The organism is Marinomonas foliarum (assembly GCF_003337275.1).
Taxonomy (GTDB): Bacteria; Pseudomonadota; Gammaproteobacteria; order Pseudomonadales; family Marinomonadaceae; genus Marinomonas; species Marinomonas foliarum.
On the sequence record NZ_QPJQ01000027.1, the window covers coordinates 1 to 57,671 of the forward strand.

A 57,671-nucleotide genomic window follows, 5' to 3' on the forward strand; every position below is an offset into this window, starting at 1 on the left:
AACAGCATCTTTGTGCTCAGGTCGCGCACGAGCTCACCGATTTCCCGATGCGATAAGTGCTAGCTAAACACCCATCAAGAAGAGATACAAGGTCGTGCCTTTAGGCCGACAAAAAAGCTCTCAACACAAGATCAAAACCTTCTTCACGAGAATGACGTTTTGTTGTGCTAAAGCACGCCCCAAAAAGCTAATAACGACATTTTAGGCCTTGTCGGGATAAATCCCCGACCTACAAAAAACCATGGCCGATTAACTTTCATGGAAGGCCCAAAGCACGGTGGCTTTGTTGATATAGCTCGTTGTTTGTAGCTCCTGCAAAATTTTTGCAGTCAGTTGCGCTAGGTCGGCACCTTCGGGAGTGCTGGCCGAGTTAGCAATGATTTCTAAATCAAGTTTGTTATTTAAATAGTGCAGGCGAGAGTTTGGTATATCCACATAGCCTGAATGCTGGCGCAGTAAAAAGCCCAAATCGGCCAATATTTGATGGCGTGCTGGTAGTTTTAAATGTGGTGGCTTTCCAGATTTGTGAGTAAAACTGTCTGTCTGGATTGTTTCATCTGTATCCACGTGAACCATCACATCTTCTACTTGTGAGTGCGCTTGCTTGATAGTGTAAGCGACCAAATCCCCAAGGTAGTGACCTTCACTGACGCTCGCATGGCTGGGCACATGGATGTGCATGTCTAGGTAAATTTTTCCCGCCATGGATCTTGCTCGCACGTCGTGAGGCGCCATGACATGTTTTAGGCTGTTGGCGGTTTCTTTAATTTGTGCAATGAGCTTTGGGTCCGGTGCGGTATCCACAAGTTCAGCAAGGTTTTCCCAGACCATACTGATAGCCATTTTGCCTATTAATAGAGCGACAATAATGGATGCCACCATGTCTGCCCAGCCATAGCCAAAGTAAACACCAATCAAACCAATTAATACTGCTACAGAGGAAAGCGCATCACTACGGCTGTGCCACGCATTGGCAACCAACATTTTGCTGCCAATTTCATCACCGGCTTTTTTTGTGTAGTGGAAGATAGCTTCTTTCACTGCGATGGTTGCCACTATGGCAGTAAGTCCGTACCAAGTTAATTGGGCTTGTGATTGTTCTGCATTGATGGCTTCGTAGCCAATGCCAAACGCAACCACGATAAGTACCATGCCTAGAAAAACGGTGGTTAATGTTTCGAATCGAAGGTGCCCGTAGGGGTGGTTTTCATCTGGCCCTTGGCGTGAGTTTGCTGAAGCAAAATAGACAAATACGTCTGTGACTAAATCTGATAAGGAATGGATTCCATCGGCAATAAGGGCTTGTGATTGTGAAAAGTAGCCCGCGACAATTTTTGCTAATCCTAATAGGGCGTCCCAAACCGCGCCAACCAGAGTCACTCTTTTGGCAATATCTTCTTCTTTTTTAAGTGTTGTCATGCAGTTAGGGACCTATTTTGATATGCGACAATATGATGGGGGCTATTTGTATCGTTTTCTTAAATTGACTTAATTTATCTAAAGTTTTTAAGAAGGTTTAAAAAATTAAGTGGTTGATTTTTATTTTGTTTTTAGCTTCTTTTTCTGGTTGCTCTGACGTTTCAATATTCTAAATGACACATCAGGGTGTTTTAAATTTTACGGTTTTTTATTGAGTGTTTTGTCAGATTGCCTTGTTATCTGGCTTTGCGAATGTTCTCCCCAAGCTTATCCACGATATCTGTGGAAAAGCTTGGCAAGCCCAATGAAAATGGCGCTTTAATTGATTTCAAACCACAAGCAATAGGAAGTAAAAAACTCTCTCATGGTAAGAGACATTAGGGAGAAGTTTGCATCCATGTCTGATAAACCACCACCTTGAGAGTCATTAAATGCTGCTTCTTTTAGTGCGTCATCAAATTTAATTTTGCGTAATGTTAGGTCGTCATGAAGTACGAAGCTTAGTTTATCTGTCCAACGTAGGCCTAGGTTTTTCACTGCCATGCCTTGCTGCAAATGACGTGTAACGTCTTCAGATAAAGGCTCTAGAGACTTAAAGCGAATTGTTGCTTTGTCTTCAGACGCGTCTTGGATTTCACATTCGTCACCGGTTTCTAGGCTGGCTGGCACTTCATTTTTTACTAGCCAATCCGTCATCAGTGATGACGGTGAAACCTGTGCTTGCAAAGGCGTCATTGGGAAGCTGCCAAGCGTCGTTTGCAAGTGCTTAAACAACTGTTCTGTCATGCTGGCGTTTGTGCTGTTGAGAACCAGTATTTTGGCTTGCAAATCAATGTATGCCCAGATGTCTGTGCGCTTAGAAAAGGCTTTCGGACGAAGAGTAAAAACCAATTCGTCTTTCATGTCGGATTTTTCTTTGCGACCTACTTTGCGACCTTCAATCAATTCGATTTCAGCCACTTTGGCTTCCAGTTCTTCCCGTACCACGGCAGAAGGCAAAACTTTTTCTTCTTTACCTGCACGGAATAGCAAACAACGGTCACTTGCTAAGCTCCATTGTTCGCTGTTACGAATAAGTGGAAGCCAGCCGAAAGAGAACTCTTCTTGAGATCCGCACTCTTTTAATGGGAACTCAGGAATTTTGTCGATGAGTTCATTGGTATCTAGTGATTCGGTATCTTTTAGTTGGAATATCTGGGCGTTCTTGAACCACATAATTAGTCTCTCACGGCTTCTTTAAAGTGTTTTCGGCAGACGGACAAGTAGCGGTCGTTACCGCCTATTTCTACTTGAGCGCCTTCTTTAACAGGGGTTCCTTGTTCATTAAGTCGAATGACCATGGTGGCTTTGCTGCCACAATGACATACGGTTTTCAATTCAATTAACTTATCAGACCAAGCCAGTAAGGCTTGGCTGCCTTCGAACAGCTCTCCTTGAAAATCGGTGCGTATGCCAAAAGCGAGCACAGGAATGTGCTGTTTATCGACAATTTCAGATAACGCATAAACTTGTTCTTTGGTTAAGAATTGCGCTTCATCAATCAATATACAGCTTAATCTTTGCTGATTGATTTCATTTTGAATTAACGCAACAAGGTCGGTGTCGTTATCAAACAAGCAAGCTTCTGCAGATATGCCAATACGAGAAGCGATTTGCCCTGTTTCAAATCGGTCATCTATCGATGCTGTAAGAAGTAAAACCCGCATGCCTCGCTCTTGGTAGTTGTGAGCAGATTGCAGTAAAACGGTGGATTTTCCTGCGTTCATCGCGGAGTAATAAAAATACAGTTTGGCCATATCGAGTCTGTTTTTCTGTTTGCTGTTTAAAATGGCTGGCTAGTATAGCAAATCACTATTGTTAGTGGTTCTTTTTCATGGGGATAATTTACTCACTTTACCTGATGGCTTTGGCCACCGTCTTTTTGGATTTGGTGGTTTTGCTATTGGTGAGGGAGCTATTAACTTGTAATGTTAGCCATTCAGCGCGCTTTAAGCCCTTTAGATCACAGAGTTGATCGAGTTTCTCAAGGACTTCTTGCTCTATGAGAAGTTCTAAGCGTTTTAACCCTTGTGCTTTTTCTTTCTCACGTTGCGCTCGCTTATTGATTTTGAGCTGATCTTTTCTTGTGAGAGGTTGGCTTCTAGGGCGGCCTGGCGATTTGCCAAATAGATCTATGGTATTGCGGTCGGATGAGGCTTTGGCCATGGTATTAGGTACGTTCGTTTTGGTGAGTTAGAAAAGGGCAAAACGCATTATTGATTCGTTTCGCCCTTTATAGACTAGTTTTTTGCAGTTTTCTTATCTGCTTGTTCTTGTGCCATTTGGTTGGTGGCGATGAAGTCTAACAAAATCTCAGACGCTTCTTTAGCGTAGGTATCTTCTTCGACAGGTTCTATATCGTCAACCGATTCTAGCGCTTCAAGGCCGAGTGCTGTGCGACGTGTGTTTTCGCGTTCCAGTTCTCTTTCTTTGCTTTCTTCTCGCTGTTTTATGCGCTCTTCTTCATTCAATGAAATTGTTTTGTAGGTTTCAACTTGTTTTTTGAACTCATCGATTTGTTCATTAATCGCAATAAAATTAGGGTCCTTTGCCATTCTGTCTTCATGACGAGGCTCTAGAATTGGCAAGTACGCAGGCATGTTCCAGTAAACTGGGTAGCGTGTTTCATGAATTTTATCCCATGGTAACGGGTTGTCTAGCGCGCTCTCTCCAATAGTTTCTTTATCTATCAGAGAAGGGAAGGCTATGTCTGGCATGACGCCTTTGTGTTGGGTACTTTCACCCGATACACGATAGAATTTAGCCTGTGTTACTTTAAGCTGGCCTTTGTCCAACTCTTGTAATACTTGGACGGTCCCTTTCCCGAAGGTTTGGTCACCAAGAATAAGTGCACGTCCATAATCTTGTAATGCGCCAGCAACGATTTCCGACGCTGATGCACTCATACGGTTTACTAGGACTGCCATAGGCCCGCTGTAGGCGATACCAGGGTCAGAGTCGCCTAATGGCGTGACACGTCCGCTTTGGTCTCGTATCTGAACCGTAGGGCCAGAGGGTATAAACAAACCTGCTAAGGCGTTGGCTTCTTGTAATGAGCCGCCACCATTGTTGCGTAGATCTAGAATTAGCGCGGAGATATCTTCTTTACGCAGTTCTTCTATTAGTTTTTTAGTGTCACGAGTGGAACTTTTGTAGTTTTGATCGCCAGCTTGGATAGCGGCAAAATCAGAATAAAAAGTCGGTAAGGTAATGACGCCGACTTTGTATTTTTCACCATCACGTTCGACTTCTACAACTTCTTTTTTGGCAGATTGGTCTTCCAATTTTACTTTCTTGCGTACTATGCTGATTTTTTTGCTAGTTTGCGTGTTGCCTTTACTGGGCGTTACTTCCAATGTCACCTTGGTGTCGCGTTCACCGCGGATCATATCGACAACGTCGTCAAGGCGCATGCCAACCACATCAATCATTGGTTTGCCTTCTTGGCCAACGGCAATGATTCTATCGTTAGGAGAAAGGTCGCTTTGGCTGGCTGCTGGTCCACCAGGTACTAGGCGAACGACTTTTGTATAATCATCTTCCATTTGTAATACGGCGCCAATCCCTTCAAGAGATAGGCTCATATTGATATTGAAGGTCTCAGACGCCCGTGGGGCAAAGTAGCTGGTGTGAGGGTCTAAAGCAGCGGTAATGGCATTAGCAAAGGTTTGGTAGACGTCGATAGCGTTAGTCTGGTCAACCTGCTTAAGTTGATTTTTATAGCGACGCTCAAGGACCGAAATGATTTTTTCTTCGTCTTCGCCATTTAACTTTAGGGTCAGCGCACGATTTTTCAGGCGTTTACGCCAGTAATCATCGAGTTCGGCTTCGCTGGTTGCCCATTTGAGAGCCTCTGGGTCTGCGTTTAAGGCTTCGTCTACTGTGTAGTCAAATCCCTTCACCATGTCTGGAAGTTGGCCTTTAAGGTCGAGCAAACGTTTTTCAAGGCGCTCAAGGTAAAGGTTATAAATGGTATACGCAACCTGTGTGTCGCCATTACGCAAAGCGTCATCTAGGCTGTTTCTGTATTGAGACAGCTTCTCTATATCGCTTTTTAGAAAGAAGCTTTTGCTGGGATCGAGTGCTTCAATGTAATAATCAAACGCTTTGGCCGAAATGGTATCATCGATCAGAGGTCTGTTATAATGAATGCCTTCCAGCATTTCGACTAGTTCTTTGGATACTTTGTCATATTCATGAGGAGGCTGCAGCTCCTGATAAGCAGACACAGAGGTGGAGGCAAAGGTGTAGCCGGTTAAAAGGCAAAGCAAAAGGCGTTTATAGTTCATCCGGAATGTTTTCTCTCTGTCTATTTAATACATCATTAGTAAAATCATATTAGACACTGAGCTGTAAGGCTAGCTTAAGTGTTAAAAAGTCACTTTTTTAAAGCATTGTGCTATAGGATATTATGGAATTTTCAAACTTTAATGATTCTTTACTGTCATTTCTTCACGCTTCGCCCACACCGTTTCATGCCACCGCAAGCATGCGTAATGCATTACTTGCGGAAGGGTATGTCGAGCTATTGGAAGAAGATAACTGGGAAATTGAGGAAGGTGGGAAGTATTTTGTAACGCGTAATGAATCATCTTTGATTGCTTTTACCACGCCCCAGCTAACCATGCATCATACCGGTTGGCGAATGATTGGAGCCCATACGGATAGCCCTTGCTTAAAATTGAAGCCGAATGCACAAGTCGATCGTTTTGGTTACCACCAGTTGGGCGTTGAGGTTTATGGTGGGGTTTTGCTTCACACTTGGTTGGATCGAGATTTATCGATTGCTGGCCGTATCACGCTAAAAAATCAAGAGGGTGAGATTGTTAGTCGTTTGATTGACTTTAAAGACCCGATTGCGGTTGTGCCAAATCTAGCGATTCATTTGAATCGACAAGCTAATGAAGGCTTCTCAGTTAATCCACAAGAAGAAATTTTGCCGATTTTGTGTGGGGCTGAAAATGAGTTTGACCTACATGAGCTCTTAAAAGGACAGCTGCAAAAGCAATACCCAGATTTGTCCATTGCTAGTATTTTAGACTTTGAACTGAGTCTTTATGATACGCAGCCGCCCGCATTGGTTGGTTTGCATAAAGAGTATATATGCTCCGCTCGTTTGGATAATTTGTTGAGTTGTTTTGTTGGTTTGCAGGCTTTGCTAGATGGTGATCAACAGCGTCCAAGTTTGCTTATCTGCACGGATCACGAAGAGATTGGTAGCTTGTCTGCTTGCGGTGCGAATGGCCCATTTTTAGAAGATGTATTGCATCGTTTAACGCCAGACCCAGAGCAATATGTTCAATCTATTCAGCGCTCCATGTTGGTGTCTGCGGATAATGCTCACGCTCTTCATCCGAACTATGCCCACAAACATGATAAAAATCACGCGCCTGCTATAAATAAAGGGGCAGTAATCAAGGTGAATGCGAACCAACGTTATGCGACGAATAGCGAAACAGCGAGCATTTATCGTGATATCGCAGCCGAAGAAAATTACGATGTGCAGTGCTTTGTCGTTCGTAGTGATATGGCTTGCGGTAGCACAATTGGCCCAATCACATCAGGTGAGATAGGGGTTCCCACTATTGATATTGGCTTGCCGACGTTTGGCATGCATTCAATTCGTGAGTTGGCGGGAAGTCGTGATGCTTATGGGTTGTATAAAGTGCTAGCTCGTTTTACAAAACGAGATAAATTGATCACTCGATAGGATCGAAAGAGTGTTGCTGTAATCAATAAAAAAGCCGCAAAACAGTGTTTTACGGCTTTTCTTTATATGAATAGCAATGGACTGATTAGTTTTTAGCAACCAACCATTTGTCTAATTCTTTGATCTTGTCTTCCGTTAAATCTCCAGTGGCTTCCAGAAGATTGAGTTTCTGCAAGACAAAGTTATAGCGGTATTGTTCATAAGTATTTTGTGCATTGAAGAGATTGGATTGTGCGTCCAATAATTCAACAAGGTTACGAGTACCAACATCATAGCCAGCTCTTGTTGCTTCTAATGCGCTTGTTCTAGAGCGGATTAGCTGCTGTTGGGCATCGATTTGAGCAACGGCAGTTTGCAAGTCGAGATATAGGCTACGGATGTTAAGCTCAATGGACTGAATAGAGCTTGCTCTTTGTTCGGTGACAGACTCAGCTTGTGACGTTGCTTGGCGAACCGAAGCGCTGATTGCGCCACCGCTGTATAGCGGAATGCTCACACCTAATCCGATGGCGGCATTGTTTGTTACGCCATCTTGCATGGAAGCAGGCGCACTATTGCTATAATCAGTGTCTGTTCTTGATATAGAGCCTGTTATGGCAACTGTTGGTGTGCGGCCATTGGCTTTTTGGATATTGATGTTGTTCAGTGCACTTTCTAGAGAAAGGCTTAGAATTTTCAGATCTTTGTTATCTAGTCGAGCTTTGGCAATCAAAGAATCCACTGTCATATTAGGGTCTAAGCGAATAGGGTAGTCTTCTGACAGTTGCGGAATGGTCCTGATCTCTTGGCCTGTTCTTTGGAACAAGGCTTTTTGAGCATAAGACACGCTAGATCGGGCACTTAATTCAGTTACTCTAACAGAGTCATATTCAGCTTGGGCATCTTGCAGGTCAGTAATGGATGCCAAACCTACTTCATATTGCTTTTTAGCGCGGTCTAGCTGACTTGCTGTGCTTTTTACTAATGCTTCAGTTGTTTGAAGTGTGGATTGCGCAATTAACAGGTTGAAGTATTCCGTTAAAGTTTGAAGAGCAAGATCTTCAGAGGCGTTCTCGTAGCTAATACCAGCACTTTTTGAGTCTAACTCAACTGCGTCAACCGCATAGCCAAGTGCAGGTGAGTAAATCGGGTAATCTAGCTGCAATGCTAATGAGTTTGAGGTGCTGTCAAAATCACTCGAAGAAGTGTCTGTTTTATCGTAACCAAGATTGCCGTTAAAAGAGATGCTTGGGTATAAGTTCCCTTTGGAAACTGTCACACCTTCTTTTTGTGCTTGGTAAGTGGCTGCTGCCGCTCTTAGACTAGGGTCATGCTTTTGGGCTAGTTTGTATACTTCGTATATGCTTTCAGCTTGAGCAGTCGCGCTAGTTAGCACTGCTGCGGCAATGAGTGATGATATAATATGCTTTTTCATAGATCTCTGTGGGCTCGTATTATGAAATATAGTTATAATACTACCTTAAGTTTTTATCTTGTGGCAGTGCTTGTGTTGCTATATCTATTATGACTATTGACCATATCATAACGAATTCTTTTAAATGGTGTTCGATTGTGAAAAATTAATGCAAGAGAAGTGAGGATTTAACCTCATTTCCCTTTATTTTGCGCAATCAGTTTTTCAGTTCTATTTTATAGGTCATTGTCTTCGTCGAATTTGCTTTGATACTTCCGCTAAGATTTATGCCTTTGGCATTTGATTGAGTTGCCGTGTCGCTTTCTAATAACTCTACGATACTATTAGTGCTGTGTTCGACAGAGTATTGCTGTGCTTTATCTGAATGGTTTTCGATTGTAGCAGTCCAGACTTGTGTAGTGGGGAGCTTTTCAGATGTTGCACTTACAAGGGTAAGATAACCGGTTACATCTTGGCTTTTATTGGTGGTCACTGTAAGAGGGTTATTTGCTCGAACAGTATTTAATGTAATGGTGTCACTAGGGATCAGTAAACTTCCTTTTTTCCAAAATGTTTTATATGCCCCAGGGAAGCCGTCTTTAGGTAATGAAAAGCGCACGGTATTATAAAAGTTAAGGTCGATTTTCCCTGAGCTGTTTCCATAAGTATATAAGTTGGCTTGTTGGGTCTGCTTCTCTATTTTACTTTTGCTGCTTGGCAGCGATATTAGGGTATTGGAATAAGGCGAAATAGAAAGAGAGTTTTCTTCCAGTGGGTAACTTATTTCGTTGTCTTGGTAATTTACCTCTTGTTTCATGTCGCCCATAGCAAGAGAGCTACGTTCTATTTTAAAGCGCTGCGGGTTAGCGTTATTTGAGTAGTGTAACAAGCTCTTTCGAATATCAATCTGTGTGTTTGAGTGATTACTCAATAGGGCTTGTTGAGAAAGGGTGACCTGATTATTTTCAAATATTAGGCTGAGCTGTGGTGACCAAGAGAGTTGGTTAGTTTGATAGCTTACTGGAAACGCGAGTGCAGCTTGATCTTTCTTAGGCTCAGATTTTTCCAGAGGAATTAGATAAAAGTCATCCAGTGGTAATTGCGTGAGACGGCCATTAATCGAAAGCCACATACTGCGGTTATTTTGTTGTATTTGGGTGAGTGTGCCTGTGTAGTTTAAGTCTCTTTGTTTATGTTCGACCCTTACTTCTTGGCCAACTTCATTGATCCAATTAGTTGATGAATCATTTTGTAAGTGGGTGATAGGGGCGAAGTTGTCTTGTAAGGGGAGCAATGTCCCAGAGATTGGAGACAGACTTATAGTCGGGTTGTTTTCAACTATTTGACTGTTACTTAAGCCAATAACCGCGTCTATTGGGGCTGCAAAAATAGGTTGAGTTAAGGTACCTAAAAGAACGCTTACATATACGTAGGTTGGTTGCTTTTTCATAACAGGGTCCTTTTGTGTTATTGAGATTTCATCATACTAGTTATCGTGATGCATGTTTACACATGTTACCCTATTAATGAATTTTGTCTGTAAAGCAAAGAAGTAAAAATAAGGGTTTGATGTGGATAAAAAATTACTCATTATTGACGGTTTAAATTTAATTCGTCGACTGTATGCTGCATTAGAATCCGAGCAAGACTTAGGGCGTCGAGTGGAGCGTACGCAAAGTATTGCGATAGAAGCTTTGGCGAAGCTCTCCCATCAGTTTGAACCATCGTATGCCGTGGTTGTGTTTGATTCCAATGGAAAAACCTGGCGTCATAAAGTGTATCCAGAATATAAGCTTGGCCGAGTACCAATGGATGATGCTTTATTGGACTCATTAGCGGATTTTGCCCGCGTCTTTCGCTTTAATAATTGGCCGTGTCTAAGAATAGATGGCTGGGAAGCGGATGACCTCATTGCAACGTTAGCTGTCAAAGCGGCACAGAATAATGTCAAATCTTATATCGTTTCTACGGACAAAGGCTTCACGCAATTGCTGGGGGATGATCGTATTCTACAATACGATTATTTTGCCAAATTGGGGTATGACAAAATTTGGGTGCCCGGTAAATATGGTGTGGAACCTCATCAGTTAACTGATTATTGGGCCTTGGTTGGTGATACAACAAACCGTATCCCAGGTGTTAAAGGGATTGGCCCTAAAACCGCACTGGGTATTATTCGTGAGTTCCCAACGATTGAAGATATTTATGCCAATACAGCGTCATTTTCGGAACGTATTCAGAAAATGTTGACAGGTGGATACGAGCAATGTCTTCTATCTCGATCCTTGGTTGAATTAAAAACCGATGTAGATATCGGTGTTCGACTTTCCCAACTTCGTTATCAACACAAATAAGCAATTAGCATAGTCAGTTAGAGATTTTATTTACTTGATTTTGCGGACGCCTAGCGGATGTGCAAGTAAAGTTTCATGAATATCAAACATCTAAGCGGAAAAGATAGTTCAGCCCTCTTACTCACAAGCTATGAGAGGCTTATAATAGTGATATTTTCAGGCAACAGATAAATGAGATTGTTATGTCAGAGGTAAGAACACGTATTGCGCCTTCACCAACAGGTGATCCGCATGTAGGAACTGCTTATATCGCGCTATTTAACATGGCGTTTGCTCGAAAAATGGGCGGTAAGTTTATTTTACGTATTGAAGATACGGATCAAACTCGCAGCACGCCAGAGTCTGAAAAAATGATTTTGGACGCACTTCGTTGGTTGGGTCTTGATTGGGCAGAAGGTCCAGATGTTGGCGGAGAATACGGCCCTTATCGTCAAAGTGAAAGAGGCGATATTTACGGTCAGTATGCACAAGAACTGATTGAAAAAGGTCATGCATTTTATGCATTTGAGACAACGGAAGAGTTGGATCAGATGCGCATTGAACAAAAAGAGCAAGGTCTGCCGCAAAAGTATGATGGTAGAGCACTCAAGCTGAGCCAAGAAGAGATTCAGGCAAAACTTGATGCGGGTGTTCCTTATGTTGTCCGTATGAAAATTCCTGAAGAGGGCGTTTGTGTTGTTCAAGATATGCTGCGTGGCTCGATTGAAATCGATTGGGCTCAAGTGGATATGCAGGTATTGTTGAAAGCAGACGGCATGCCGACTTATCATTTGGCAAACGTTGTTGATGACCATTTGATGAAAATCACCCACGTTATTCGTGGCGAGGAATGGATTAACTCAGCACCTAAGCACATCTTGTTGTATCAATACTTTGGTTGGGATATGCCGACATTGTGTCATATGCCACTTTTGCGTAACCCTGATAAGTCTAAGTTATCAAAACGTAAGAACCCGACGAGTATCTTGTACTATCAACGTATGGGTTATATGTCTGAAGCGGTAATCAATTATCTTGGCCGTATGGGCTGGTCTATGCCTGATGAGCGTGAAAAATTCTCGCTTGATGACATGATTGAGCATTTTGATATTCAGCGCGTTTCTTTGGGTGGCCCTGTTTTTGACGTTGAAAAATTGAGCTGGTTAAACGGTATGTGGATTCGTGAGAACCTATCTCCGGAAGCTTTTGCTCAGAAATACGTTGAATGGGCACTTAACCCAGAATATTTGATGAAAATTTTGCCTTTAGTGATGCCACGAGTAGAGACGTTCTCTGATGTTGCTGATGTGGCGGGCTTTTTCTTAAAGGGTATGTTGCCTATAACTAAAGAAGATTTCTCTTCGATTAAGATGGAAGAAGAAACGCTTCGTAAAGCGATGCAGTTTGCCTTGTGGCGTCTAGAGGCGTTGAGCAAATGGGAAAAAGATAACATCTTTAATGAAATGAAGGCGCTAGCACAGGTTATGGAAATTAAGCCGAAGGATTTCTTTGCGCCTTTATTTGTGGCTATTTCTGGCACAACAGCGTCTGTTTCTGTCTTTGATTCAATGGCGATTCTAGGTTCTGATATTTCTCGTGCACGCATGCGTACTGCGGTTAATGTTTTGGGCGGACCGTCTAAGAAAGAAGCTAAGCGTTGGGAAAAAGAATTTGCTGATTTGTAACAATCAGTCATTTCTGGCTCATAGTAAATGAGACAAAAAAAACCGGCTTAGGCCGGTTTTTTTTGTCTATTATTTGTATTGCATTAACGAGTTGTAAAAACGCTCGTTTTCTTGTCTAGGCTGCTTACCTGATTGTGGATATCACGGGTATTGCCTTCAATGCTGTTGATGTAGCTGTTATCACGTTGAAGTTGTTGGGCAATCTTGTCCATCTCCTCACTCATGTGTACCGCTGTTTTAGCTACTTCTTGGATGGATCTTGCCATATCAATAGAAGACGCAGAGCTAGTCTGTGCATTTTGTTCTATGTCTCGAATAGCAAGTTCGGCTTTCTCACTGAACTCTTCAATGGCATGTAAGCTTTCTTGACCATTTTGCATTGTCTCTATCGCCGTTTGAGTAGATGTTTGAATCGTACTTACAATGTCGGTGATTTTCGCTGTTGCATCTACGGTTTTTTCTGCAAGAGAGCGTACTTCATCTGCCACGACTGAGAAACCACGGCCAGCTTCACCTGCACGTGCAGCTTCAATGGCTGCGTTTAGTGCCAATAAGTTAGTCTGATTAGCTAGATCGTTGATCATGCCGATGACGTTGTCGATGTCTTTAGACAGTTGGCCTAGTTCGTTAAGTTGCTGGCTGGTTTTATTTACCACGCTGATGGTGCTAGACAGGTTGGATAGCGCACCTTTAATGGTTTCAGCACCTACTTTAGCAGACTCATAAGTATGTTGGGATTGGCTGCTTAGGCTTTCTGTGGTGTGTGAAATGCTTGAAATGGTGGTGGAGATCTCTTCTGTAGCGGCAGCTAGGGAGTTTGTTTGTTCGCTAACTGAACGATTGCTCTGAGCAATGTTTACAACAGATGTATTAAGTTCAGATACCATGTTGTTAACACCTTGTGTGGTATCAACGACTTCTCCAATAACGCTGCCTAGTCCATTTGTCATTTCATTGACCGAGCTACATAGAGAGTCAAACTCATCGTTGCGTTTATTATTTACATGCAGGCGTGCAGTTAGATCACCGCTTTTCACTTTGCCTAAATCTTTAATGATTTGACTTAGTGTTTTGTTAACGCTACTGCCGATACCCATCATCATTAGTGCTGAGATAATAGCAACAATTACACTGACAATAATTAGGCCGATACTGGCTTGCTGGGAGCTTTCGGATGCTTGTTGGCGTGCATCCAATACTGCTTTTTGCATGTATTCAGTAGCGACTAATCGTGTTTGAGCGAAGTCGCTTTTATTTACAGAGAATTGTGACTGTAGATTGTTTAATACTTGGTTTTCTTTGCCAAAGTTTTCTACGGCAGCAAAATACTGATTAATGACTTCGCCAAAGCGCTCTTCTAGACCAAAGTTTGTTACGCGTTTGTAGAATTTTTCATAGCGCTCCATGAAGGCTGCTTTGTTTTCTGGAGTAGGTTCAAAGATGAAGTTCTTTTCTGCTTCCCGAACAGGCAAGAACTCTTGTTTCACAAGGCTCAAGAAAGAGATGTCATCTGTTACTTTTTCACCAAGAGCGGAGATTTCACCTTTAAGGCCTGATGAACCGTTAAAGCCAACTTTTTGTCTCTGATTAACTAGCTGTACCAATGAGTCATTGTAATTGGCTAAAGAAGTGATAATGCTATTTAGGCTTTGTTGAGCCTGTGCTTCATCTTCAAGAAGCTCTAGATCTTTTTGAAGTGTTGCCATAAAAGCTTCATTGCTTGTTTGCAACTGCTCTAAATAGCTTTCGTAGGACGTGTTATCGACAGCAGATAGAGATTCATACTCTTCCATTAAGGTAATAATGAGAGTTGATAGGTTCTTATCAACACTTGTTAGTCGTTCGAATTTTGATGAAGATGTTTCTTGGACGTTTAACCCTTGCAGAGCAACGGCTGTGACAACAATGAACCCAAGAATAGCAGCGATCAGTAAGGAGAGTAATTTTGTACGAAAACTAAGGTTTGCCAACATAATATATCCTGCATTTTTTTATTATAGGTGGAACAGATAGACTTTCTGTTTAGTGCATGAAGTCAATTGCCTTCGTTTACGCATTGTCTATCAAAACATTACACTTATTTACATATCTATTCTATTTCTACTATGGCTAAGTTTGCAATTAAATGAAATAAAAATATGGATTTATATTGTAGTACTTGTGTGAATGAATGTGACTGTAGCTGGCGTTTTGTTGCATTGTAGAGCGTTCTTTTGCTTAAAAGTCATGTGGGCTTAGCCATACTTCTGTTTTATGGGCGCCAAGGTAACTTATTTTTCCCTGATATCGAGCGATACCACTGGAGCTAAATTCGAACTTATAGCTGCGTTTAATCTTGATTTGGCCGTGCTGCCAAGTCGGTCGCCATTCTGAACCTGCAACACTATCTTCTAATAATTGTAGGTTGAGAGATTCACAGTGTTTTTTTGCCATTATTAAGGCTTGTTCTCTAATGGTTGCATTGCGCCACCACGAGTAGATTGCAACAAAAACAAGTAACAAGATAACGATATCAGAAAGTTGTAGATTCATTTGTATCAACTGTATGTATAAGAAAATTAAAGCTTTCTCTTACATCATAACGAATAGTGCCTAGAAGAAAAGAAAAATACGTGACTACCTCCAAGCAGGAGAGAAAGGAGAGGTAGCCACGTTCTTCACACAGTTTAGAGCAAGCTGTTAAATCATCTCATTGCGGTAAGCTAAATTTGGGCATTCGGGGCAGCGAATGTTTGGTGTACCAAATTAGTCGTTAGCTTTTTATACTGCAATGGCCAGTCAGACGATAATTTAAGCGGCTTCTACTGCTCTCTCTGCGTAAAGCTGGATGACCCACTGTTCTATGCGTTGATCAGTGAGGTCAAATTGCTGGTCCTCGTCGATTGCTAAACCAACGAAGTGTTCTTTGTTATTAATACAGGCTCGTGATGCTTCGAACTCATAACCTTCTGTCGGCCATTGACCAATAAAAGTAGCATTTGTTGGTAGGAGCTTTTCGTAAAGCCAGCCAACAGCATCAACAAAGTAATCGCCATAACCGAATTGATCGCCCAGTCCATATAACGCTATTACGCTATCTTCAAGAGTCAGCTCAGCTAGGCTATCTCCAATGTCTTCCCAGTCAGATTGAATGCCACCAAAGTCCCAAGTTGGAATCCCTAGAATGAGCATGGAATACTGTTCAAGTTGGCTAAGCTCTATGTCTTTTATGTTGAACACATCAACTTGCTCGCCTAGTTCTTCCCATTGTTTAACTATCTTGTGACCAACCTCTTCTGTGTTGTTGGTATCTGTGCCGTAAACGAGGGCGATAGATGATTGAGCCATATCTAATATTATTCCTATAACTTAATGCTTAATGGATTTGTCCATACTGGTGGCTGTAGACACCAAAATATTTAATGAAAGCAGCTTCAAATTGGGCTTCTGAAAAACCGCTTTGGGCGACAATATGAGATTTTTCCGCAGGGTTTTCTCGCAATTTAAGTGCGGCTGATTCAATGCGGTTTAGAGTGAAATAGCTCTCTATTGATTTCCCTGTAAGGTATTTAAAGCCAATAGCAAGTGCCTCTGTATTCAGACCTACCGTGTGAGCTAGATTTTGAAGGTCAAGCTTATTTAGATCAGGTGTTTCGAGAAGGTTTTGTGCACTAAATAATTTACTCTGACAGCCTTCACACTGGGATAGATGGCTAAGCATTTGTAGTTGCTCTATCAAGGTAAAGATAAGAGAGTACAAATGGCCTGCTAAGCTAATTGAGTGGCTTTTATGGTTCAGAATATTGGTAAGAGCAGGGCGAGTATTGTCTGTCACCGGAAGTTGAATGACGGATTTTTCGTTGCCCAATTTGTTACGCATAGAGACAAAATGTTGAATCACTTGATCTTCTGTTTCACCTAAAACAGATGCTAGAAGAGACGGGCTAATATGTGCCTGCAGCAGACTAAACTCTTCGCCTTTCTTAATTAATATGTCGCCACTAATAGCGCGAGCTTGATAATTAATTTGTACAGATTGGATATCTTCAACTGTTTTTATTGGGCCTGTGCCTAAAAAAGAAAAATAAAGACCTGCTGGTGCTTCTTCGTGTATGGATACATCCGCATTGCTGCTTAGATGCTGGTTAAGTAAGTGCAAATTAGGAAGAAGGGTAAGTCGTTGCTTGTGACCAGATAGCCATGGTGTAGCTTGTTTGCTAATGCTGCCGCTATTGTCATAGATGTCTTGCATGTTTAGTTGCATCGTATGTCGCCCTTGAATCGATAATGGTTATCATTAAAGTATTTTTGACGGTTTGATGCAAGTGATTCTCATTAAATAAATTATATGAGAATCACTTTCTTAATATGTTTATTTGATGCAAATGCCGAGTAGAGTGGATTAATCCAGATAATCGACTCGGTTTAAGCCGTACTTTTGCATTTTTTGGTTAAGAGTTCTTCGTGGGAGTTGAAGTTGCTCTAAGACCAGTTGAATATTGCCTTTTTGCTGTCGAATGCTGGCTTCGATTAAGCTGCGTTCAAACTCTTGGACTTTGACGCTTAAGGGTAATGGAGTAATGGTGTCTATGTCGTCTTGCGCCTGATACCCCGCAAGTATTTTAGCGATACTTGTGTTGGGTTCTAAGGTATAGCGTAGGGCGACGTTTCTTAGTTCCCGAACGTTGCCGGGCCACCCATAGACGGTGAGTGTTTCATGGTCTATTGGGCTTAATGGCTTGAAATCTCCACCACGTTCTTTTACCGCAATCCGGCAGAAATGCTCGAAAAGTAGGGGGATGTCTGTTCCCCTGTTACGTAAGTCTGGTAGGTGGATTTGAGAGACGTTGAGTCGAAAAAATAAGTCTTGGCGGAAATTTTCGAGTGTTTGTAAATCGTTTTTGGCAGCAGCAACCACTCTGAGGTCTATTTGTATTGTGTTGTTACTGCCGATGCGCTCTAGCTGGTTCTCTTGTAGTACGCGTAATAGCTTTATTTGCATTGCTAGAGGCATGCTTTCTATCTCATCTAGAAAGAGAGTGCCGCCACTGGCGTGCTCCAGCTTACCAACTCGTTGCTTATTGGCACTGGTGAATGCTCCGGCTTCATGACCAAATAACTCACTCTCGAAGAGGTCGGCAGGGATAGCTGCACAGTTTATGGCGACGAAAGGGTGTTTACTCCTAGGACTGCAATCGTGCAGCGCTTTGGCGACTAGCTCCTTTCCGCAGCCAGTTTTCCCGTACACAATGACGTGAGTATCCATGCTTGCAAAAGTACGGATTTGTTGTCTCACACGAATGATTTGCTCATTTTGTCCGATAATGGTTTCTTCCAAACCATGTAATTCGCCTAAATATTGAGATTGGTTAGCATGCTGCTGCTGAACATTCCTCAGCTGAATGGCTTTCTCAACGGTTTGTAATAATCTATTAGGATCAAAGGGCTTTTCGAGGAAATCAAACGCGCCATCACGCAAAGCATTGACGGCTGTGTCTACATCCCCATGGCCTGTAATGAGAATAAAAGGTAATTCATGTTCCTGCGCAAGGCAGTTACTCATTAGCGTTAGCCCATCGATGGGTGTCATTCGAATATCGCTGACAATGATACAAGGCAAGCCAATGCTAAAGTGATCGATTAAGTCTTGAGCATTTTGGAATTCTCGTACTTTGTAGTTGGATAAACGCAACCATTGGGCAGTGGTCGAACGTACAATGTCGTCATCATCAAGCAGCCAAATTTCAATGTGATTACTAGTGTTATTATTTTCCATGTTAGGCCTTTAATAGGGTTAATCTGAAGACTAGTTGGGCTGCTGAGTTATGGCTTGCCTTTAGTACTCCATTCATGTCTTTCGCAAGGTTAGCGCTAATGGCAAGACCAAGCCCTAATCCTTTGCCGATGGGCTTAGTCGTAAAAAATGGTTCAAAGATATGCGCTAATTGTGTTTTATCAATGCCTGGCCCATTGTCTTGATAATTGATGCTGATGTAGCCATCATTCTCTTGTAATGCAATTTGAATTCTTGGAGGGACCTTTAGTTCGTTGCAAGCTTGAACGGAGTTACTAATGAGGTTGGCAAAAATACGCTCAAGCCTTGTTGGTTCAGCAATAACCCTGTCTAAATCATGCAGTTTTATATCCCATTGTACGTCATGAGCATCATCACCAAGGCTTTCTATGGCGCAGTCTATTGCTACTTTAATTGATGTTGGGATTAGCTGTTCAGGTCGTCGATACGCGAGGACTTTTAGCTCGCTAGTTAGTTTTTGCATTCGTACTACAAGAGATTCTAGATCAACTAATGTTTTTAATGCCTGTTCGGGCTCTTGCCGTTTTAAGAGCAATTCCGTGCTGTAGGCAAGTGTTCTGATGCCGGTAAGCGGTTGGTTCAGCTCGTGGGCAATGGCAGTAGACATTTGGCCTATGGCGGCGAGCTTTTCGGTTCTTAATAATTCTTGCTGTGCAACTTCTAGGGCTTTTGTTCGCTCTAGAACGCGCTCCTCTAGGCGGGTATTGGCTTCTAACAAATTCAACTCGGCTTTTTTTCGTTTACTGATGTCTATTAATGTTACTAAGTAGCCTTGGGAGTCACTCCACTCAAGTGACGAAACAGATAATAGGGCGGGGAAAAGTTGTCCATTGTCTTTTTGTAATACCGCCTCTTGTCCAAGTACATTAGTGGACAGAACCGTACCTGTTGATTCTGCTTCTTGTAGAGACTGAACAAAAGCAAGTGCGACCTGGTTTTCAGGGCAATTCGGTAAAAATTCCAGCAGGTAGCGGCCGTTGAGTTGTGCACTTTTACCAAGATAGCGTAGCCCCATAGGGTTTACAAAAGAGATTTCACCGCTTTTGGTTAGCTGTAAAAGCCCTACGTGCGTGTTTTCTATCAGTACGCGCTGGCGTAAAGCACTGTCTGCAATGAGAATTTCATTTTCGAGTTTCGAGGCTATCTTTAAAGCGCGTTCTCTTCGATATAGCCAGAAAAGAAAGATTAAGGCGAAGATCCCCAGGCTGATAAAAGCAATGTTCTGCGCTTTCTTTTGGATGATTTTTAGGTTCGATAAATAGTGAATTTGCCATTTGAGATCGTCTAGAGTGACATTTTGCAATAAGTAACTCTCATCGTTTAAATGGTATAGCTTGGAGCGAGTGTTATTCAAAAACTGAACATTACTGTAGTTGCTTAGCCAGTCGCTAATTAACAATCTATTAAGTTTGCTGGCTAAAAAAATCAGGCTGTTTTGATCTGTCATCACAACTAGATCATCAGATAAGTTCCATCGCTCAATTAAATCACCCATATTAATGCGTACGACAACGGCTCCAGCTAATCCTGAAGCGGTATAAACCGGTGCCATAACAATATGTGCGGATTTAGACAGTTCAGCGCTGTAGCCAGATACCAAAATGTATTCCCCTTGCTGGTCTTTTAAGACATTGCTGAGATTTTGCTTGTCGAAATAATCGTCCAAATTGAAATGAGGGGATTGTTCACTTGAGACAAGCAGATCTCCTTGTGAGGAAAGAATAAACCAATCTTGTGTTTTCGATACGTGAGTAAGGTCTTCTAGCTGTCGTTGCATTTGCAGGGTTAACGCTGTGTCTTTAGGGTTATTCATAAAGGCCAATAGCGTTGGATTGTCTGCGAGAGCGTAGGGGAGAATATGGTAGCCTTTTAGTTCATTGCGTAATTCGATTACGTAATCGAGCAGCTGATCTTGGCCCTCTGAATGTTTGTTAATGATGAGTGCCTGGTAGGCGATGGTGTTTACACCAAAGAAAAGCAGAGTCAGGATTACACAACCAAGAGAAAGAAAAAAAAGACGATGTTTGCGAAATTGTGAAATCAAGGGTGTCTCGCTGGCCTATTATGCTGGGAGACCTAATTACATACAGGCTAAAATGTTCGCCGAGAGAAAGGTCTCGCTTTATTAGATAAGATTAAAGCTGCGTAGCAAAGTAACGCCAATGCTTGTACTAATCAAGGAGGCAATGGTTGTAATCACAATGATGTTTGCGGCGAGAGTGGAGTTGCCCTTCATTGCCCTGACCATAATATAGCTTGCTGAAGCGGTTGGAGCGGACGACATTAGGAATAATACACCGAGTTCCATGCCGCGATAACCTAGCAAATACCCACCAAAGGTAAGTGCAAACGGAATGAAGATAAGTTTACCAACAGACGCGAGTATAGCACCAAACATACCGTTCTTTAATGATTTAAAACTCAATGATGCGCCAGCACAAAGTAGTGCTAATGGGAGAGTCATCTGAGCAAAATAACTGCCTGTTTTATAAAGTGTAGAGGGGAGTGTTAAGCCTGATAATGAGCTAATAAAGGCCGCTACAATGGCGATAATCAAAGGGTTTTTTGCGATACCTTTAATGATTCCCATCAAACTAGGGTTTTTGCCTAATGCTCGGCTTAATCCAATCACCGATAAAACATTAAACAATATGGTGACGCCACCTAAGTAAACTGCCGCAACAGAGAAAACTTCATTGCCGTATGCGTTTACGCAATAGGCTAAACCGATAATCCCCATGTTGGAGCGAAAGGCGCCTTGAACTAGTACGACACGCTCGGCCTTATCTACTATCCAAAACGACATAAACAGCTCTAAAGCTATGTAAGTAATAGTGACAGCGAGCATAGCAAATATCACTAATGACAAATCTGTGTCTTGGTTGATATTTGATTTAGATATGCTAATAAAGAGTAGAGCAGGAAGGGTGACGTTGAACACTAACTTAGATGCAATATCAACGAAGTTATCATTGATAAGACGAATTCGGTGTAGCAGAACTCCAAGAGCCAATATTAAGAATATTGGCATTGTAATGGAGAATGAAAAAACCAATACGTCTAAAAAGTTGTCCAACGCCTGTTCCTTAGGTGGATATTATTGGTCGTTGTTTTCGAAACGGTAACCTGCACCATATACGGAATGAATAACGTTCAATTCAGGTGCTACGGCAGAGATTTTCTTACGAAGCTTTTTGATATGGCTATCAATCGTACGGTCACTTACAACACGGCTATCTGCGTAAATGCTCTTCATTATAAGATCACGACCGAATACACGACCTGGCTCTTTGATTAGTAGTTGAAGCAACTGGAATTCAACGGTAGTCAGATCAATCAGTTCACCTTTGTAAGTAGCACGTAGGCGATCAACGTCTAGGTCAAAGCCATCGGTTCTTGGTGATTCAGCTTGGTCTAGTTCAACACGACGAAGGTTGGCTTTAACGCGAGCAACGATCTCGCGAGGGCTGAATGGCTTGCAAACATAATCGTCTGCGCCCATTTCTAAGCCAATTAGGCGGTCGATTTCTTCTGCTTTTGCAGTAACCATGATGATTGGCACACCGCTAAATTGACGAACTTGTTTGCAAATTTCAACGCCATCTAATCCTGGTAGCATTAGATCGAGCAAAATAATATCGACAGCATTGTTTTTAATGTAATTTACCGCAATGTCACCACGATCAAGATGATGGTGCTCATAACCAGCTTGCTCTAGGTATGCACTCATTAACTCTGCTAATTTTGGTTCGTCTTCAATAATCAGTACTTTGCTCATAATATTATTCGTTCCATATTAATTTAAAGGAAATTCTATTTTTATTCCTAAACCACCATCAGGGGAATGATATGCACCAATAGTGCCTTGGTGTCCATCTACAATGTTAGAGCATATAGCGAGACCTAAGCCTCGGCCACCTGTTGCTCTGTTTCGTGAGTTTTCAACACGGAAAAACTGCTCGAAAATTTTGTTTTTATCCTCATCGCTTACTCCAGGCGCTGAGTCCTCGAATAGGATGATTGCTTTTTTATTTACTCTTTTTAGTTTTACTGTCAAGGTCCCTGGAGCATTTGTGTATTTTAATGAGTTATTCATCAGGTTCGAAAACAATTGATGCAACCTATCTGAGTCACCATTCATAACAATAGGTTTTTTCTGAGAATATTCAAATATCAAATCCAATCCAGCTTCATTAAAAGGAAGCGTCATAGATTGAACAGTTTGTTCAATAATGTCATTAACTAAAATATCATCCATGTTGTAGCTTAAGCTTCCAACATCATGCATTGATAATTGGTTTAAGTCATCAATCAGGCGAGCAATGTGCAATGTTTCTTGCTGTAGCGACGCAAGACTGTCAGGTGTTACCTTGATAATACCATCCTGCATAGCTTCAATTTCTCCACGTAGAATAGCGACAGGTGTTCGTAGCTCATGGGCTGTATCTGCTACCCAGCGCTTACGGGCTTCCCTTGTATTCTCTAAGGTGCAGGCCAAGTTATTAAAATCGCAACTTAGGCTTGCTAGTTCATCAGACCCATTTACGGTAATACGTGTTTCGAATTTACCTGCCGCTAGTTTTTTGGTCGCTCTTTGCATAGAGGTAATCGGACGACTTAGCCATTGAGCTAAAGGCCACGTTAATAACGCTGCGATGGCTAGCATGAAAGCTGATATCAAGAGAAAGGCTTCGCCTTGTTGCCTAACAAAACGTAATGTTTGATCTTGCACCAATTCACGAATAGAGCGGAGACCGACATAACCAACCACTTTTTTGTTCACTTTCACTGCATGAGTTTCTGCGTCTGTAAACCTAACCTTGCCGATAATAGGCTTTTGCTGATCGTCGAACAGTAAAAAACGCTGGCGGTAATATTGTGATGGATAAATTAAATCTAGATTAGGCGTGCTAGGAGGTGGTACTAAGTCTCGAAGGTTTTCAAGTTTTGCTTGGTGCCATTCACTTTCCATACGGCTCTCTTGGACCAAAAAATACCAATCATCGTAATAGATATAAAGGTTGGCTGTTCTATTTGCCATTTGCTCAAGAAAGTCGCGATCACGTTCTGTTGCATAGGATACGAAGCCTCTATCAAAGCTCCATTGGAATACTTGCCACATAGAAACTATTAGCAATACGTTACTTAAAACAAAAACTGCAAACAATTTATGGCGAATTTTTAACCCTTTTGTCATGGTCATAGTTGGGCTTGAAATCCTATAGTGTGCATTGTTAAAAATAATGGTGCTGTGCGGTTGATTGTCATTGAGCTACTGTTAAAGAGTTTCATTTAAGGTGTTGGTTTATTAGTCATTCTAATGGTCTATTTACTATACTGTTTTATTAGGAAAGCTGGCTACTTGATTGGAGTGTAAATAATGAGGATTTCCTTTAAAATAGCGCACTATTTTTAGTTTTTTGAGCTATTTCATGATTAATTTCTTCGTTTTTAGAGGTGTGCTCTCATTTATTTTGATTGTACTGAACACCTTACTTTGCTTTGTTCCGGTGATAATATTAGCGCTCTGTAAGTGGCTATTACCCTTCACGAAGGTGCGTGCATTATTGAATGTCATTCTAGACCGAATTGCTACTTTTTGGATTGGCGTGAATAACATTAATCAGCGTTGCTTTGGGAAATCAGCAATTGATGTAACGGGTGTGAATGCGTTTGAGAAAAATGAATGGTACATGATCACCGCAAATCACCAATCTTGGGTGGACATACTTGTTTTACAGAGACTGTTTAATCGACGAATTCCTTTTATTAAATTCTTTTTAAAGCGTCAGTTAATTTGGGTACCTTTTATTGGTTTAGCTTGGTGGGCTTTAGAATTTCCTTTTATGAAACGCTATAGTCCTGCTCTGTTAAAGAAACGCCCTGAACTCAAGGGAAAAGACATAGAAGTAACTAAAAAAGCCTGTGAAAAATTTCAGCATTTCCCTGTGTCGATTATGAACTTTTTAGAGGGGACGCGTTTTACTGTAGAAAAACACCGACAACAGTCTAGCCACTATCAGCATCTTCTTACGCCTAAGGCCGGAGGTTTGTCTTTTGCACTGAATGCTATGAATGGAAAGCTGCATCAATTGATCGACGTTACCATTGTTTATCCGGAGGGCATTCCAAGCTTTTTTGACTACCTATGTGGGAAAATATCGAAGATTAAAGTCCATATTCGAGTGATGCCTATTAATGACTCTTTACTTGGTGACTATCAAAATGATGCAGAATATAGGGCGTATTTTCAGCAATGGGTGAATGAGCTTTGGAAGGAAAAAGACCGGCAATTTGACGTCATGATGAAAGGAGAGGGCTCTACAATTTAAAGAGCGCTAGAATTAACAGTATTTAAAATTGCGCCTTTGGTCTTTTGCAGAAGTAAGGCTGTTTTTTATTGTATTTATGTTTGGCTAGCAGTTCCTTCTTTTTGGGCTACACGTTAGAATCTTACTTTTAAGACTGTATAGAATAGGAATATGTAATGGGCAGAGCCTTTCAAAACCGCAAAGAGTCCATGGCAAAAACGTCTGACCAGAAAGCCAAGGTTTACAGTAAATACGGCCGAGAGATTTATGTTTGCGCAAAATCCGGTGGTATCGACCCCAATGGTAATTTGGCACTACGTTCTCTGATTGACCGAGCTAAGAAAGATCAGGTGCCAACGCACGTTATCGATAAAGCGATTGATAAGGCGAAAGGCGGCGGTGGAGAAGACTTTGATACGGCTCGCTACGAAGGTTTTGGTCCTGGTAATACGATGGTTATCGTGGATTGTTTGTCTGATAACCCAAACCGTACTTTTGGTGACGTGCGTACTTGCTTTAACAAAGTGAAGTGCAAGATTGGTGGGCAGGGTAGCGTGAGTCACATGTTTGACCACAGCGCTATTTTTGTTTTCGCTGGTACGGATGAAGAGGCAGTATTAGAAGCCTTAATGATGGCGGATGTTGATGTAACTGATATCGAATTAGAAGACGGTAAAGTGACAGTGTTTGCCCCTCATACAGATTACAGTAAAGCAAAAACGGCCATTACGGATGCACTTGGCGATATTGAGTTTGAAGTAGATGAAATTCAGTTTGTTGCTCAAAACACCGTAGAAATTCAAGGTGAAGAGTTGGAACAGTTTGATCGCTTCTTGGATCTGTTGAATGACTTAGACGATGTGCAGCGTGTTTATCATAACGCTGAATAATAGAATGAGAGGCCTTAGTGATATTTTCACTAAGGCCTTTTTTTATGTATGTTGATTAAAAATGACCAAGCCAAAACCTCAGTTAAAATCTCCCTGTGTTAATGTCTGTCTTCTCAATGATGAAGATGTTTGTGTCGGCTGTTATCGTACCGGTAAAGAAATCAGTCAGTGGGGCAGTATGAATAAAGCCTCTCAGCAGGCTGTGATGAAAAAGGTTCGTGAGCGAGAGGCTAAAAGCAGTTTTGTTTCTGGCTAACGTGTTAGTGCTCCTCCGCTTCATTTTTGTTTTTAAGTTCTATCCATTGCGACATGTATTGCGTGCTTTTAAGACTGTGGTGTCGCAGCATTAACCCTAAGAAATGTTTTTTCCTTAGACTTTCCTTTAGTTGAACCTGTAGCTTCAATCGATTGATTAATTTTGGCTCCCATTCTTCTGCCTGATAGTGGGCTTGCAATATCCTATTGCCATTTTGTTGCATCAGTAGCCAGCTTTCTTTGTCCTCATAAAGAGAAACGGCGGCATCGACAAAGGTCTCTATGTCGTCGGTTATCACCCCGTTCCATGGGAATGCGCCATGCATAGATTCTGCACCAATGCTGGTGGTTATGCTTGGAGTGCCTACTTGCATAGCTTCAACTAATTTGCCTTTAATCCCTGCCCCAAAGCGTAATGGCGCTAAGCAAAGTCGCGATTGTTGCATGACGGCTTGAGCGTCTTCAGCCCAGCCTTTCACTAAAAAGCCCTCTTTTGCATTGTGCAGCTGTGTGGCTTTTGGTGGCGGATAAGCGCCGTAAATATGCATCTCAGCTTTCGGTAAGCGTTTGCGGATTTTTGGCCATATCTCTGTTTTTAATTGTAGGACGGCATCCCAATTTGGCGCGTGACGAAAGTTGCCTATGCTAATAAAATGCTGGCGATCTTCGAAGCTCAGTAATTTGTCTGTGTTTTGTGGTTCTGGCAGCATAAAGGGGAGGTGTAATACGTGCGTTTCTGGCACGTGGAACTCATCGACCAGTAGTTTTGCTTCTACTTCAGAAATCATCAGGGTTAAATCGCAGCGATGGATGGCGGCGATTTCTCGAATGCCATGGTCGCTATAAAGGTCTTCAACTGCAAAGTCTCGATTTTGTTTCAGCGCATTGTGTCTGGCTTGTCTTAGTGAGTGAAGGTCTTCCGTATTCAGGATTCGTAATGAGTCTGGACTGAACTTTTCTACACGCCAGCCAAATTGTTCTTCCATCATGAAGCGATCAAATACCACTATGTCTGGCTTTTTGTGTGCAATATAGTGATCAAATGATGCGCTATTGAGCTCAATATGCTCGGCTTCAATGCCCAGCAGGGAAAGGTCAGCCATGTGTTCTGTTTGCTGAGCGGGGCTCGCAAAAGAAATTTGCCATTGCTCTTTGTGAAAGCAGTTGAGTAATTGCATCATTCTACTGCCGGCAGCGGAAGAGTTTGGTTCTGGCCAGACGTAGCCGATGACGAGTAGGTGCACGGTGTTCTCTCAAGGTTCTAATGGTTTATTGGTTCTGAATTTTTAGCAGAATCAGGACATATTCGTCTGGCTATTGTATCATGGCTGGTAGATTTGTCTTGCCTGCCTCATTTGAAGGGATTGTCAGGTAAGACGTAAGCAAAACATGACGTTGAGAAGATATTATGATCATAAAACCAAAGATTCGCGGATTTATTTGTACAACAACGCATCCAGTAGGTTGTGAGCAAAACGTAAGAGATCAAATCGCTTTTACTAAAAGCAAAGGGGCGATTGAAAACGGTCCTAAAAAAGTACTCGTAATCGGTGCGTCAAGTGGCTATGGCTTGTCTTCTCGTATCGCTGCGGCGTTCGGTTCAGGTGCCGCAACCATTGGTGTTTTCTTCGAAAAGCCAGGTACTGAGAAAAAAACGGGTACGGCAGGTTGGTACAATTCTGCGGCATTCGACAAAGTGGCTAAAGAAGAAGGCTTGTATTCTAAAAGCATCAATGGCGACGCTTTTTCAAACGAAGCGCGTGACACTGTTATTGATTTGATTAAGCAAGACCTTGGTCAAGTAGATATGGTGGTTTACTCACTGGCATCTCCGGTTCGTAAAATGCCTGAAACAGGTGAAGTGATTCGTTCAGTTCTTAAACCTATTGGTCAGCCTTACCGCTCCACTGCCATTGATACCAATAAAGATGTCATCATTGAAGCGGAAATTGAACCAGCAACAGAAGAAGAGATTGAAGCGACTACAACCGTAATGGGTGGTCAAGATTGGGAGCTTTGGATGTCTGCTTTACAAGAAGCAGGTGTTTTGGCGGAAGGTGCTCGCACCGTAGCTTACTCTTACATTGGTTCTGATATCACTTGGCCGATTTATTGGCATGGTGCGCTTGGCAAAGCGAAAGAAGATTTAGATCGCGCCTCTGCAGCCATTGATTCTGAGTTAGCTAAAATCGGCGGTGGTGCGAATGTTGCCGTATTGAAATCGGTTGTCACTCAGGCGTCTTCAGCTATTCCAGTGATGCCTTTGTACTTGGCGATGGTTTTCAAGGTGATGCGTGAAAAAGGCATTCATGAAGGTTGTATGGATCAGATTTATCGCATGTTCTCTGAGCGTTTGTACAACAACCACAATCCAGCAGAATTGACAGACGATAAAAATCGTTTGCGTTTGGATGATTGGGAATTGCGTGAAGATGTTCAGCAAGCTTGTCGTGAGCTTTGGCCTCAGGTAAATGACGCTAATTTGTTTGCTGAGACAGACTACCAACTTTATAAAGATGAGTTTTTGAAGTTGTTTGGTTTTGGTGTAGAAGGTGTTGATTACGACGCTGAAGCGAATCCAGAAGCCAATTTTGAAGTCATTACTCTTTAGTTTTAATTAAAAGAGACAAAAAAGGAGTTCAAGTATTGCTTGGACTCCTTTTTTTATGTGTTTTTATCTCTTATAGTAAATGGAGGCTTATTCTGGGGTGGTTATGAAATATTCATTTGGGTTGCTTTTTGCAGTATCGCTATGCGCAGATGCTCAGACTATTGAGCGTCAGCCTGTTGATATTATCTATGGTAACCAGGTTATTCATACCGAGCATCAAGTTGTCGTCAGTTCTCAAGAAGAGGTGGCGGTTATTCCTGCTGAAAAAGCAAAGATGACCTTAGGGCCAAATATCGTTATTACGGCTGATGGTAAAGGTATGTCTTATTTGGAAGAAAATGCCATCGCGGAGCGCGAACAGGCGATTTACGATGAAGTGAATAAGCGTACCGAAGAGGCGCCATTTACTGTGTTATTTACAGGGAATATTCCCGAAGAAATTCAAGCCAAACGTCTACGTATGATGCCAGAGATTGGTATTTTTGGTGACCAAGTTAAAACGGATGAGCGCTCGTCCGATAATGTGGTGCCGGAAGTTGGGGATTTCTCTCCTGTCGGAGAGGCCGTTGCTCCACCCTCATCCAGCGGAGCAAAAGGCGCTCCAGCCACGGATGCTGAAAAGCTAGAGCGGTTAATTGGTGGCTAATCTGATTTCGCTGCTCTGTATCTTAAAGTTTGGGTGACATTGGAGAGGCCTCTTGCCAAGATTGTTGCTCTGTTAATTCCTGCGGAAACGCTTTGTTATGAATGATGATTTTTGCTGTGTCAGCTGATTCAAATTTCCGTTTGATAAAAGCAAGAAAGTCTTTTATTTCTATTTTTTCTACATTTTCTATCCATTCTTCTTTTGTTTGAAAATCCGGTGCTGGTTTGGCAATTTGATGCCATTCATTTAAAGCGTTGTCGCTTAAGTTTTTAGCTGTCATTTTGAGTTCGCTTAAGAGTGCATTTTTTGCTTGATAAAACTCCTCATCAGATAAGTTGGGTAGCCTTTCTTTCTGTTCTTGTATGAAGTCTTCCATAGCGGTTACAAGGGTAAGCGTATCCTTGTTGGGAGATTGTATCAGTAGCCCTAGTATTGGGGTTTTGCGAATGCTGAGGTCTTGGGCTCCAACGATATAACCAAGTTGCTGGTTGGTTCTTAATTCTTGGTAAAATGGACTGCTAATGAGTTTTTTCAAAATGGCAAAATAGGCTTTTTCTATAATTGCTTTTTGTGTGTTCTGTCCGCTAGTGTCTATTAATGTGTAAAGAACAACGCAGTCACTGCTTGTTGAGTTGAACTGATAGTGATGCTTCTGTTGTGCGGAGAGCTCTTTTGTTTCAATTTCTAGCGGTTCTCTTGGTGTGAGTCTGTCTTCTACGCGCTGGTAAATGGATTGAGCAAGTTGTGTCGACTGCTGTTTTGTTATATTTCCTGTGCTGTAGGCGACGATATCAAATTCATTGCGTGCTTTTTTTGTAAAGGCTTGAAGGTCTTCTAGAGTGAGTGATTTTAATGCATCTTCTAACTGCTCTATGGTTTGGCTATTTTTTGTGATGAGTGTTTGTAGTGCGCTGTTAGCATTGCTGTAAGCCTGTCGGCTTTTTTGATTGCTTAGATCTGTTTCAAGCTGTTTTTTGGCGAGGTTGAATTTTTCCGGACTTGGTCGAAATAAAAAAATCTGGTCTATTAGCCAAGTTGTATAGGTGCTTTGTTTATCTGAATAGCCGCTTGTTCTAAGTGTTACGCCGTTTGTGTGTGGGTAGAATGAGTAGCCTAATCCTGCGACATATGGAGCATATGTCGACTCACTCACACTGTCATTAAAAAGTCGTGTCCACAGTCTATTGAGTAGTGTGTGTTCGGGTGTATCTGCGGCATTGTCGAATCGAAATGCGATAAAGTTCATGGCTGTGGGTTTGTTAAAACTAGGGTCGGATTTATTCCAGTAAGTCATGCCTTTCTTTTGAAGGATAATTGAAGGGCTTTGATCTGTTTCATCGACGAGTTTTAGGGATTCTGGGATGAAGTTGTTTTTTTCGGGTAGCCCAACTTGTGTTGTTTTAGCTGAGAAGTTAATGGTGTCTGAGAGTGACTGGCTAGGGAGGTTATTGCTGTATTCGCTGTTGTACCAAGGCTCTTTTTTCCAGGTAGGTGTTCCTTTAGCCCAGTCTTGTGGGAAGGTCTTGTTGGTAATTACCTGTATCAATAGGTTTTCTGGAGAAAGTTGTTGTAATAGTGCTTGTACATCACTCTGGCTTGCTGTGTGCTCTAGTCGAAAGCTGCTTAAAGTGTCCTCGCTTGGTATGTCTAGCATTCTTGCTGATAGTGCGCGGGCAAGGTTTATGGGAGCAACATAGCTTTGATTGTTAAACATGAGTTGGCTTAATTTCAGTCCTTCTTGTAAGTAAAGGGGGTTTACTGGGGAGGATTTTAAGAGGCTAATAGTTGCAAAGAGGCGTTGTGCGACAGTATCAATTTGGGATAGCCCCTCGTCTGTTAAGCGTATTTTTATAGAGAATAAGGCATTGCTTCCATAATCAGAAGAGGCTCCAGCTGATATGCTGTTAATTAATCCTTCTGATTTGAGTGAGGCATAAAGAGAGCCTTTATTTTCATTTCCTAGAATATAGGACAGGTATCGGATTGGCTGAGTTTTGTAATTTTCTCCTTGGGCGTCTATTTGATATAAAACATTAAGGGTGTTGCTATTGATTAAGGGGCGGAAAAATTGCAATTGCGGTTTGTCTGTGGTGATAAGTTCTGGGTAGTTTTCTTCTGATGCTTTGGTCTTGCTCGGAATGGATGAAAAGTATTGATGAGCAAGTTCTGCAAGTTTTTTGGGTGGTAGGTTTGCGACAAGAACTAGAGCCATATTTTCGCTAGAGTAGTGTTCTTCATATAGATTGAGTAGTTGTTCTCTTAGTGGCTTATTTGGGAGGTCTTTGAGGGTGTCTAGGCTTCCTACACTGAATCGGTTGTAGGGATGTTTGGGGTTTATTAGGGTCTTTAGAGCTTGGGTGCTGCGTCGGCTTTCGTCTGTTAATTTGGCTTTGTATTCAGCATCGACAGCATTTTTCTCTCTTTGAGTGAGTGATTCGCTAAACAGAGGAGAGATGAAAAACTGTGAAAAGCGATCTAGGGCGTTCTCATAAGCTGATGGTGTTATATCAAAGTAAAAGTTGGTTTTGTTTGTACTTGTATAGGCGTTATGTGTTCCGCCATTAGTGTTTATATAGGTTTGATAATTTCCGGGTTCAGGATATTTTTCAGTGCCAAGGAATAGCATGTGTTCAAGAAAGTGAGCGAGGCCTTGTTGGCCTGATGGATCCTGAAAATTGCCGACTTTGATTGATAAAGATGCGGAATACCTTTCTGCTTTTGGGTCACTAATAAGTAGTACTTTTAGATGGTTTGGTAAGGTGATTAGGTTGTAAGTGTTTTGATCGCTTGTGCTTTTGTTGAGGATAGGGGTGAGGCTATCTTGAGTGACGTATGTATTGTTTTGCATCATTGAGTTTGGGGTTTCTGTAGTGTTGTTTTTTGTTGGGTGTATGTCATTTGCGCACACAGATAGAGAGGTGTGCGTGGTGAGTAAAATAAAAAGTAGGTATAGCACAGTTTTAGATTGGTTCATGACTTCAGACTAACTGAAGCATGGGGCGAGATGCAATGGCTGAAGCACATTGCATCTTTATGGTTTATTGGGCGTCTAAAGATTGCCCGTTGATATCAAGGCTGTCATTGCCCATAAGGTAAAGGTATAACGGCATGATGTCTTCTGCTGTTGCTAAGTTTTCTGGGTTCTCTTCTGGGTAGGCGTTGGCGCGCATGCTGGTTCTTGTTGCTCCAGGGTTGATCGCATTTGCTCTAATGTTTGGGGAGAGTTCTGTTAATTCGCTGGAAAACAGCTGCATCATGGCTTCAGTTGCAAATTTTGAGATAGCATACGCTCCCCAATTAGCTTTTGCCTTCCTGCCAACGCCAGACGATGTAAAAACAATAGATGCATGTTCTGCTTTCTGCATTAGAGGGAGGAGGGCTTGGTTTAGTAGTAGCTGACTGGTGACATTGACACGCATAACTTGCTCGAACAGCGTTGGATCGTAGCTTGCTATTGGTGCTCGATCACCTAAGAGGCTGGCGTTGTGTAGAATGCCATCTAAATGGCCGAATTCACTCTCAATAGTGTTAGCAAGCTCTACATAGTCGTGTTCTGCTGCACCATCAAGGTTGAGAGGTACAATCGCCGCCTGAGGATAATTTAGTTTTTCTATGTGATCGTACACCGCTTCCAGTTTTTTGGTGGTGCGGCCCAATAAAATAACTGTTGCGCCATATTTTGCATAAGTAATGGCGGCGGTTTTGCCTATGCCATCGCCTGCTCCAGTAACAAGGATTACCTTGTTTTTAAGTAGTTGGCTTGGGGCTTGATAATCAAACATATCTCCTCCTTATGCCTTGGTTAGGCGTTAATTTTTTGAGTGTGCATCATGTAATTAACGGATACATCTTTGTCGTTTAATTTGTATACTTTTGTGAGGGGGTTATAGGTTAATCCCGTCATATGAGAGACTTCTAGACCCGCTAACCTTGCATAATTATTAAGCTCGGCTGGCTGAATGAATTTAGCATAGTCATGGGTGCCTTTTGGAAGCATTTTTAGAATGTATTCGGCGCCAATGATTGCAAATAAGTAGGCTTTTGGGTTTCTGTTTATGGTGGAGAAAAATACGTGTCCGCCAGGTTTTACCAACGTCATGCAGGCTTTGATAACCGAGGATGGGTCAGGTACATGCTCTAGCATTTCAAGGCAAGTGACTATGTCGTATTGGCCGGCTTCTCGTTGTGCGATTTCTTCAGCCGTGATTTTTTCATAATCAATGTCGAGTTTGGATTCTTCTTTGTGTAGTTTTGCTACAGCAAGAGGAGCTTCACCCATGTCGATACCTTTAACGTTTGCACCAAGTTTTGCCATTGCTTCTGACAGGATGCCACCGCCGCAACCGACGTCGATAACTTTTTTACCATCTAGACCGTCAGCGCGTTCGTTTATGTAGTTGGTGCGTAGCGGATTGATATCATGCAGAGGTTTAAATTCATTCTCGGTATCCCACCACCGGCTTGCTAGTGCTTCAAATTTTGCAACTTCATTTAGGTCTACGTTGTTTTGTTGGGTGTTGGTCATTTGTTTTGTATCCATCTTTAAGGTTGCTAAAGGCAGTAAGCTCGATGTATTGAGCTGCGTGATCTGTTTTGTTGTCGTCTCTTGTGAGCTTTAACTAAAAATGCGCTTTTTTCTAGTATAGCGCCAACTAAAGGGGTGACCAATAGCAAACTTACTTTGTCTGATGAGACTGTTTAGTAGATGGTTTCTATAATTGCAATATAGAGCAACAAAACATGCTCCTTGAAGGGGTGTTATTTATTTCCTTATGTTACAATGCAGCGCTTATAAAAAGATATTAGGGAGTCTTTTTGACTCCAAGGCATAAGGATCGATTGTATCTATGGGTGAATTAGCCAAAGAAATTATTCCCGTCAGTATCGAAAATGAACTTAAGGGATCTTACCTAGATTACGCAATGAGCGTTATTGTAGGTCGAGCATTACCTGATGTACGAGATGGGTTAAAGCCTGTTCACCGTCGCGTTCTATTTGCGATGAATGAACTTAAAAATGATTGGAATAAACCGTACAAAAAATCGGCGCGTATCGTCGGTGATGTAATCGGTAAATATCACCCACATGGTGATTCCGCTGTATACGATACTATTGTTCGTATGGCGCAGCCTTTCTCAATGCGTTACACCTTGGTCGATGGTCAAGGTAACTTCGGTTCTGTCGATGGTGACAGTGCTGCGGCAATGCGTTATACCGAAATTCGTATGGCGAAAATTTCTCATCATCTTCTGATGGACCTTGAGAAAGAAACCGTCGATTTCGTGCCTAACTATGATGGCACGGAATTTATGCCTGAAGTATTGCCTGCGCGTGTTCCTGGACTATTGGTAAACGGTTCAGCTGGTATCGCGGTAGGTATGGCAACTAATATCCCACCTCATAATCTTGGTGAGATTATTGATGGCTGTCTTGCTGTTATTGATAACGCTGACATAACCATTGATGAACTTATCGACCATATACCTGGACCAGACTTCCCTACAGGGGCGTTTATTAATGGTCGTGCAGGTATTATAGAAGCTTATAAAACAGGTCGTGGACGTATTTATATGCGTGCTCGCCATCACTTTGAAGACATGGAAAAAGGCAATCGTCAGTCCATCGTTTTCACTGAAATTCCATACCAGTTAAACAAGGCGAAAGTGATCGAAAAAATCGCTGAGCTAGTGAAAGAGAAAAAACTGGAAGGCATCAGTGAGCTTCGTGATGAATCTGATAAAGATGGTATGCGTATCGTTATTGAATTACGTCGTGGTGAAAACCCTGATGTGGTTGTAAATAATATCTTTACGCAAACACAGCTTCAGTCCGTATTCGGTATGAATATGGTGGCCTTGGTTGATGGTCGCCCTCAATTACTTAACCTTAAGCAAATTCTTGAGTGCTTCGTTAAACATCGCCGTGAAGTGGTTACCCGTCGTACTATTTTCGAACTTCGTAAAGCGCGTGAGCGTGGTCACATTCTTGAAGGTCTAGCAGTTTCACTTGCTAATATCGACCGTGTTATTGAATTGATTCGTACATCTCCAACGTCTGCAGAAGCAAAAGAAAAGATTGTTAGTGAGTCTTGGGAACCGGGTAATGTGGTTGCCATGTTGGAGCGCGCTGGTGCTGACGCATGTCGCCCAGACGATCTTGAAGCAGGTTATGGTTTTGTTGATGGTGCTTACCATTTATCACCAGATCAGGCTCAAGCGATTTTGGACTTGCGTCTACATCGTTTGACAGGTTTGGAACACGATAAGTTATTGGGCGAATATAAGTCCCTAATCGAGCTTATCGGTGAGTTGCTGAATATTTTATCTGATCCAGACCGTTTGATGGAAGTTATTCGCGAAGAGCTAGAAGAAGTTCGCGATACATTTGGTGATGCTCGTCGCACAGAAATCTTAACGTCTCGTCAGGATTTGACGATTGCAGATTTGATCGATGAAGCGCCAATGGTAGTGACGATCTCAAACACTGGTTATGCGAAATCTCAGCCACTAGTTGAGTACCAAGCTCAGCGTCGTGGTGGTCGTGGTAAATCTTCTGCGAGCATGAAAGACGAAGATCACATCGAGCATCTATTAGTAACCAGTAGTCATGACACCATCATGCTATTTAGTAATCTTGGTAAAGTTTATTGGTTGCGTGTGTTCGAAATTCCAGTGGCTAGCCGTAGTGCAAAAGGTCGTCCTATTGTTAACTTGTTGCCGCTAAGAGAAGGTGAATTCATCTCCGCATTATTGCCTTTGCCAGTGATTGAAGCTGAAGTTGAGTCTGAAGAAGACGTTTCTGAAGACGAAATTGTTGAAGCAAGCAGCTATATCTTTATGGCAACGGCAAACGGCACAGTTAAGAAAACAGCGATGCAGCATTTTGCTCGCCCTCGCTCAACAGGTTTGATTGCGCTTAGCCTAGACGAAACTGATGAATTAGTTGGTGTGTCGGTTACCAATGGTGAAAATGACATTATGTTGGTTTCATCTTCTGGTAAGACAATTCGCTTTAAAGAGTCTGATGTTCGTGCAATGGGTCGTACAGCGGCGGGTGTTCGTGGTATTCGCTTAAATGAAGACGCTAAGGTTGTTTCGCTTATTGTTCCTCAAGAAGGTTCTGCTGTACTGATGGCTTGTGAAAATGGTTACGGCAAGCGTACTTTAGTAGAAGACTTCCCAGTGTATGGGCGTGGTGGTCAAGGTGTTATCGGTATTCAAGTGTCTGAGCGTAACGGCCCTGTTGTTGGTGCTGCCCAGGTTGATGAAACCGATGAGATTATTTTGATTACCGATCAAGGTACATTAGTTCGTACTCGGGTGACGGAAGTGTCATGTCAAGGTCGTAATACTCAAGGTGTTACCCTGATTCGTTTGACCAATGATGAGCATTTGGTTGGTATTGAACGTGTCGTTGAAGATGATGAGGCAGGCATTGTGGTTGATGAAGCAGGTGATGCAGTCATTGATCAGGCACCAAGTGATGGTGACGAGTCTCCGGACATTCCTGATACTGATACGGAATAGAAAATAAGCGGCGCACTTAGGTGCGTCGCTTTTGTTGTAGATAGGTCCTGAAAAATACTAGAGGTAATAGGCGGGATGAGCCGAGTATATAATTTTTGTTCTGGTCCAGCAGCGCTTCCTGAAGCGGTATTGAAAAAAGCTCAAGCTGAAATGCTTGATTGGCATGGTGCTGGTGTTTCTGTTATGGAAATGAGTCACAGAAGTGCTGAGTTTATGTCGATATTGGCATCTGCCAAAGCTCGTTTATCTCGATTGCTTGATATTAGTGATGATTATGAGGTTTTGTTTGTTCAGGGTGGTGCCTCCACTTTGTTTGCTCAGATACCTGCAAATTTGGTAAATGGTTTTGAATCTGCTTGCTACCTAGATACAGGGGCTTGGTCTTCGAAAGCCATCAAAGAAGCTAAAAGATATACGAAGGTTAACGTGGTTGGCTCTTCAAAAGAGCAAAATTACACCACGGTTCCTGAGTTTTCTAATTTAAACTTGGATGAAAATGCTGCCTACTTACATTTGTGCTCAAACGAAACGATTGGTGGTGTAGAGTTTGCCGATTTGCCAGAAACAAATTTACCTATTGTTGCTGATTTGTCTTCAACTATTTTGTCGCGCAAAATTGATGTAAGCAAATATGGCCTCATTTATGCTGGTGCTCAAAAAAACGTTGGGCCTGCTGGTGTCGTGATTTGTATTATTCGTAAGGACTTGCTAGCTCGTTGTAGCGATAGTGTGCCTTCTATTTGGAATTTTGCGAATTTAGCAGCCAATGATTCCATGATTAATACACCGCCAACTTTTGCTATTTATTTGGCTGACTTGGTGTTTGAGTGGTTGGAAGAGCAGGGTGGTGTTGAGGCGATTGAAGCGATTAATATTCGTAAGGCGCAAGCTCTTTACGACTTCATTGATTCTAGTGGGTTCTATTCAAACCCAGTTGACCCTGCTTATCGTTCTCGTATGAATGTGCCTTTTATTTTGGCGGATGAATCTCTTGAAGCTCTTTTCTTAAAAGAGTCTGAGGCGGCTGGTTTGCGTACTTTGGCGGGCCATCGTTCTGTTGGCGGTATGCGTGCAAGTATTTATAACGCTATGCCAATGGAAGGGGTTCAAGCGTTAATCGATTTTATGCGCGACTTCGAAGAGCGTCATAAATAATACCTTTTTTAGAGATAATAACGTCTACGGATAATAAATAGCATGTCGAATTCTAAACAAGCGGTACCAGATACGCTGCCTTTATTGCGCGATCGTATTGATTCTATTGACTCGCAAATACAACTGCTGATCAATGAGCGTGCTAGCTGCGCGCAGAAAGTGGCAGAAGTGAAATTAGCTGAGCAAGGTGATGAGTCGGTTGTCTTTTATCGTCCTGAGCGTGAAGCGCAAGTTTTGCGTAGAGTGATGGATCGAAATGAAGGGCCTTTGGGAAATGAAGAAATGGCGAAAATATTTCGTCAGATTATGTCTTCCTGTCTTGCGCTTGAAAAACCAATGCGTATTGCTTTTTTAGGTCCGGAAGGTACTTTCACTCAGCAAGCGGCACTAAAGCATTTTGGTAAGTCTATTATTAGTGCGCCTATGGCTGCTATTGATGAAGTGTTTCGTGAAGTTGAATCTGGCGCGGCAAATTATGGTGTCGTGCCAGTTGAGAATTCGACAGAAGGTGTTGTTAATCATACGTTAGACAGTTTTCGGGATTCACGCTTAAAAATATGCGGTGAGGTTGAAGAGCGTATTCATCACCATCTATTAGTGAGTCCGAATATCAACTCTGATGATGTGACACATATTTATTCACATCAGCAGTCTTTAGCGCAATGTCGCGCTTGGTTGGATCGCTATTGGCCACATGTAGAGCGTGTTGCTGTGAGTTCAAATGCAGAAGCTGCTCGTTTAGCGGCTGAAGCGGGTCGTAGTGGTCGTGCAATCGCGGCAATAGCTGGCGAGGTTGCTTGTGAGTTGTATGGCTTGCTAAAAGTCTCTGCCAATATCGAAGATCGTCCGGACAATACAACGCGCTTTTTAATCGTTGGTAATGAAGATGTGCCGCCAAGCGGAAAAGATAAGACCTCTTTATTGATTAGTGCGAAAAATGAGCCGGGTGCCTTGTATCGATTGCTTGAGGCTTTCGAGCGACACGGTGTCGATATGACGCGCTTGGAAACGCGCCCATCACTGATGAGTCGTTGGGGATATATCTTCTATATCGACTTTGTTGGTCATCATTTGGATGATAAGTGTCGCGCAGTTATAGATGAGTTGCGTGAACGGGCGTCAGAAGTGAAAGTGTTGGGTTCATACCCTGTGGCTGTGCTTTAGTAAATTGATAAGAGTGTTGTGCTTTGACTGGTGAAAGTGAATTTCAGGCGTTTTTAGATGTGACGCTGCAAGAAAAAAAGAAATTTGGAAATGTCATGATTATCGGTCTTGGCATGATAGGCGGCTCATTTGCTAAGGCGTTAAAAGAGCGGGGCTTGGCCACGCTCTACGGGGTGGATCGCCGAGAGGGGGAGCTGGCACTAGGGGTTTCAACTGGTGTTATTGATCATCCGGCAGAGCTTTCACATGAGTATGTGTCACAGATGGATGTTATTGTTCTTGCTACACCAGTAAGAGCGATGGAGTCCGTTTTAGCTGACCTTAAGCCATTGCTGTTGGAAAAAACCCTTGTTACTGATGTGGGCTCCACAAAAGGCAGTGTTGTTGAATCTGTGCGTCGTGTTTTTGGTTTTGTCCCCGCTAATTTTATTCCTGGTCATCCTATTGCTGGCGCCGAAAAAAGTGGCGTTTTGGCTTCGAATTCGCAGTTGTTTGAAAAGCATATGGCGATTGTGACGCCTTTGCCAGACAGTGATCCTACGCTATTGGATCGATTGCATCGTATTTGGCGTGCGGTTGGTGCTGATGTTGTGAGTATGGATGTTAATCATCATGATCATGTATTAGCCTCTTCTAGTCACTTGCCACATTTGTTGGCTTACACTTTGGTGGATGCCTTGGCAAGTGGTGAGCGTAGTCAAGATATATTCAAATTTGCGGCAGGTGGATTCCGTGATTTTACTCGCATTGCATCCAGTGACCCTGTGATGTGGCGCGACGTTTTTATGGCCAATAAAGATGCCACTCTGGCTACATTGGATCACTTTACGGATCGTCTTGCTGATATGCGTGCTGCTATTGAGCAGGGTGATGGCGCAAGCATGTTCGGTGTTTTTACTCGAGCAAAGTCTGCGCGAGATCATTTTCTTCGACTGTTGGAGCAACGTACAATTGGCTCGGCAAAAGAGGTGCGACCTGTTTCTGTCTCTGTTTTGCCAGCTTCGGCCATAAAAGGGAATATTTCTTTATTGGGTGACAAATCTTTGTCACATAAAGTCATTACTATAGCTGCGCTTTCGGTCGGTGTAAGTGAAGTAAAGAATATTGATTTGACTGGCGATGTTCGTATTACGATGCAGGCTTTCCGTGATATGGGAGTGGTCATTGAGGAGGTATCGGCTGATTGTGTACGAATTCATGGTGTGGGTTTATATGGTTTAAAGGCACCGATAGCCCCAATTAATGTGCATGAATCGAGAGAAAGTCTATATTTGCTGTTGCCTGTATTGGCAGGGCAGTCTTTTGCGGTATCAGTCGTTGCTGAGGGGAAATTACTTAATCAATCGATGAGTGACTTGTTCTCTTTGTTGCGCAAGATGGGGGGCTCTGTAGTATCTGAGGTGGCGGATTGTTTGCCTGTCACCCTGTCTCCAGGCGACTCTTTAAATGTCGATGTTAATTTGAAAACAGGGTCTGGGAATTTGCTAATGGCGGCATTTCTGTCGGCTCTGTATTCTCCTGAAATGGGGCGAGTAAAGCCCTTGTTGCCAGGGCTATCTCATTGCGAGGTTTTGTTGCAACGCTTCGGTAAGAATATGACAAAATCTGGCGAGGGCTTTAACGTTCCTCCAGTACCTTTAGTTGGTACGGATATTGTATTGTCTGGTGATGAGTATGAAGCTGTATGGCTTGTTTTGTTGGCAAGCTTACTGCCTGGATCTGATTTGACTATCGAAAATGTTGGGCTTGATTCTGTCTCTTTCGATTTCTTGTCATTTTTAATGTCTATCGGTGCGGATGTGGTAATACCTCCACTGGCTGAGTCGGGTCTATATGAAGGCAAGTTACAGGCAGGCTTTGCCGAGTTGTCAGCGTTTGTTTTATCGGCAGAGCAGAGTTATCAGCTTAGAGATGAATTGCCTTTGCTTTGTGTAGCAGCAGCGTACGCGAAAGGCGATAGCTGTATAGAAGGTGTTGGTGATTTACCTTATTACTATGAAGATAGAGTGTTGGCCTTGGTGGACGCCCTTGAGTCTATGAAAATCGCTTGCGAGTATGAACAGGGTGATTTGTTGATCAAGGGGGGCTTTCCTCAGGGTGGTGAGTTGGATTGCGCCGGAGATGATAGGCTGGCACTTGCTATGCTTAGTTTGGGTGCGCGTAGTCAATCCGTAACAAAAGTAAATGATTGTCAAAAATTATTAGAAGAATTTAATGAGTTGGAGAGTGTTGCATTGCAATTAGGTTTTCATTGCTCTGTGGCGCAATAGTTTTTTAAGAGGAATAGTTATGATCAACCAAGGCCCAGTTATTACGATTGATGGTCCAAGTGGTGCCGGTAAAGGTACCGTAAGTCAATTGATCGCAGAAAAGCTGGGATGGCACATACTAGATAGTGGTGCTTTATATCGCTTACTTGCTCTTGCAGTGTCGCATCATGGTATGTCTTCTGATGATGTGGAGATGCTAAAGGTTTTAGCTGAGCATTTAGACATACAGTTTGTGCAGTCAGAAGAAGGTAAAGTTGAAATTATTCTAGAGGGGGAGGTCGTAACACAGGCTATTCGAACTGAAGATGTTGGTAATTGTGCTTCTAAATTGGCGGCCATTCCAGAAGTTCGTGAAGGTTTGTTGCTACGTCAACGTGCCTTTTCACAGGCGCCAGGCTTGGTGGCTGATGGGCGAGATATGGGAACAGTTGTTTTTCCTTCCGCTCAGATTAAGATATTTTTAACTGCTTCTGCAGAAGAGCGAGCGCAAAGGCGTTTGCAGCAATTGCAGCAAAAAGGTGAAGCTGTTAATCTAGCCGAACTTGTTAAGACGATTAAAGAACGTGATGAGCGCGATGCGAACAGAGCAATTGCTCCTCTTGTGCCTGCGGCAGGCGCTTTAGTTATAGATAGTACAGATTTGACCATAGAGCAGGTTGTCGAGATGATTTTTGCTGAAACAGCAAAAGCGGGTCTTGTATAATCTGTTCTTTTTCGCGTCTACTTTTTTGTACCTAGAATGTGCTAGAATAGATTAAATGTTGTTCAAGTCGGCAAGGGTGCCAGCAAGCCTTTGTCGCATCATTCAAAAAAATTGACCCACATTTGCTGGCAATGTGGATAAGGCCTAGTTCTTTTATAGGCCAACTATATAGGAAATACAATGACTCAAAGCTTCGCAGAACTGTTTGAAGAAAGCCTGTTAACCGTCGAAATGGCGCCAGGCTCAATTGTTACTGGTATCGTTGTTGATATTGACAGCGAATGGGTAACTGTTCATGCAGGTCTTAAATCTGAAGGCGTAATTCCTCGTTCTCAGTTCCTAACGGAAAGTGGTGAGTTCAACTTAAACATCGGTGACGAAGTTAAAGTTGCACTTGATGCTGTTGAAGATGGTTTCGGTGAGACTAAATTGTCTCGCGAAAAAGCTAAACGTGCAGAAACTTGGTCTGTTCTTGAAAAAGCTTACGAAGAAAACGCCATTGTTCACGGTGTTATCAATGGTAAAGTCAAAGGTGGCTTCACAGTTGATATCGCAAATATCCGTGCTTTCTTGCCTGGTTCTTTGGTAGATGTTCGCCCAATCCGCGACACATCTCATTTGGAAGGTGTGGATCTAGAGTTCAAACTTATCAAGCTTGATCAAAAACGTAACAACGTTGTTGTTTCTCGTCGTGCCGTTATGGAAGCGACTAACAGCGCTGAACGCGAAACATTGCTTGCTTCTCTTGAAGAGGGTCAAGAAGTTAAAGGTATCGTTAAGAACCTTACTGACTACGGTGCTTTCGTTGATCTTGGTGGTGTTGATGGTCTTCTACACATCACTGACATGGCTTGGAAACGCATTAAGCACCCAAGCGAAATCATTGCTGTTGGCGATGAAATCGACGTTAAAGTTCTTAAATTCGACCGTGAACGTAACCGTGTATCTCTAGGTCTTAAGCAGTTGGGTGAAGATCCATGGGTAGCTATTAAAGCTCGTTACCCAGAAAATACTAAGGTAACTGCTAAAGTAACTAACTTGACTGATTACGGCTGCTTCGCTGAACTTGAAGAAGGTGTAGAAGGTCTAGTACACGTTTCTGAAATGGATTGGACTAACAAAAACATTCACCCATCTAAAGTTGTTCAGATCGGTGATGAAGTTGAAGTTATGGTTCTTGACATTGATGAAGAGCGTCGTCGTATTTCTTTGGGTATCAAGCAATGTACAATGAACCCATGGGAAGAGTTTGCTACTTCTTTCAATAAAGGCGACAAGATTTCTGGCGCAATCAAGTCTATCACTGACTTTGGTGTGTTCATCGGTCTTGATGGCGGTATTGATGGTCTTGTTCACCTATCTGACCTATCTTGGGACGAAACTGGTGAAGAAGCAGTTCGTCAATACAAGAAAGGCGATATGCTAGAAACAGTTGTATTGTCTATCGATGCTGAGCGTGAGCGTATTTCTCTAGGTGTTAAACAACTAGAAGAAGATCCGTTCCTAGCTTTCGTTGCTGAAAATGACAAAGGCACTATCGTTAACGGTACTGTTTCTGAAGTTGATGCGAAAGGTGCTGTAGTTGTTCTTGCTGAAGGCGTTGAAGCTACTTTGAAAGTATCTGAAATCAGCCGTGAACGTATCGAAGATGCAACAACTGCATTGAAAGAAGGTGATAAAGTAGAAGCAGCGATCATTAACGTTGATCGTAAAGCTCGTACTATTACTCTTTCTATCAAGCAGAAAGATGCTACTGAAGAGAAAGCAGCGTTGAAATCTCATTCTGAGAAGCAACAAGCTGAATCTAATGGTCCTACCACTATCGGTGATTTGATCAAAGCACAACTAGAAAACCAAAACTAAGTTTTGATTCTTTAGTTGTAATAAAAAAGCGGGCCTAGGCCCGCTTTTTTTTGCATATTTTTTAGAAATTATTGACAGAGAAACTATACATATAACATGTGGATAACCATGGGTATAGGTGTTGTGTATGTTGGTTAGCGCAATGATTCTAATAGTGTGTTTGTGTCTTCCTCGCTCCAATCTTCTTTGTTGAGTAAGGCTTTAAGGGTGTCACTTTTTTGAGCATTTTGAAGATTTTTTTGAAACTTTGCGTAGTGAAAGTCTTTAATGAGGCGCTCATCGTATTCTGAGCGATAAATGGCTGGTTTTACTGAGCTATCTACCTTTTTCTCGTTGAATGAGTCGATTTTTTTGTAGGTATTTAAAAGCTGCTTCTTGTTCATGATTGGCTCACTTATTCGTGCTCTATTCTGAGAACTTCAAAATGGTCATTTCTTGCGCACCACTTTATATTCATGTCCCATAGTTGGATTCCATGTTCTCTATCCACTTGTTCGGATAGGTAAGATGGTCTCGGATCTTGTTCTATTATTTGTTTTATTAAAGTGGTTATTTTCTTGTTGTGCAAATCTTCATATCTTTCGCACTGTGTTTTGGCTTCTACTGAGAAGATGACGGGTTTTTTTTGGACTTCGGCAGGCGCCGGAGCGAAGCCGCCTTCAGCGTTACTGATGCTATCGGCATAAGGTAAATAGGGTTTAATATCTAGAACAGGTGTGCCATCAAGCAGGTCTGCGCCATATAGATCAATAAATACGCGCTGATCTTCTTGATAAATTCGCCCAATTTTTACCACAGACAGGCCTATCGGGTTGGGTCTGTGAGTTGCTCTAGTTGCAAATATCCCTATTTTAGCTTTGCCTCCTAAGCGTGGAGGGCGAACTTTAGCTTTCCAGTTTTCGTTTAGACAGGCATGGAAAATAAATTGTATCCAGATGTGAGAAAAACCATCTAGCCCGTCTACTGTATCAAGCCGGTTGTATGGAGGGATGAGCTCTAGCTTTGCTGTTGCTTCGGTAACTAATCCTGGTTGGCGTGGAATGCCAAATTTTTCTTTGTAGCAAGAATGTATTATACCAATAGTGTTGAGAGTAAAAGAATTTTGGGGGATCAATGGATTATCCTTTCATGAAAATCTGCACTAAATGAATAAAAATAGTGTGATAGTATACTGTCTTGATGAAATAGATCGCGATTTTTTGCGTGTCTAGTGTGTTCTTTTTACTTTTATTAGAGATTAACGATGTCTTTAGAATCTTATATGAATCAAATTGGTCAGCAAGCTAGGGCGGCTTCTCGCCTTCTTGCTAAAGCATCCACAAAGCAAAAGAATATGGCTCTGTTTGCTATGGCAGACGCTTTGGAAAACGCGCGACCTCGATTGATAGAAGAGAATAAAAAAGACATGGAAAATGGCCGTGTCAAAGGTTTGGATTCTGCCTTGTTGGATCGTTTGTTGCTCGATGATGCTCGTATTAATGGCATGATTGAAGGGCTAAAACAAGTTGCCTCTTTACCTGACCCAATCGGGGAAATATCAGACATGGTGTTCTTGCCGTCTGGTATTCAGCGAGGTCAGATGCGTGTGCCTTTAGGGGTTATTGGTATTATTTATGAGTCTCGTCCAAATGTGACCATCGATGCGGCAAGTCTTTGTTTGAAATCTGGAAATGCCACTATTTTACGTGGCGGCTCAGAGGCATTTTATTCCAATCAAGCTATTGCTGAGGCTGTAACGGCAGGTGTCATCGCTGCTGGTTTGCCAGAGCATGCAGTGCAAGTTCTTAATACGACAGATCGTGAAGCGGTTGGCATGTTAATTTCTATGCCTGAGTTCGTTGATGTTATTGTCCCTCGTGGTGGCAAAGGTTTGATTGAGCGCATTAGTAAGGATGCACGTGTACCTGTGATTAAGCATCTTGATGGTAATTGTCATGTCTATATTGATAGTGAGGCGGATCTTGAAAAGGCTTATGCTATTGCCATGAACGCTAAAACCCGCCGCTACGGTGTGTGTAATGCAATGGAGTCATTGCTGGTTCATTCTGAAATTGCTGGGGATATTTTGCCTAAGTTAGTGACTGCTTTGCAGGAAAAAGATGTGTCTCTAGTAGGTTGTGAGCAAGCTCGTGCTATTGGCTCTGTCATTGAAGCTGCATCAGAAGAAGATTGGTATACAGAGTATTTGGCCCCTAAGTTATCTATTAAGATTGTGTCTGATATGGATGAGGCGATTGCTCATATCAATAAGTATGGGTCTCACCATACGGACGCAATTGTTTCGCAGAACTACACAAAAACACGTGCTTTTATGACGGAAGTGGATTCTTCGTCAGTGATGGTGAATGCTTCAACATCTTTTGCTGATGGTTTTGAGTATGGTTTTGGAGCTGAAATTGGTATTTCTACTGACAAAATTCATGCTCGTGGCCCTGTAGGATTGTTGGGGTTGACCAGTCAGAAGTATGTTGTACTTGGCGATGGTCATACTCGTGACAATTAGAGTTAAGGATAATGTAAAGACTTCTGGGTTGGCTATTATGGGTGGGACATTTGATCCCGTTCATAATGGTCACTTAAGAACAGCGGTTGAGATTTTAGATCGCTACCACTACTCCGCTTTGAGGTTAATACCTTGTTTTCAGCCTGTGCACAAAGATCGACCAAGTGTCTTGCCTCAGCAACGACTTGAAATGGCTAGGCTTGCAGTATCTGGTGATGCTCGATTGAGTGTCGATTCTCGTGAGATTGATAGGGAAGGTCCAAGTTATAGTGTCGATACATTACGAGATCTTCGGAGCGAAATAGGTCCAGATGAATCACTCATTATGGTGCTAGGAATGGACAGCTTTTTATCCCTTCCAACTTGGCATAATTGGCAGCAGATTATCCAATATGCTCATTTGTTGGTGGTGTCACGTCCTGGTTGGGAGCCTGACCTAATCTCTGAATTGAGCGGTTTTTGCGAAAACTATCGTGCCGCCTCGTCGCATGAGTTACAATGCGCGCCCTCAGGGCGGGTCTGGTTCGAGACTCTCACTCCTTTGGGGATATCCTCTAGCATGATTAGGGCGTTGGCTCGTAAAAACGAGTCTATTGCTTATTTGTTGCCAGAACCAGTCCAAAACTATATAGAACAACATCAATTATATCGATAGGGTAACGTAATTATATGAGTCAGCTTAACCTCACAGCAGATCAAATTTTGGCTTTTGCTGTTGAAGCATTGGAAGATGTCAAAGGTGATAAAATCACAGTGCTAAATGTAGGAAATCATACTGATATGATGGATTACATGGTTATTTGTACTGGTACTTCAAAGCGTCATGTGAATGCTTTGGGCCAAAACGTATTTGAGCATTTGAAAGGTAAAGGTCTTCAGCCGTTAGGTTCGGAAGGTCGTGGTATGGGCAGTGATTGGGTTTTGGTGGATTTGCATGATGTTGTTGTTCATGTGATGACTGAAGAAGCTCGAGCGTTTTATGATCTTGAAAAGCTGTGGGATATTAAACCAGAACAACTTTAAGGTTTTTTGTAATGCGTATTCGTTTAATTGCTGTTGGTAGTAAAATGCCTAAGTGGGTGACAGAAGGTTATGATGAGTATGCAAAACGTCTTCCAAAAGACTTTGCATTAGAGCTTGTTGAAATTCCAATGTCGCCACGTGGGAAAAATACGGATATAGCTAAGGCAATTCGCAAAGAAGGAGATGCCATGCTTGAGGCAATTCCTTCAAACGACAAGGTCATTGCAATGGAAGTCCTTGGTAAAGAATGGTCTACAGAGCAGCTTGCAGACCAAACTGAGCAGTGGCGTATGGATGGCTACAATGTCAGCTTGTTAGTTGGAGGTCCTGATGGCCTCGACCCAAGGTGTACATCGCGAGCAGATCAGGTTTGGTCTTTGTCTCGTTTAACGTTACCCCATCCTATGGTGAGAATTATTTTAGCAGAGCAGATATACCGTGCTTGGACGCTGATGAACAATCACCCGTATCACAGGTAAAGGTGGTCAGGTGAGCCGTCGACATCAGAATTTTCGGAATTATCGTCAAGAACAGCGGTTAACTCAGCATCGTTTGATTGCCGCTGCGTTATTTGTTTTGTTAATGGCTATTATATTGATGGCTAGGCTGTTCTATCTGCAAGTGATAGAACATGACCTTTATCAGACAAAAGCGGATGATAATCGGGTGATGTTGGTCACTGAACCACCACCTCGTGGTTTAATCTATGATCGTAATGACGTTATTTTAGCGGATAATCGACCTATACACAGTTTAACCATCACTCCTGAACGAGTAGACGACTTTTCTCAATTAAAAAAGCAGCTCTCTGGCATTATTGAAATTAGTGATGCTGAGTGGGAAGACTTTGATGACAGACGTAAAGAATACCGCCGACCTTATCAATCCTTAACGTTAAAATCTCAACTAACCGATGAGGAGTGGGCTAAAGTCGCCGTTGACCTTTACAGGCTTGATGGTGTTCAAGTTGAAGCACAATTAACTCGTTACTACCCATACGGTGAGGCATTTGCTCATGCTGTCGGTTATGTGGGAAGGATTACATCAAAAGATCTAGAAACGGTCGACAGGCAGGCCTACCAAGGCGCCTTGTTTATTGGTAAAACAGGTGTTGAAGGCTACTACGAGAAAACACTCTTTGGTGAAGCAGGCCTTAGTAAAGTAGAAGTGAATGCTCGTGGCCGTATCATGTCAGAGTTGGATCGACAGAACCCAACTCCAGGCAAAGATTTACATCTGTTTTTAGATGCAAGGCTGCAGCAGTATGCTTATGACCTGTTAGGCGATTATACAGGGTCGGTTGTAGCAATAGACCCAACAACGGGGGGTATTTTGGCCTTGGTATCAAAGCCTGGTTATGACCCTAACTTGTTTGTCCGTGGTATCTCTTACGACGATTATAATGTTCTTCGTCAATCTAAAAAACTCCCTTTATTTAACCGAGCGTTACGTGGCGGCTATCCTCCAGCATCAACGATTAAGCCTTTTATGGCTCTTGCCGGTCTAGAGTATGGCTTTGCCTCTTGGACTGAACGTTATTTTGCTAAAGGTTACTATCAGATTAATCCAGATGGGCGACGTTATCGAGATTGGAAGCGAACGGGTCATGGCTGGATTGATTTAGAGCGATCTATCATAGAATCGGTTGATACCTATTATTATCAGTTGGCGAATAAAATGGGGATTACCCCAATCCATAATTTTTTGACACGTTTTGGTTTTGGTCAAAGTAATTTGTTGGACCTAAATGGTCAAAGTAATGGTCTGTTGCCATCTAATGAGTGGAAAAAAGCCAAATATAAAGAACCTTGGTACCCAGGTGATTCTGTAAACGTTGGTATAGGGCAGGGGTTTATGGTGGCCACTCCTGTACAAATTGCCTCCGCTACATCTGCGCTTGCAAGCAGAGGGCATTATTTTTATCCGCGTATGACGAATACAGTTGGGGATGACCCCGCTGTTTTTGAAAATGGTCTTGGTGACGAGCACGATATTGTGCTGAAAGATCAGCGTAATTGGGAGCGAATGGTTGTTGCTATGCGTAAAGTAATAACTGATTCGCACGGTACGGCTCGACGCTTGCAAGGGACGGAATATGAGATTGCAGGTAAAACAGGTACTGGGCAGGTGTTTAGCTTACAAGAAGACCAAGAGTATGATGCGGATAGCTTGGAAAAAAGGTTACACGATCACGCCTTATTTATTGGTTTCGCTCCTGCCAAGCAGCCCAAAATTTCTATATTTGCGATTTTTGAAAATGGGGGCAGTAGCTCCAAACCTGCAGATTTAAGTAGGGCTCTGTTTGATGCGTATCTTTATGATGACTACCCTGACAGATATGACTATTTAAAAGGTAATAAGAATGAAGGATAGTATTTATCGTAGAGCCTTGTCTTTTACCAATGCCCGCCTATGGAAACTGGTTCATATAGACATTCTGCTTATTGCCTCTCTACTATTGTTGATAGCGGGCGGCCTTTTTATTCTTTATTCTGCCTCTGGTCAGGATGTCGAAATGGTCGAGCGACAAGTGTTTCGTTTGGCAGTTGGGCTTTTAGTGTGTTTGGCGTTGGCTCAGCTTCCTCCTAAATATATGCGACGTTCGTCACCCGCTTTATTTATTTTTATCTCAGTGCTTTTGATTGGGGTGCTGTTTTTTGGGGTGGGGGCAAAAGGCGCTCAACGTTGGTTGGCTTTGCCTGGCGGTCTGCGGTTTCAACCTTCTGAAATTATGAAGATCGTTATGCCTATGATGATCGCTTGGTATTTCTCTGACAGACAGCTTCCTCCTAGCTTTAAACAAATATTGGTCGTACTTGGTCTTATAGTATTGCCTGTGTTGCTGATCGCTAAGCAGCCTGATTTGGGGACTTCTCTGTTGGTTGCTGTGTCTGGCATTTTTGTTTTGTTTCTTGCTGGACTTGGCTGGCGCTATATATTGGGCGCAGCGGCGTTAGCTCCTATAGCGGGTTATACGTTATGGCAGTTTATGCATGATTATCAGCGGCAACGTGTATTGACGTTTTTAAATCCGGAAAGCGATCCGCTAGGGTCCGGTTGGAATATTATCCAATCTAAAACAGCGATTGGCTCTGGTGGTTTATATGGAAAAGGTTTCTTAGAGGGGACACAGGCTCAGTTAGACTTTCTTCCTGAAAGTCATACGGATTTTATTATCGCTGTTCTTGCTGAAGAATTTGGTATGCTAGGTTGTGGTGTTCTTATCTTGGCGTATTTATTGGTTATTGCTCGAGGCTTGTATATTTCTGCCACGGCTGAAGATAATTATGCGCGCTTATTAGCGGGTAGTTTAACGCTTACCTTTTTTGTGTATATGTTTGTAAATATTGGGATGGTGTCAGGTATTCTCCCTGTGGTTGGGGTACCCTTACCACTCGTTAGTTATGGTGGAACCTCGATTATTACCATCATGGCAACCTTTGGGATTTTAATGTCAATACAAACACATAAAAGAGCAAGATGATGATTAAGCAAGCTGCATTTGTATTTTTAGCGCTTGGTCTGACTGCGTGCAGTAGTATGGATCACTCTACATTTCCTTCTGACTCAGGAGTCAGTAATTCTCTGCTTGATGATACGCCTAAAGAATGGGGTGATTCTTACGCAGGTTATCCTGAGGTTCAGCGCTTTATTAGCCGGTTAGTGAAAGAGCATAATTATGATAGGAACCGCCTAGAGCTGGCATTTTCTCACATCAAAGTGCGGCCTAAGGTTATTGAAAAATCAGACAATCAACCTGAAGTTATTACGCCTTATTACGAGTATAAAACTCGCTTTGTAAACGAAGATAGAGCAAAAGCCGGACGTGAGTTTGCCAAACGTAATGAGAAATGGCTACGTAAAGCTGAGCAAGAGTTTGGCGTTGAGCCTAATATTATTGTTGCTTTGATTGGTGTAGAAACGTATTACGGACGTATCACTGGTTCAAAAGACGTTTTTACCTCACTTACGACATTAGCGTTTGACTATCCAAGACGAAAAGATTATTTCCAAAGCGAGCTGGAAGCTTATTTATTGTTAGTTCGCCAAGAGGGATGGAACATTGGCGACACAAAAGGGTCATATAGTGGTGCAATGGGTATGGTCCAATTTATGCCAAGCAATTATCAAAAGTTGGCGGTAGATTATGATCAAAATGGCCATATTGACTTATGGGGATCTGACGCTGATGCCATTGGTAGTGTTGCTAACTACCTTAAACATCATGGGTGGAAGACGAAAGAACCTTGGTTTGTTATGGCTTACGTTGCCGAACCAGATAAGGTGGCTGATTTAATTAATCGTGGTAGAGAGCCTAGCTCTGAAATGACTGAGTGGTCTGCACTTAATGTGCTTCCTGCACAGTCTTTTATTCCTCGAAAGACGGGATTAATTGCTTTAAGAACGGGACCTGAAGATGTGTCTTATTGGCTTGCCTACGAAAATTTTTTCACCATCATGGACTATAACCCAAGTAGGCGGTATGCCATGTCAGTACTTGAGCTTGCGGAGAGTATAGGAAGCTATGAGAGCTATTAACATACTATTTATTGCCAGCATTAGTTCGCTGGTATTGAGTGGTTGTATGAGTACACGTCATGTTTTAGGTAAAGATGATATAGATTATGAAAAAGCATCAGGTGGCGGTCGCTATTCTATTTTGCAGGATCACGCTCCGACAGGTGATATAAAAGTAGACCATTTACCAGACTTGGTGCCGAAGTGGGAACAAAAGAGTCGTGGTGGTAATAAAAGTCCCTACGAGGTTTGGGGCAAAAAGTATTGGGTCATGGACTCAGCTCAAGGCTATGTAGCCGAAGGTACAGCTTCTTGGTATGGAAAGAAGTTTCATGGTCATAAAACCTCAAATGGGGAAACATATGACATGTACGCTTTTTCTGCGGCACACAAATCCTTGCCATTACCGACTTACCTCAAGGTAACGAATCTCGACAACCAGCGTTCTGTTATTGTTCGTGTTAATGATCGTGGGCCATTTCATGGCGATCGATTAATTGATCTTTCTTATGCCGCAGCGGCTCGTCTTGACTATCATAAGAAAGGATTAGCTCGGGTCAAGGTTGAAGCGATAACACCTGCTCAAGGGCAAGCTTATCGCCCTGATGAAACGGTTGTGAGTGCACCTGCTCCACCGCTGAAAGCCTCGCCTGCTAAGGCTTTAACAGCCCCGGTAGTTGATGTTCAACGTTCTCAGACTGAATTGTCTTTTTCTCACTTACAAATGGGGGCATTTAGTTCTGAGGAGTCTGCAGATAAACTAAAACTCCGACTTTTTGAGGCATTTGATACCAGTGTAAAAGTTGTTATCAATAAGCAAAGCGATGGTCTATATAAAGTCTTTGTCGGTCCCTTTGAAAGTTCTGAAGAACTGCTTGATTGGCAAAGTAAGTTACAGCAAGAGGGCTTTGGCAACCCTGTTAGGGTTGCTTTAGTGCCGTAGGTAAGATTTGTTTGGGCTAGAGATTCGGTTAATGCTCTAGTATTATTTATTCACATTTTTTAGAAGACGATTTTTTTGAGTATGAAAAAACTCCTTGTTACCTTATCACTCGTATTTTGTTTCGTAAGTAGCTCTATTTTTGCAGCTCCTTCATTGATCCCGACACCTCCGCAGTTATCTGCCTCTAGCTATATTTTGATGGACGCATATACCGGAGATATTTTAGTTGAGCATAATGCTGATCAAGCTTTGCCACCGGCAAGCCTGACGAAACTAATGACGGCTTATATTGTTGAATACGAGCTTGCTCGTGGAAATTTATCTTTAGAAGATAAAGTAACCATTAGCGAGAAAGCATGGAGAATGGAAGGTTCTCGCATGTTTATTCGTGAAGGTACTCAGGTTAGTTTAGAAAACCTGATGCGCGGTATTATTATTCAGTCTGGCAATGATGCCAGCGTTGCAGCCGCTGAATATGTTGCAGGAAGTGAATCTGCATTTGCAGATTTAATGAATCAGCATGCTCAGCTACTTGGAATGACAAATTCACATTTTGTTAATTCAACAGGCTTTCCTGCAGAAGATCACTATTCCAGCGCTCATGACTTAGCTAAATTGTCTCGTGCTACTATTTTGCAGTTTCCTGAAAACTATAAAATGTATGCCGAAAAAGAGTTTACATACAATAATATTCGCCAGCCAAACCGTAACCGTTTGTTGTGGAGAGATAAAACTGTTGATGGCCTGAAGACAGGGCACACTGAGGCAGCGGGATATTGTTTAGCAGCATCAGCGGTACGTAATGGTACACGCCTAATTACAGTTGTTATGGGGACAAAATCGGATGCTGCACGTGCGGCTGAAGCTCAAAAACTGTTGGATTATGGTTTTAGATATTATGAAACTCGTAAGCTTTATAGCCGCGGACAAGTGGTGAATAATGCTCGAGTATGGGGTGGTAGCCAGCCAAATGTAAAAGTTGGCTTTTCAGAAGATGTCCTAGTGACTATGCCTCGTCAACAAGGCAACTCTATTCAAGCGACGTTGGATATGGAGAAAGAAATTGTTGCTCCTATCGCGGTCGGTGATGTTTTAGGGAAAATCGTTGTTGGTTCTGAAGATAATATATTATTAGAGCGCCAAGTTGTGGCATTAGAAGCCGTGGAAGAAGGTGGTTTCTTCAAGCGAATGTTTGATAAAATTAAGCTCTTCTTTATGAACTTGTTTTAAGGCCTTATAGGCGAATGGTAAACTAGAAATGGCACTAATTACGAAAGATGGTGATCAAACAGAAAAAGTGGTTGATGCACCGAAAATAGAGTTTCCTTGTGAAAACTATGTGATCAAAGTAGTTTCACTTGATGTTGATGATATTCATCAAGAAATCAAAGAATGCTTGCTTGTTCATGCTCCAGAAATGGCGGAAGCAGAGAATATTAATCGCTCTAGTAAAGGGCGCTTTATTAGCTTTAGTTTTCGTATAGTAGCTCAGAGTGAAGACCAATTATCGGCTTTGCATCGCGACTTAATGTCGATTGAAGCCGTTAAAATGGTCATGTAAATGCAGCTGAATTTAATTTGCCGTGACTTGGGCGTGATTGATTACGCTGATACATGGGAGCGAATGAAGGAATTTACTCAGTGTCGATCGAAAGAGGATGCTGATGAGATTTGGCTGTTGGAACATCCAGCTTTATTTACGCAAGGACAAGCTGGGAAGGAAGAGCATCTCTTAGCTCCTGGTGATATTCCCGTTATTCAAGTCGACCGTGGTGGTCAGGTCACGTATCATGGGCCTGGGCAACTGGTTGCTTACGTTTTAGTAGATTTAAAACGTCTTGGGATCGGTGTTCGAGATTTGGTCAGTGTACTAGAAAACTCTGTGGTAGGTACTTTGGCTATGAATTCTATTGATGCCTACCCAAAGCCCGATGCTCCTGGGGTGTATGTGGATGAGCAAAAAATAGCCTCGTTGGGATTGCGTGTGCGCAGAGGCTGTTCATTTCATGGCTTAGCTTTGAATGTTGATATGGATCTCAACCCATTTAATCGTATTAACCCGTGTGGCTACCAAGGCTTACAAATGGTTGATATGAAGCGTCTTAATAAAGACAGTATTTTATCGAATGTAAAAGTTCAGTTGGCGAATCAGTTGGCTGAACAACTCGGATACAGTTATCCGGCTATCCAACAAGGGTGGAATTAGAATGACAGCTGAACGCAAACGCGTTGTCCAAGGGGAAAAGTTACGTGGTGCCGATAAAATGGCGCGTATTCCTGTAAAAATTGTTCCAACAGAAGAGATTCCTCGTAAGCCTGATTGGCTTCGAGTTCGTATGCCTGCTTCTCCTGAAATTGCTCGTATTAAAGCAACGTTAAGAGAGCACAAGTTGGCGTCTGTTTGTGAAGAAGCAAACTGCCCAAATTTGGGTGAATGCTTTAGTAATGGTACTGCTACTTTCATGATTATGGGTGAGATTTGTACTCGTCGCTGTCCTTTTTGCGATGTTGCTCACGGTCGCCCTAATCCACTTAGCACAGACGAGCCAAAAGAATTAGCAGCTGCCATTCGCGACATGAAACTTAAATATGTTGTTATTACATCGGTAGATCGCGACGACCTTCGCGATGGTGGTGCGCAGCATTTTGTTGATTGTATTCGAGAGACTCGTGCAGAAAGCCCGAATATCGAAATAGAAACATTGGTTCCTGACTTTCGTGGTCGTATGGAAGTGGCTATTGACACCCTTTCAATAGCACCGCCAGATGTCTTTAATCATAACCTAGAATCTATTCCTCGCTTGTATCGTCAAGTAAGACCTGGGTCTGATTATCAGTGGTCACTGGATCTTTTGAAAAACTTTAAAGATCGTTGCCCTGAAGTACCAACTAAATCAGGCTTGATGGTTGGTATGGGCGAAACGTTTGAAGAAATTGTCGAAGTACTAAAAGATTTGCGAGCGCATAATGTGGATATGTTGACAATTGGTCAGTATTTGCAGCCATCTAAGCATCATTTCCCAATGGCTCGATTTGTACCACCTGAAGAATTTGCCCGTTATGAAGAAGTGGCAAAAGAGCTAGGTTTTAAGCATGCTGCATGCGGACCTTTGGTTCGCTCTTCTTACCATGCGGATAAACAAGCACATGGCGAACGAGTGTCTTAATTTGTTCCTTCGTTAGAATAAAGCGGAGTTAAGATTTATCTTAGCGCCGCTTTTTTTTATTTTAACTATACCTGAAATATCTGTCTGTGCTTCACTAAGTACACTTTATAAGAATGAGTGCTAATGTTTAGGTACATAGACATTTGGAGATAATATGAAGCCTTGGTCAATCAAAGATTCAATGGAACTTTATAATGTGAGTCATTGGAGTAGTGACTTTTTTTCAATCAATGATAAGGGTCGAGTGATTGCGTTACCGGATAGAGAAAATAGTATTGACCTAACTGAGCTTTCGGAAGCGCTTAAACAACAGGGGATTCCTTACCCATGTCTTGTTCGATTTCCTAATATTCTGCATTCGCGCATTGAAAAAATCACGAACTCGTTTCAACAAGCCATAGACTATTACGACTACCAAGCGCAATACGCTATTGTTTATCCAATTAAAGTGAATCAGCAGCGCCGAGTGGTTGAAGAGATCGCCGCTTGTCAGCCTGATAATTCATCTACTGTGGGCCTTGAGGCTGGCAGTAAGCCTGAGTTGATGGCTGTTCTAGCTATGCATAAAAATGCTGATGGTATTATTGTGTGTAATGGCTACAAAGACCGTGAGTTTATTCATCTTGCCTTGATGGCCGAAAAGATGGGGCATCAAGTTTTCATCGTAGTTGAGAAAATGCATGAGCTAGATTGGATTCTAGAAGAAGCGGAAAAAATTGGAGTTCAACCTCGTATTGGTATTCGTATTCGACTGGCTTCAACTTGCACTACTCACTGGGGCAATAGTGGTGGTGAAAAATCGAAATTCGGTCTAACCACATCTCAGTTATTACGTGCCATTGATCGATTACGTGAATTGGATTTATTGCATTGTCTTGAATTAATCCATTTTCATTTAGGGTCGCAAATTACCCGAATCCGAGATATTCAAAATAGTCTGAAAGAATGTGCTCGTTATTATGCTGAACTTCATCAAATGGATGTCAAAATCAAGTGGGTTGATGTTGGTGGCGGATTGGGTGTTGATTATGAAGGCACTCGCAGTCAGAACGACTTCTCTGCAAACTACAGCATCGGTGAATATGCTAATAATGTGGTGTTTGCTTTCCATAATGTGTGTGAGCAATATGAACTACCTCATCCACATTTGATCTCTGAATCTGGTCGTGCGGTAACGGCTCATCATGCGATGATGATTGCCGATGTTTTTTCGCATGGCGCAGAGCTTTTACCGATTGAAGAGCCGAGTGAAGAGTGTGAATTAGAACTACAACGACTCTGGGCGTCTTATCAAAGCCTAAAGGGGCAACAGGAAGAGGGTCGCTCTCTGGTTGAGATTTATCATGACTTGCTGGATGACTTTAATGATAGTTTGACTTTATATAACCACGGTCAGCTTAACCTTGCCCAAAGAGCGCAAGCTGAAAATCTTTTCTTATCAGCGTGCCGTAATTTATTGCCTCGTTTAGATAATCGAAACCGAGGTCATCGCCCAGTTATTGATGAGCTTAACGAACGTTTAGCCGAAAAGTTGTTTGTCAATTTGTCAGTGTTCCAGTCAATGCCTGATGCCTGGGGGATTGATCAATTATTTCCTGTGTTGCCTTTGCAGGGATTGGATCAGGCGCCTTCTTTTAGAGGTAAGATTCAAGACGTCACCTGCGATTCTGACGGTTGTTTATATAGCTATGTGGATGGTCAAGGTATTGAGTCGTCTCTGCCATTGCCACCGCCGCCGCCGAAAGGCGAG

Annotated in this window: 49 protein-coding genes (1 of these 49 running past the window's edge); 27 read left to right on the top strand and 22 right to left on the bottom strand. The window is 42.4% G+C overall.

Annotation, left to right across the window (positions count from 1 at the left end; genetic code table 11):
- Positions 1-249: 249 nt before the first annotated feature.
- The 5 genes from DFP77_RS13535 to DFP77_RS13555 form a co-directional block, all read right to left on the bottom strand.
- Positions 250-1,419 carry a cation diffusion facilitator family transporter gene (locus tag DFP77_RS13535; RefSeq protein WP_114412778.1) on the bottom strand — a complete coding sequence of 390 codons (1,170 nt, stop codon included), beginning with the start codon at positions 1,417-1,419 and terminating at the stop codon, positions 250-252.
- Between the two features lie 318 nt (positions 1,420-1,737).
- Complete coding sequence (locus tag DFP77_RS13540; protein WP_114412779.1) at positions 1,738-2,634, bottom strand: recombination-associated protein RdgC; 897 nt, start codon at positions 2,632-2,634, stop codon at positions 1,738-1,740.
- Between the two features lie 2 nt (positions 2,635-2,636).
- Positions 2,637-3,215 carry a thymidine kinase gene (locus DFP77_RS13545; protein ID WP_114412780.1) on the bottom strand — a complete coding sequence of 193 codons (579 nt, stop codon included), beginning with the start codon at positions 3,213-3,215 and terminating at the stop codon, positions 2,637-2,639.
- 97 nt (positions 3,216-3,312) lie between these two features.
- Positions 3,313-3,624 (bottom strand): LexA regulated protein, encoded by a 312-nt coding sequence (ybfE, locus tag DFP77_RS13550; RefSeq protein ID WP_114412781.1) that lies wholly within the window; start codon positions 3,622-3,624, stop codon positions 3,313-3,315.
- A gap of 74 nt (positions 3,625-3,698) precedes the next feature.
- Positions 3,699-5,747 (bottom strand): carboxy terminal-processing peptidase, encoded by a 2,049-nt coding sequence (locus DFP77_RS13555; protein WP_114412782.1) that lies wholly within the window; start codon positions 5,745-5,747, stop codon positions 3,699-3,701.
- A gap of 122 nt (positions 5,748-5,869) precedes the next feature.
- Here DFP77_RS13555 and DFP77_RS13560 point away from each other — a divergent pair, with 122 nt between their 5' ends.
- A complete protein-coding gene (locus DFP77_RS13560) occupies positions 5,870-7,168 on the top strand; it encodes a M18 family aminopeptidase (RefSeq protein WP_114412783.1) in 1,299 nt (432 codons plus the stop codon).
- Positions 7,169-7,253: 85 nt separating this feature from the next.
- On the opposite strand, the gene DFP77_RS13565 is transcribed toward DFP77_RS13560, so the two are convergent.
- A complete protein-coding gene (locus DFP77_RS13565; RefSeq protein ID WP_114412784.1) occupies positions 7,254-8,582 on the bottom strand; it encodes a TolC family outer membrane protein in 1,329 nt (442 codons plus the stop codon).
- A 196-nt stretch (positions 8,583-8,778) separates the two neighbouring features.
- On the bottom strand, positions 8,779-10,011 hold the full coding sequence (locus DFP77_RS13570; RefSeq protein WP_114412785.1) for a hypothetical protein: 1,233 nt from the start codon (positions 10,009-10,011) through the stop codon (positions 8,779-8,781).
- A 121-nt stretch (positions 10,012-10,132) separates the two neighbouring features.
- On the opposite strand from DFP77_RS13570, the gene xni reads away from it, so the two are divergent.
- Both xni and gltX read left to right on the top strand, forming a co-directional pair.
- Positions 10,133-10,915, top strand: a complete 783-nt coding sequence (gene xni, locus DFP77_RS13575; RefSeq protein WP_114412786.1) for a flap endonuclease Xni — start codon at positions 10,133-10,135, stop codon at positions 10,913-10,915.
- A 182-nt stretch (positions 10,916-11,097) separates the two neighbouring features.
- Positions 11,098-12,579 (top strand): glutamate--tRNA ligase, encoded by a 1,482-nt coding sequence (gene gltX / locus DFP77_RS13580; RefSeq protein ID WP_114412787.1) that lies wholly within the window; start codon positions 11,098-11,100, stop codon positions 12,577-12,579.
- A gap of 83 nt (positions 12,580-12,662) precedes the next feature.
- On the opposite strand, the gene DFP77_RS13585 is transcribed toward gltX, so the two are convergent.
- From DFP77_RS13585 to DFP77_RS13625, 9 genes are all read right to left on the bottom strand, one after another.
- On the bottom strand, positions 12,663-14,552 hold the full coding sequence (locus DFP77_RS13585; protein ID WP_114412788.1) for a methyl-accepting chemotaxis protein: 1,890 nt from the start codon (positions 14,550-14,552) through the stop codon (positions 12,663-12,665).
- A gap of 244 nt (positions 14,553-14,796) precedes the next feature.
- Positions 14,797-15,111, bottom strand: a complete 315-nt coding sequence (locus tag DFP77_RS13590) for a DUF3301 domain-containing protein (protein ID WP_114412789.1) — start codon at positions 15,109-15,111, stop codon at positions 14,797-14,799.
- Positions 15,112-15,369: 258 nt separating this feature from the next.
- Positions 15,370-15,906, bottom strand: coding sequence for a flavodoxin (locus tag DFP77_RS13595; RefSeq protein ID WP_114412790.1), 537 nt, complete (start codon positions 15,904-15,906; stop codon positions 15,370-15,372).
- 28 nt (positions 15,907-15,934) lie between these two features.
- On the bottom strand, positions 15,935-16,822 hold the full coding sequence (locus DFP77_RS13600) for a helix-turn-helix domain-containing protein (protein WP_114412791.1): 888 nt from the start codon (positions 16,820-16,822) through the stop codon (positions 15,935-15,937).
- Between the two features lie 138 nt (positions 16,823-16,960).
- Entirely contained in the window at positions 16,961-18,334 is a 1,374-nt protein-coding gene (locus tag DFP77_RS13605) for a sigma-54-dependent transcriptional regulator (RefSeq protein WP_114412792.1), read from the bottom strand.
- A 1-nt stretch (position 18,335) separates the two neighbouring features.
- On the bottom strand, positions 18,336-20,417 hold the full coding sequence (locus DFP77_RS13610; protein ID WP_114412793.1) for an ATP-binding protein: 2,082 nt from the start codon (positions 20,415-20,417) through the stop codon (positions 18,336-18,338).
- 81 nt (positions 20,418-20,498) lie between these two features.
- Positions 20,499-21,449 carry an AEC family transporter gene (locus DFP77_RS13615; protein WP_181858561.1) on the bottom strand — a complete coding sequence of 317 codons (951 nt, stop codon included), beginning with the start codon at positions 21,447-21,449 and terminating at the stop codon, positions 20,499-20,501.
- 21 nt (positions 21,450-21,470) lie between these two features.
- Complete coding sequence (locus DFP77_RS13620; RefSeq protein ID WP_114412794.1) at positions 21,471-22,151, bottom strand: response regulator; 681 nt, start codon at positions 22,149-22,151, stop codon at positions 21,471-21,473.
- An 18-nt stretch (positions 22,152-22,169) separates the two neighbouring features.
- Positions 22,170-23,576 (bottom strand): ATP-binding protein, encoded by a 1,407-nt coding sequence (locus DFP77_RS13625; protein ID WP_114412795.1) that lies wholly within the window; start codon positions 23,574-23,576, stop codon positions 22,170-22,172.
- Between the two features lie 229 nt (positions 23,577-23,805).
- Here DFP77_RS13625 and yihG point away from each other — a divergent pair, with 229 nt between their 5' ends.
- The 3 genes from yihG to DFP77_RS13640 all read left to right on the top strand — a co-directional run bounded on the left by yihG (position 23,806) and on the right by DFP77_RS13640 (position 25,830).
- On the top strand, positions 23,806-24,705 hold the full coding sequence (gene yihG, locus DFP77_RS13630; protein WP_114412796.1) for a 1-acylglycerol-3-phosphate O-acyltransferase, YihG family: 900 nt from the start codon (positions 23,806-23,808) through the stop codon (positions 24,703-24,705).
- A 155-nt stretch (positions 24,706-24,860) separates the two neighbouring features.
- Positions 24,861-25,574 carry a YebC/PmpR family DNA-binding transcriptional regulator gene (locus tag DFP77_RS13635; protein WP_114412797.1) on the top strand — a complete coding sequence of 238 codons (714 nt, stop codon included), beginning with the start codon at positions 24,861-24,863 and terminating at the stop codon, positions 25,572-25,574.
- 61 nt (positions 25,575-25,635) lie between these two features.
- Complete coding sequence (locus DFP77_RS13640; protein ID WP_114412798.1) at positions 25,636-25,830, top strand: DUF1289 domain-containing protein; 195 nt, start codon at positions 25,636-25,638, stop codon at positions 25,828-25,830.
- A gap of 4 nt (positions 25,831-25,834) precedes the next feature.
- Here the strand turns inward: DFP77_RS13640 and DFP77_RS13645 are convergent, their stop codons facing one another.
- Positions 25,835-27,073, bottom strand: a complete 1,239-nt coding sequence (locus DFP77_RS13645) for a glycosyltransferase (RefSeq protein ID WP_114412799.1) — start codon at positions 27,071-27,073, stop codon at positions 25,835-25,837.
- A 164-nt stretch (positions 27,074-27,237) separates the two neighbouring features.
- Between DFP77_RS13645 and fabV the strand changes: the two genes are divergently transcribed.
- Together fabV and DFP77_RS13655 are read left to right on the top strand one after the other, a co-directional pair.
- Positions 27,238-28,440 carry an enoyl-ACP reductase FabV gene (gene fabV / locus DFP77_RS13650; RefSeq protein ID WP_114412800.1) on the top strand — a complete coding sequence of 401 codons (1,203 nt, stop codon included), beginning with the start codon at positions 27,238-27,240 and terminating at the stop codon, positions 28,438-28,440.
- A 103-nt stretch (positions 28,441-28,543) separates the two neighbouring features.
- On the top strand, positions 28,544-29,086 hold the full coding sequence (locus DFP77_RS13655; RefSeq protein ID WP_114412828.1) for a hypothetical protein: 543 nt from the start codon (positions 28,544-28,546) through the stop codon (positions 29,084-29,086).
- A gap of 22 nt (positions 29,087-29,108) precedes the next feature.
- Here the strand turns inward: DFP77_RS13655 and DFP77_RS13660 are convergent, their stop codons facing one another.
- The 3 genes from DFP77_RS13660 to ubiG all read right to left on the bottom strand — a co-directional run bounded on the left by DFP77_RS13660 (position 29,109) and on the right by ubiG (position 33,611).
- Complete coding sequence (locus DFP77_RS13660) at positions 29,109-32,060, bottom strand: insulinase family protein (RefSeq protein WP_258861166.1); 2,952 nt, start codon at positions 32,058-32,060, stop codon at positions 29,109-29,111.
- Positions 32,061-32,124: 64 nt separating this feature from the next.
- Positions 32,125-32,868, bottom strand: coding sequence for a YciK family oxidoreductase (locus DFP77_RS13665; RefSeq protein WP_114412801.1), 744 nt, complete (start codon positions 32,866-32,868; stop codon positions 32,125-32,127).
- 20 nt (positions 32,869-32,888) lie between these two features.
- Positions 32,889-33,611, bottom strand: coding sequence for a bifunctional 2-polyprenyl-6-hydroxyphenol methylase/3-demethylubiquinol 3-O-methyltransferase UbiG (gene ubiG, locus DFP77_RS13670; protein ID WP_114412802.1), 723 nt, complete (start codon positions 33,609-33,611; stop codon positions 32,889-32,891).
- 322 nt (positions 33,612-33,933) lie between these two features.
- Between ubiG and gyrA the strand changes: the two genes are divergently transcribed.
- The 6 genes from gyrA to rpsA all read left to right on the top strand — a co-directional run bounded on the left by gyrA (position 33,934) and on the right by rpsA (position 43,767).
- Positions 33,934-36,612, top strand: coding sequence for a DNA gyrase subunit A (gene gyrA, locus DFP77_RS13675; RefSeq protein ID WP_114412803.1), 2,679 nt, complete (start codon positions 33,934-33,936; stop codon positions 36,610-36,612).
- Between the two features lie 75 nt (positions 36,613-36,687).
- Positions 36,688-37,767: a 3-phosphoserine/phosphohydroxythreonine transaminase gene (gene serC, locus DFP77_RS13680; RefSeq protein WP_114412804.1), complete on the top strand. Its 1,080-nt coding sequence runs from the start codon at positions 36,688-36,690 to the stop codon at positions 37,765-37,767.
- 42 nt (positions 37,768-37,809) lie between these two features.
- Positions 37,810-38,931: a prephenate dehydratase gene (pheA, locus tag DFP77_RS13685; protein WP_114412805.1), complete on the top strand. Its 1,122-nt coding sequence runs from the start codon at positions 37,810-37,812 to the stop codon at positions 38,929-38,931.
- A 23-nt stretch (positions 38,932-38,954) separates the two neighbouring features.
- A complete protein-coding gene (locus DFP77_RS13690) occupies positions 38,955-41,201 on the top strand; it encodes a bifunctional prephenate dehydrogenase/3-phosphoshikimate 1-carboxyvinyltransferase (protein WP_114412806.1) in 2,247 nt (748 codons plus the stop codon).
- Between the two features lie 19 nt (positions 41,202-41,220).
- Positions 41,221-41,904, top strand: coding sequence for a (d)CMP kinase (cmk, locus tag DFP77_RS13695; protein ID WP_114412807.1), 684 nt, complete (start codon positions 41,221-41,223; stop codon positions 41,902-41,904).
- A 180-nt stretch (positions 41,905-42,084) separates the two neighbouring features.
- Complete coding sequence (rpsA, locus tag DFP77_RS13700; protein WP_114412808.1) at positions 42,085-43,767, top strand: 30S ribosomal protein S1; 1,683 nt, start codon at positions 42,085-42,087, stop codon at positions 43,765-43,767.
- A 134-nt stretch (positions 43,768-43,901) separates the two neighbouring features.
- Here the strand turns inward: rpsA and DFP77_RS13705 are convergent, their stop codons facing one another.
- Both DFP77_RS13705 and tsaA read right to left on the bottom strand, forming a co-directional pair.
- Positions 43,902-44,150, bottom strand: a complete 249-nt coding sequence (locus DFP77_RS13705; RefSeq protein ID WP_114412809.1) for a hypothetical protein — start codon at positions 44,148-44,150, stop codon at positions 43,902-43,904.
- Positions 44,151-44,161: 11 nt separating this feature from the next.
- The gene (tsaA, locus tag DFP77_RS13710) at positions 44,162-44,881 is read right to left on the bottom strand and encodes a tRNA (N6-threonylcarbamoyladenosine(37)-N6)-methyltransferase TrmO (protein ID WP_114412810.1); all 720 of its coding nucleotides are present in this window, start codon (positions 44,879-44,881) and stop codon (positions 44,162-44,164) included.
- A 129-nt stretch (positions 44,882-45,010) separates the two neighbouring features.
- Between tsaA and DFP77_RS13715 the strand changes: the two genes are divergently transcribed.
- The 13 genes from DFP77_RS13715 to speA form a co-directional block, all read left to right on the top strand.
- Positions 45,011-46,270, top strand: a complete 1,260-nt coding sequence (locus DFP77_RS13715; protein ID WP_114412811.1) for a glutamate-5-semialdehyde dehydrogenase — start codon at positions 45,011-45,013, stop codon at positions 46,268-46,270.
- Positions 46,260-46,925 carry a nicotinate-nucleotide adenylyltransferase gene (gene nadD / locus DFP77_RS13720; protein WP_114412830.1) on the top strand — a complete coding sequence of 222 codons (666 nt, stop codon included), beginning with the start codon at positions 46,260-46,262 and terminating at the stop codon, positions 46,923-46,925. Before DFP77_RS13715 ends, nadD begins: the two co-directional genes overlap by 11 nt.
- Before the next feature lie 14 nt (positions 46,926-46,939).
- Positions 46,940-47,293: a ribosome silencing factor gene (gene rsfS, locus DFP77_RS13725; protein ID WP_114412812.1), complete on the top strand. Its 354-nt coding sequence runs from the start codon at positions 46,940-46,942 to the stop codon at positions 47,291-47,293.
- Between the two features lie 11 nt (positions 47,294-47,304).
- Positions 47,305-47,772, top strand: coding sequence for a 23S rRNA (pseudouridine(1915)-N(3))-methyltransferase RlmH (rlmH, locus tag DFP77_RS13730; protein ID WP_114412813.1), 468 nt, complete (start codon positions 47,305-47,307; stop codon positions 47,770-47,772).
- 10 nt (positions 47,773-47,782) lie between these two features.
- Positions 47,783-49,666, top strand: a complete 1,884-nt coding sequence (gene mrdA, locus DFP77_RS13735; protein WP_114412814.1) for a penicillin-binding protein 2 — start codon at positions 47,783-47,785, stop codon at positions 49,664-49,666.
- A complete protein-coding gene (rodA, locus tag DFP77_RS13740) occupies positions 49,656-50,777 on the top strand; it encodes a rod shape-determining protein RodA (protein ID WP_114412815.1) in 1,122 nt (373 codons plus the stop codon). Before mrdA ends, rodA begins: the two co-directional genes overlap by 11 nt.
- Positions 50,774-51,832 (top strand): lytic murein transglycosylase B, encoded by a 1,059-nt coding sequence (gene mltB / locus DFP77_RS13745; protein WP_258861167.1) that lies wholly within the window; start codon positions 50,774-50,776, stop codon positions 51,830-51,832. The genes rodA and mltB overlap by 4 nt, the downstream gene beginning before the upstream one ends.
- Positions 51,819-52,754 carry a septal ring lytic transglycosylase RlpA family protein gene (locus DFP77_RS13750; protein WP_114412817.1) on the top strand — a complete coding sequence of 312 codons (936 nt, stop codon included), beginning with the start codon at positions 51,819-51,821 and terminating at the stop codon, positions 52,752-52,754. Before mltB ends, DFP77_RS13750 begins: the two co-directional genes overlap by 14 nt.
- Positions 52,755-52,835: 81 nt before the next feature.
- Positions 52,836-53,984: a D-alanyl-D-alanine carboxypeptidase family protein gene (locus DFP77_RS13755; protein WP_114412818.1), complete on the top strand. Its 1,149-nt coding sequence runs from the start codon at positions 52,836-52,838 to the stop codon at positions 53,982-53,984.
- A gap of 28 nt (positions 53,985-54,012) precedes the next feature.
- On the top strand, positions 54,013-54,315 hold the full coding sequence (locus tag DFP77_RS13760) for an HP0495 family protein (protein ID WP_114412819.1): 303 nt from the start codon (positions 54,013-54,015) through the stop codon (positions 54,313-54,315).
- Entirely contained in the window at positions 54,316-54,960 is a 645-nt protein-coding gene (gene lipB / locus DFP77_RS13765) for a lipoyl(octanoyl) transferase LipB (RefSeq protein WP_114412820.1), read from the top strand. It abuts the gene before it with no gap.
- A 1-nt stretch (position 54,961) separates the two neighbouring features.
- A complete protein-coding gene (lipA, locus tag DFP77_RS13770) occupies positions 54,962-55,921 on the top strand; it encodes a lipoyl synthase (RefSeq protein ID WP_114412821.1) in 960 nt (319 codons plus the stop codon).
- 154 nt (positions 55,922-56,075) lie between these two features.
- On the top strand, positions 56,076-57,671 hold the 5' portion of the coding sequence (gene speA, locus DFP77_RS13775; RefSeq protein ID WP_114412822.1) for a biosynthetic arginine decarboxylase. Its footprint extends 306 nt past the window's final position; the window shows 1,596 of its 1,902 coding nt (coding positions 1-1,596); the start codon lies at positions 56,076-56,078; the stop codon falls past the right edge of the window.

Excerpts from the sequence above, each read along its gene's own strand:
- rpsA (WP_114412808.1), top strand. The coding sequence starts at position 42,085 with ATGACTCAAAGCTTCGCAGAACTGTTTGAAGAAAGCCTGTTAACCGTC.
- mltB (WP_258861167.1), top strand. The coding sequence starts at position 50,774 with ATGATGATTAAGCAAGCTGCATTTGTATTTTTAGCGCTTGGTCTGACT.
- rsfS (WP_114412812.1), top strand. The coding sequence starts at position 46,940 with ATGAGTCAGCTTAACCTCACAGCAGATCAAATTTTGGCTTTTGCTGTT.
- DFP77_RS13570 (WP_114412785.1), bottom strand. The coding sequence starts at position 10,011 with ATGAAAAAGCAACCAACCTACGTATATGTAAGCGTTCTTTTAGGTACC.
- DFP77_RS13625 (WP_114412795.1), bottom strand. The coding sequence starts at position 23,576 with ATGACCATGACAAAAGGGTTAAAAATTCGCCATAAATTGTTTGCAGTT.
- lipB (WP_114412820.1), top strand. The coding sequence starts at position 54,316 with ATGCAGCTGAATTTAATTTGCCGTGACTTGGGCGTGATTGATTACGCT.
- DFP77_RS13760 (WP_114412819.1), top strand. The coding sequence starts at position 54,013 with ATGGCACTAATTACGAAAGATGGTGATCAAACAGAAAAAGTGGTTGAT.
- pheA (WP_114412805.1), top strand. The coding sequence starts at position 37,810 with ATGTCGAATTCTAAACAAGCGGTACCAGATACGCTGCCTTTATTGCGC.
- DFP77_RS13620 (WP_114412794.1), bottom strand. The coding sequence starts at position 22,151 with ATGAGCAAAGTACTGATTATTGAAGACGAACCAAAATTAGCAGAGTTA.
- DFP77_RS13635 (WP_114412797.1), top strand. The coding sequence starts at position 24,861 with ATGGGCAGAGCCTTTCAAAACCGCAAAGAGTCCATGGCAAAAACGTCT.
- DFP77_RS13600 (WP_114412791.1), bottom strand. The coding sequence starts at position 16,822 with ATGCAACTAAACATGCAAGACATCTATGACAATAGCGGCAGCATTAGC.
- DFP77_RS13660 (WP_258861166.1), bottom strand. The coding sequence starts at position 32,060 with ATGAACCAATCTAAAACTGTGCTATACCTACTTTTTATTTTACTCACC.
- DFP77_RS13540 (WP_114412779.1), bottom strand. The coding sequence starts at position 2,634 with ATGTGGTTCAAGAACGCCCAGATATTCCAACTAAAAGATACCGAATCA.
- DFP77_RS13715 (WP_114412811.1), top strand. The coding sequence starts at position 45,011 with ATGTCTTTAGAATCTTATATGAATCAAATTGGTCAGCAAGCTAGGGCG.
- DFP77_RS13560 (WP_114412783.1), top strand. The coding sequence starts at position 5,870 with ATGGAATTTTCAAACTTTAATGATTCTTTACTGTCATTTCTTCACGCT.
- DFP77_RS13605 (WP_114412792.1), bottom strand. The coding sequence starts at position 18,334 with ATGGAAAATAATAACACTAGTAATCACATTGAAATTTGGCTGCTTGAT.
- fabV (WP_114412800.1), top strand. The coding sequence starts at position 27,238 with ATGATCATAAAACCAAAGATTCGCGGATTTATTTGTACAACAACGCAT.
- DFP77_RS13755 (WP_114412818.1), top strand. The coding sequence starts at position 52,836 with ATGAAAAAACTCCTTGTTACCTTATCACTCGTATTTTGTTTCGTAAGT.
- DFP77_RS13640 (WP_114412798.1), top strand. The coding sequence starts at position 25,636 with ATGACCAAGCCAAAACCTCAGTTAAAATCTCCCTGTGTTAATGTCTGT.
- gyrA (WP_114412803.1), top strand. The coding sequence starts at position 33,934 with ATGGGTGAATTAGCCAAAGAAATTATTCCCGTCAGTATCGAAAATGAA.
- gltX (WP_114412787.1), top strand. The coding sequence starts at position 11,098 with ATGTCAGAGGTAAGAACACGTATTGCGCCTTCACCAACAGGTGATCCG.
- DFP77_RS13535 (WP_114412778.1), bottom strand. The coding sequence starts at position 1,419 with ATGACAACACTTAAAAAAGAAGAAGATATTGCCAAAAGAGTGACTCTG.
- DFP77_RS13590 (WP_114412789.1), bottom strand. The coding sequence starts at position 15,111 with ATGAATCTACAACTTTCTGATATCGTTATCTTGTTACTTGTTTTTGTT.
- DFP77_RS13555 (WP_114412782.1), bottom strand. The coding sequence starts at position 5,747 with ATGAACTATAAACGCCTTTTGCTTTGCCTTTTAACCGGCTACACCTTT.
- DFP77_RS13595 (WP_114412790.1), bottom strand. The coding sequence starts at position 15,906 with ATGGCTCAATCATCTATCGCCCTCGTTTACGGCACAGATACCAACAAC.
- yihG (WP_114412796.1), top strand. The coding sequence starts at position 23,806 with ATGATTAATTTCTTCGTTTTTAGAGGTGTGCTCTCATTTATTTTGATT.
- DFP77_RS13705 (WP_114412809.1), bottom strand. The coding sequence starts at position 44,150 with ATGAACAAGAAGCAGCTTTTAAATACCTACAAAAAAATCGACTCATTC.
- lipA (WP_114412821.1), top strand. The coding sequence starts at position 54,962 with ATGACAGCTGAACGCAAACGCGTTGTCCAAGGGGAAAAGTTACGTGGT.
- DFP77_RS13585 (WP_114412788.1), bottom strand. The coding sequence starts at position 14,552 with ATGTTGGCAAACCTTAGTTTTCGTACAAAATTACTCTCCTTACTGATC.
- rodA (WP_114412815.1), top strand. The coding sequence starts at position 49,656 with ATGAAGGATAGTATTTATCGTAGAGCCTTGTCTTTTACCAATGCCCGC.
- DFP77_RS13750 (WP_114412817.1), top strand. The coding sequence starts at position 51,819 with ATGAGAGCTATTAACATACTATTTATTGCCAGCATTAGTTCGCTGGTA.
- ubiG (WP_114412802.1), bottom strand. The coding sequence starts at position 33,611 with ATGACCAACACCCAACAAAACAACGTAGACCTAAATGAAGTTGCAAAA.
- ybfE (WP_114412781.1), bottom strand. The coding sequence starts at position 3,624 with ATGGCCAAAGCCTCATCCGACCGCAATACCATAGATCTATTTGGCAAA.
- serC (WP_114412804.1), top strand. The coding sequence starts at position 36,688 with ATGAGCCGAGTATATAATTTTTGTTCTGGTCCAGCAGCGCTTCCTGAA.
- cmk (WP_114412807.1), top strand. The coding sequence starts at position 41,221 with ATGATCAACCAAGGCCCAGTTATTACGATTGATGGTCCAAGTGGTGCC.
- DFP77_RS13665 (WP_114412801.1), bottom strand. The coding sequence starts at position 32,868 with ATGTTTGATTATCAAGCCCCAAGCCAACTACTTAAAAACAAGGTAATC.
- rlmH (WP_114412813.1), top strand. The coding sequence starts at position 47,305 with ATGCGTATTCGTTTAATTGCTGTTGGTAGTAAAATGCCTAAGTGGGTG.
- DFP77_RS13565 (WP_114412784.1), bottom strand. The coding sequence starts at position 8,582 with ATGAAAAAGCATATTATATCATCACTCATTGCCGCAGCAGTGCTAACT.
- DFP77_RS13545 (WP_114412780.1), bottom strand. The coding sequence starts at position 3,215 with ATGGCCAAACTGTATTTTTATTACTCCGCGATGAACGCAGGAAAATCC.
- DFP77_RS13655 (WP_114412828.1), top strand. The coding sequence starts at position 28,544 with ATGAAATATTCATTTGGGTTGCTTTTTGCAGTATCGCTATGCGCAGAT.